Here is a 54,392-nt window from a genome sequence, read left to right as displayed (position 1 = left end):
TGCTTCATCAGACAACCAGAACAACGAACGCGACATCTCAAAGGGTCTCCTGCTGCAGTGGAGACCCTTTGAATCAATCTGCGCAGCGATTTTCAAGAGGCTGATTGGGTTTGGACCCTAGCTCGGATCGTGAATGCAGCACCATGCCAGCAATCTAACTCACGCTCCGTTTTGAGCAAGCGAGATTGTCCGTTTTCCACCCAGCTCCAGTCATTTGCGTAACTTCCAGCGCACCCCAAAACCAGCCGTCCGCTTAACCCGAGCTACCCCGCCCCGGCGCGCTCGCCGTGCCCAAGCGCGAGATAGCTGTCCGACTGCATTTCCATCAACCGCGAGATCGTGCGGTCGAACTCGAACCTGCCGTCGCCGCTCGAATAAAGGTCCATCGGTTCCGCATCGGCAGAAGCGATCAGCTTGACCTTCATCTCGTAGAGCGCGTCGATCAGCGTCACGAAGCGGGCGGCCTCGTTGCGGTTTTCGGGGCCGAGTTGCGGGATGCCGACCAGGAACACGGTGTGATAGCGCCGTGCGATGGCGAGGTAGTCGGGTGCGCCGCGCGCCTCGGTGCACAATTTCTTGAACGAGAACACCGCAACGCCCTTCAAGGACTTGGGCACATGGATGCTGCGCCCGCCGCTGATCGCGACCTCGCCGCTGGGCACATGCGCGGCATCGTCGGGCGAGTAATCGGTCATGCGGAAGAAGGCTTCGCGCAACGCTGCAGTAGCGGCGGGGCCGTTGGGGACGTGCCAGGTGTTGGTGCCGGACAATCGCTCGAGCCGGTAATCGGTCGGGCCGTTGAGTGATTGCACGTCGAGCCGCTGCTTGATCAGCGCGATGAACGGCAGGAAATGCTCGCGGTTGAGACCGTCCTTGTAGAGATCATCGGGCGGACGGTTGGAGGTGGCGACCACGGTGACGCCCGCCTCGATGATCGCGGTGAACAGCCGCGACATGATCATGGCGTCTGCGGAGTTGTTGACCACCATCTCGTCGAACGCGATCAGCCGGTAGTTGTCGGTGAACTGCCGGGCGACCGGAGGGATCGGATCGCCCTCCATCTTGTCGCGCTCGACCCTGAGCCGCGCGTGGATGTCTTGCATGAACTCGTGGAAGTGGACGCGGATCTTGCGGTCGATGGTCACCGACTCGTAGAACAGGTCCATCAGCATCGATTTGCCGCGCCCGACGCCGCCGAACATGTAGAGCCCGCGCACCGGATCGGGTTTGGCCGCGCGGCCCATCACCCGCCAGAGCAGCGACCCACGAGGCGGCACCGCCTGCAGCGCATCCTGCATCGCCTGCAATCGATCGGCGGCTGCGCGCTGATCGGGATCGGGGCGAAGTTCGCCCGCTTTGACCAAGGATTCGTAACGGGCGAGGGTACCGGTCACGTCGGCGATCCGGCGCGCGCACCAGCATTGCGGCCCGGCATCTTGCGAATGGTGCCGGTGAACGCGCAGATGCTGGACCCCTGCTGCTTGACCAGACCGCGCAGGAACAGCATGCGCCCGGTTTCCTTGATGATCTCGACTTCGCAATCCATTGGCACGCCGACCTTGCCGGCGCCGACGAAATGGCTGTTGAGGTCGAGCGTCACGCCGGGGCCCTGGCGCAGCGACCCGTTGAGCCGCGCGCAGACGAACATCGCGATATCGACCTGGGTCAGGATCGCGCCGCCATGGACATTGTTGGCAAGGTTGCCCTGCAGATGGCCCGGCGTGGTGCGCACGACGACGGTGCCGTCGTCGCGCTGCATCACCGACATCGGCCCCAGCGTGCTGTTGTAGCGGCCTTCCTCGCGCAACGCCCAGCGCATCCAGCCCGGGTGGTCCGGGTCTGGTCCGAAGGCGAAATCATCGGGCAATACGGGCGATTCTGCGTCCACCGAGAGGGGTAATCGAACCGATCAGACCTGCCGTTCGACCTGCATCTTCTTGATCTCGGCGATCGCGCGCGCGGGGTTCAGCCCCTTCGGGCACACGTTTGCGCAGTTCATGATCGTGTGGCAGCGATAGAGCCGGAAGGGGTCTTCCAGCTCGTCGAGCCGCTCACCGGTCATCTCGTCGCGGCTATCGGCCAGCCAACGATAGGCCTGCAGCAGGATGGCAGGGCCCAGGAACTTGTCCGAGTTCCACCAATAGCTCGGGCAGCTGGTCGAGCAGCAGGCGCACAGGATGCACTCGTACAGCCCGTCGAGCTTGGCGCGGTCGGCGGGCGACTGCAGCCGCTCCTTGCCCGAAGGAACCGGGGTGACGGTCTGCAGCCACGGGCGGATCGAGGCGTACTGCGCGTAGAAATGGCTGAAATCGGGGACGAGGTCCTTGATCACATCCATATGCGGCAGCGGAGTGATGCGCACCTCGCCCTTGCAGTCCTCGATCGCGGTGGTGCAGGCCAGGCCATTGCGGCCGTTGATGTTCATCGAGCACGATCCGCAGATGCCTTCGCGGCACGAGCGGCGGAAGGTGAGCGTCGAGTCCTGCTCGGACTTCATCTTGATCAGCGCATCGAGCACCATCGGGCCGCAATCGTCCAGATCGATATCGAACGTGTCGTAACGCGGGTTCTCGCCGCTGTCGGGATCATAGCGATAGACCTTGAATTTCTTGGTCCGGCCCCCGGTTTTAGCCTGGAACGCCTGGCCCTTGCCAGTGATCTTGCTGTTCGCCGGAAGCGTAAAGGTAGCCATGGAAATCCCTCGTCAATCAGTGCGTCCGCCGCCTAGATAGACACTTTAGCCCGCAGGCTCAACGGCAGAAGGGGAACGCGCGAGAAAAAGGTGGGCTTTGCCTCAATCAGCGAAGAAGTGCCGTTCTCCGGCGAAAGCCGGAGCCCAGGGCGCGGTCGTGCTGACGACGCTCTGGATTCCGGCGTTCGCCGGAAAACGGAAAACAGCCTACCCCATCAGCCCGTGGCTGCGCAGGCTCTCGGCGACGATGGTCTCGATCAGCTGCTCCTGGGTCCAGCCCGCGCGCTTGGCCGAGCGGCCGAAGACCTTTTGTGACCACAGGTTGCAGTTGAGGTTGACCTCGAGGAAGTTGAGCTCGCCCTTGTCGGCATCGAGCCGGAATTCGTAGCGGCCGTAATCGAACGGCACGAACTCCTGCGCCAGGTTGGCGGTGTGCTCGGCAATCGCGGCTTCGAACGGCGAACCTTCGAAATCGACCAGCTCGTACTTGCTGACGCGCTCGACCAGATCGCGCTTTTCCCAATAGGTGCGCAGGTGCGTCGGGTCGGCCTGTTCGAACAGCATCATCGGCAGGATTACCGGGCGGCCATCGATCGTGACCACCGGCACCTCGACATCGCTTCCGGTCAGGAACGGCTCGACGATCGCGTCATGGCCTTCCTCGTGGATCGCGGCGATCGCCTCTTTCACGCCCGCCCAGTCGCCCGCATCGCGCACGCCCCAGCTGGCCGAGGAGGCGTTGGGCTTGATCACCATGCGCTCGGCCATCGGGCAGAGCTTTTCATCGACCGGGCCACCGTTGCGATAGATCGCCCAGTCGGCGGTCGGCAGGCCGCGCGCGCGGGCGACGAGCTTGGACAGGTGCTTGTCATCGGAAAGTCCGCGCAGGATCGGGCTGCCGCCAAGATAGGGCAGGTTGCGGCGGTTGCACAGCAACGGCACCAGCATCTCGGAATTGACGAAGCCGCCGCGGTTGAGCAGCGAAAAGACGAAGTCGACTTCAGGCGGATCGAACAGCATCGCGTACTGGTTGCCGACCTGCAGGTTGTCGAACAGCCCTTCGAGGATGGTGCGCACCTCGTTGTGGTACACCGCATGATTGCCGTCCTCGGGGTGCAGCGAGCCATCGCCGAGCGCGTGCTTGGCGAGGAAAAGCACCTTGAGCGTTTCGCGCGTCTTGGCATCGATGGTGAGCGGGGCAGGGTATTGGGTCACGGAAAAGGCACACTTTCGTTGTTCATCCGGGGGCGGGCAGCGCGCGCCGGGTTGCTTCAGGCAGGGCGAATGACCCAAGACAACTTGCCATTGCGGCCAACACTTCTATAGGCGCGCCCATATCCGCTTCGGGGGCGCAGCGAAAGTACCGTTTGATGGAACATGACTCTCACCGGGCCGTAAGCCACCTTCTGACGCTGGGCGGCGACGAACGCATCGTCCCGGCCCATGCTGACGGCACCAACAAATATCATTCCTCGCCGTTCCCGCGCCAGACGGTGACCTATGCCTCATCGACGGCGAACGACATCTCGGCGGCAGCGTTCGATCACCTGGCCGGCTTCGTGGCGCACAACGCCATCGGTCCTGAGATGGGCGGCGCGGATTATGCCCGGCATCTCGCTGCGGTGCGCGAGCGGCTCGCCAGGGCCTACAGCCTTCCATCGGGCACCGACATCGCCTTCTCCGCATCGGGCACCGATCTGGAATACATCGCGCTGCAGGCGTTCGCCGGGCGCGCGGGCGGCGGCATCCACAATGTGCTGCTGGGCGCAGACGAGGTCGGCAGCGGTTGCATATTGAGCGCGCACGGCCAGTATTTCGCGGCACAGACCGCCTTGGGTGTGCCGACGACCAAGGGCACGCCGGTGCCGGGTCTGGCGCCGGTGTCGCTGACCGAGATTTCGGTGCGCAACGGCTTTGGCGACGCTTTCGACAGCGGCGTGATCGTGGCGGGCATGCGCAGCGAGATCGAGCGCGCGCTGGCGAACGATCAGTTCCCGCTGCTGCATGTGGTGCACGGATCGAAGACCGGGCTGATCCTGCCGCATCTGGATGACATCGACGCGCTGATCGCGCGCTATGGCGATGGCATCGGCTTTGTGGTCGATGCGTGCCAGGCGCGGATCACCAGCGCCGCGATAGCCGCGTATCTGACGCGCGGCGCGGTCGTGCTGCTGACGGGCTCCAAGTTCATGGGCGGCGCACCGTTCTCCGGCTTCGCGCTGGTGCCGCAGCCGATCGCCGCGCGCATCGCGCCGCTGGGCGAGGGGATGGCGACCATCTTCCGCCGCGCAGAGCTGCCTGAAGGCTGGCCCGGGGCGGACCAGCTTCCCGATAGCGGCAATTCCGGGCTGACGGTGCGACTGGAGGCGGCGCTGTTCGAGCTCGAGCGGTTCCAGGCGTTGCCATTCAGCGATGTTGCGCGGATTATCGAGCTGTTCCGCGCCGCATCGCTTGACCTGGTCGAGCGGATCGGCGGAACCCGGGTGCTGCCGTATCCCGTGGGCGATCGCGATCAGGCTGGCAGCCACCCGATCGAAATGCGCACTTTGACCACGATCGATCTGAGCGGGGAGGGGCAGGCAATCGATTTCGATGGCGCCACCGCGATCCAGATGGAGATGATGCGCGACAAGGTGAGGCTGGGCCAGCCGGTCAAATGCGCGCGGTTCCAGGGGCTCGAAATGGCAGGCAAGGTGCGCGGTACGCTACGCGTCGGCATATCGATGCCGCAGATCGTCACGCTGGCCGGAATGCCGGGGGTCGATGCCGGGCAGGCGCTGGCGCAGGATATGGATGCGATCGCATCCGCCTTCGACAAGGCGCTGCAGGAAATTCCGCAGCAGTAATTTTGTCGAGGGGCTGAATTTAGAACTGCCGGTCACCCTCACCCTTCCGCGCCTTTGGCGCTCCCTCCCTCTCCCGGGGGGAGAGGGAAGGGGCCCGCACCGCGAAGCGGTGTGGGAAGGGTGAGGGCGATGAGGCTTGAGTTCAGTTGCCGAAGGTGCGCTGCCACCAGCCACGGCGCGTGCCGCCGCCGGTTTCGCCGTCGCCCGATGCGTCGGTTACCGGGTCCTGCGCGGCGGTTTGTGGTACCGAAACGTCTTCAGGCTCTACCGCGACCTTGGCCGGGCTGGGCTCAACGACCACCACCGGAGCCGTATCGGTCACCGCTTCGGACGGGGCTTCAGCCTTGGGTGCGGCCTTTTTGCGCGGCGCGCGCTTGGGCTTGGGCTTGGACTCGACCGGAGCTTCGGCGTCAGTCGCAGGCTCAGCAACCACCGCGGCGGCTTCTACCGCTGCGTCTGCAACAGGTTCAGCATCGACGACGGGCTTCTTGGCGCGCGACTTGCGCTTGGGCTTGGGCTTTTCAGCGGGTGCCTCGGCCTGCGATTCCGCGACGTCCTCAACTTCGGGCGCGGTGTCTGCCACAGCGACGTCGGCATTGGCTGGCGATGCTTCGACTTCCGCCGGTGCATCAGCATCCGCGTTAGTCGTTGCATCGCTGCCGATTTCGCCTTCGCCACCCTTGCGGGCACGACCGCCGCGACGTCCGCGACGCGCACGACGGGGCTTGGCCTCGCCGTTGTCGTCGTCGGTCGCAACCGTATCGGCACCGTCGTCGGCGCGCTGGTCGCCGGAGTCATCCGATGCGTCCACGCTCTGGACCTCGGTGTCCGCCTCGCTGCCGGTATCGTCACCGGCTTCGGTCTGGATCGGCTGGCCGTTTTCGTCCTGGAAGCCTTCACCATCGCGTTTGCCGCGCTTGCCGCGACGGCGACGACGACGCTTGGAGCGACCGCCTTCGCCTTCCTCGGCGGTGCGCTGCGAGGGCGCACGTTCGGCTTGCTCTTCACCATCGGCCCTTTCGGGGCGGTCAGCACGCTCGCCACGCTCGCCACGATCCGCGCGATCGCCGCGGTTACCACGGTTGCCGCGATCTCCACGGTTGCCGCGGCGCGGCGCTGCTTCTTCCTCTTCCTCGATCTCGTCGATGTCGTCTTCGATATCATCGTCGTCATCATCGTCGATGATCGGCTGGAAGGTGACGGTCTTTTCCGGACGCGGACCGCTTGCGGTCACTTCCATCTTGGCGCCTTCATTCTCCCCGTTGGGCAGAATTTCGATGTGCACGCCGAAGCGTTCCTCGATCTCGGCGATATCGCGGCGCTTGTGGTTGAGGCAATAGATCGACGCTTCCTGGCTGGTGCGCAGCGTGATGATGCTGCCATGGCCGCGTGCAGACTCTTCTTCGAGCAGACGCAGCGCCGACAGGCCCGCCGACGATGCGGTGCGGACAAGGCCGGTGCCGTCACAATGCGGGCAGGTGCGGGTCGATGCCTCGAGCACGCCGGTGCGCAGCCGCTGGCGGCTCATCTCCATCAGGCCGAAGCCCGAAATGCGCCCGACCTGGATGCGCGCCCGGTCGCTCTTGAGCGCATCGCGCATGGCCTTTTCGACCTTGCGGACGTTGTTGCCATATTCCATGTCGATGAAGTCGATGACGACCAGGCCGGCCATGTCGCGCAGGCGCAACTGGCGGGCGATCTCGCGCGCAGCCTCGAGGTTGGTGCTGAGCGCGGTCTGCTCGATGCCGTGTTCCTTGGTGGAACGGCCCGAGTTGATGTCGATCGACACCAACGCTTCGGTCGGGTTGATGACGAGATAGCCACCCGATTTGAGCTGCACGACCGGTTCGTACATCGCCGACAGCTGGTCCTCGGCGCCATAACGCTGGAACATCGGCACCGGGTCGGCATAGCTCTTCACCCGCCGCGCGTGGCTTGGCATCAGCAGCTTCATGAAGTCCTTGGCGGCGCGGTAGCCCGCTTCGCCCTCGACCAGCACTTCCTCGATATCGCGATTGTAGATGTCGCGGATCGCGCGCTTGATCAGGTCGCTGTCCGAATGGATGATTTCGGGCGCGGATGCCTTGAGCGTCTTTTCGCGGATCTCGTCCCACAGGCGGGCGAGATAATCGAAGTCGCGCTTGATCTCGGGCTTGGTGCGCGAAAGACCTGCGGTGCGCACGATGCAGCCCATCGTGGCGGGCAGCTTCATCTCGGCGATGATCGTCTTGAGGCGCTTGCGGTCCGATGCGTTGGAAATCTTGCGGCTGATGCCCCCGCCATGCGCGCTGTTGGGCATGAGCACGCAATAGCGTCCTGCGAGCGACAGATAGGTGGTGAGTGCGGCGCCCTTGTTGCCGCGTTCTTCCTTGACGACCTGCACCAGCATCACCTGGCGGCGCTGGATGACGTCCTGGATCTTGTAGCGGCGACGCAGAGCCATGCGGCTGGTGCGCGCTTCGTCGCTGGCCTTGGCCTTGCCGCCGCGTCCGTCACGCTTGCCGCGACGACGCCCGGAGGACCGGCCATTCTCGCTGGTCGCGCCGTTGGAATCAGCGGATTCGTCGGACTGGTCGCCGTCAGAATCGGAATCGCCGTCGTTCTCGCCATCGCCATCGCCGTCACCGGACAGGGTCTCTGCAACGATGGGTTCGTCATCGGCTTCGATCAGTCCGTCGCCGGACAGTCCGTCGTTGTAATCGGTATCGTCGCCATGGCCGGCCGCATCGTCTGCCTCTTCTTCGGCAGCCAGCGCGTCGGCCTCTTCCTTGGCATGACGGGCTTCTTCAGCGAGCAGCGCGATCTTGTCCTCGCGCGGGATCTGGTAATAATCGGGGTGAATTTCCGAAAAGGCGAGGAAGCCGTGGCGGTTGCCGCCATAATCGACGAATGCCGCCTGCAGCGAGGGTTCGACCCGCGTTACCTTGGCGAGGTATATATTGCCCTTTATCTGCTTGTGTTCGGCAGACTCGAAATCGAACTCCTCAATCCGATTTCCCTTGAGCACCGCCACCCGAGTTTCCTCTTGGTGGCGCGCATCGATCAACATGCGCGTTGTCATTCAATATTCTCCGTGCGCGCGCACCGGGCGGAACCGGCCGGGTCGCTGCGCTTCTGTGTGTTGTGGCGCGGGCGCTCCAGGTGGAGGCGTCGCGCAAACGGGTTGTTACAAGAAGGATTGTGTCTGCTTCACAGGTTCGCAGGGCGTCAAGCGCACTGGCCGCGTCGCTTTTCCGCAGCCAACCGCCCGAAGGCGGGGTCGCGGAAAAGGCGGTATTCAAACCCATAAAGCGTCAACCTGATGATACGGCACCGGGGGCAAAACGCGTCCGCAGTGCTGCAATTGAGTGCGGGCAAGGCCTGATAAGCCCATTTGCCGCAAGGCTTTGCTAGCATCGCTTGCCGCGCGCGGCAACAAAAAGCTGGATCGGGCGATTTGCGCAATATTGTTACGCTGGCTTGATTGCCACGCGCCGGCGGTTTGGCGCGCTGTTCGAGCGAACAGGATGAAAATCGTGTTAACCAAATCGTTTCACTCGGTTTTTTTGGCTTAACCCTAATGTCGGCTTTATCAAGCGATTAGGCAGGAAGCCGGGGCTCATGAAAAATTACTGGACCGGCCGATCTGGCCGGGAGCATAAGGCGGGCATGCTTTTCATGTCGTCGATCTGCGCGTCCATGGCTTGCGCTTTCCCCGTGCAGGCGGGCGAAGTGTCGAATGTCGAGGTGCGCGCCAACCAGGTCGTGCTGCACTTCAACGATGTCATCGACAGCGCCAGCAGCTTCGTGCTCAGCGGGCCCGACCGGATCGCGATCGATGTGAAGGGCGCCACTGCCGGAGCGAGAGCGCTCAACCACAGCGGCATGTTCCGCACCGTCCGCATGGCGCAGTACGATGCGGACACGGCGCGGATCGTGCTCGATCTCGATCGCCCCGCGATGATCAGCGCGGGCAGCTTTTCCGCAGACGGCCGCAGCCTGACGCTGTCGGTCACCGAGGTCGGGTCTTCGGACCTGCGCGGCGTGCTGGCCGCGCCGCGTCAGTCGTTCGTGCCGCCGGCCCACCTGCGTGCCGAGCCGCCGCAGCGCCGCTACAGCGTGCGCATTCCGTTGCCCAAGCCTGCCAAAGGGCCGCCGCTGCCGAAGATCGAAGGGTCTAGCGACACGTCGCGTCCGCTGGTGGTGATCGATGCCGGGCATGGCGGACATGATCCCGGCGCCATCAGTCCGCACGATGGCACGCACGAAAGCAAGGTCACGCTGGCGGTCGCCCGCGCGATCCGCGACGAGCTGCTCAAGTCCGGGCGCGTGCGGGTGGCGCTGACTCGCGATACCGACAGCTTCCTGGTGCTGGAGGAGCGCTATGGCATTGCCAGGCGCCTTGGCGCGGACCTGTTCATTTCGGTCCATGCCGATGCCGCGGCATCGCAGACCGCGCGCGGTGCGACGATCTATACCTTGTCCGAAGTCGCGTCCGATCGCGAAGCTGCCCGGCTGGCCGCGCGCGAGAACAAGGCGGACATCCTCAACGGGGTCAACCTGGCCGATGCGCCATCGGACGTCTCCTCGATCCTGATCGACCTCACCCAGCGCGAGACGATGAACCTGTCGGCGGACTTTGCCCGGCTGCTGCGGCGCGAGGGTGACGACAAGATGAACTTCCGCACCGATTCCCACCGCTTCGCCTCGCTGATGGTGCTCAAGGCACCCGATGTGCCTTCGGTGCTGCTCGAGACCGGCTATGTCAGCAATGCCGAGGACGTCGCCCTGCTCAATTCGTCCGCCTATCGCCGCAAGATCGCAGAATCGGTCAGTCAGGCGATCACGGTGTTCTTCGCGCGGAAGCTGGCCTCGCGGTAAGACGGCTAGTCCTCCCCCAGCTTGCTGGGGGAGGGGGACCGCCCGCGCCGGGGGGGGTGGAGGGGCAGCGGGTGTGTGCCGCCTCCAAACAACGCACTATCCCGCTTCCCCTCCACCACCGACCTGCGGTCGGCGGTCCCCCTCCCCGAGACAAGCTCGGGGAGGATTTAGTTCCCCAATCCGCTCTGGCGTTATTCAGGAATGATGTGCTAACCGCGCTGGCATGAGCGAGGGTGAGAACGGCGATATCGCCTATAGCGTGCGGCGCGGCGACGATGGGGCTTTCGGCTCGATACGCGAGGCGTGGAGCAATCGCTGGGTCCGCTGGGCGACGTATCTCTTCGCTGCGGCGCTCGTCGGCGTGTTGCTGATCTGGGTCATTTTCGCGCGCGATCTGCCCTCTGCCGAGACTCTGGTCGATTACGAGCCGGATCTTCCCACCATGGTGCGCGGCGTCGATGGCGAGATCATCAACACCTATGCGCGCGAACGCCGGGTGCAGCTGCAGTACAAGGATTATCCGCTGCCGCTGATCCGCGCCTTCCTGTCGGCCGAAGATAAGAATTTCTTCTCGCACAACGGGCTCGATTATCCAGGGCTCGCCTCTGCGGTGTTCGATTACGTCACCAAGATCGGCTCGGGCCAGCGCGCGCGCGGCGGATCGACGATCACCCAGCAGGTCGCAAAGAACCTGCTGCTGGGCGATGAATATTCGATCACCCGCAAGGTGCGCGAGGCGATCCTCGCCTATCGCATCGAGGATGTGCTGACCAAGCAGGAAATCCTCGAGCTTTACCTCAACGAAATCTATCTCGGTCGCAACGCCTATGGCGTGCAGGCTGCGGCGCGTGCCTATTTCGGCAAGGATGTCGGCGAGCTCGATCTGCACGAGGCGGCGTATCTGGCGATCCTGCCCAAGGCGCCCTCGAACTATCGCCCCGAAGTGCACATGGATCGCGCGCTGGAACGTCGCAACTGGGTGCTTGGGGCGATGCAGTCCAACGGCTGGATCACGCAGGCGCAGATGGCTGCAGCACAGGCAGAGGCGTTGGGGACGATCCCGCGGACCGGCGACGGCTACGAGAAGATCGGCGGCTATTTCGTCGAGGAAGTCCGCCGCCAGCTGGTCGAGAAGTTCGGCGAAAAGGCGGAGGACGGCAAGAACAGCGTCTATGCCGGCGGTCTGTGGGTGCGCACCTCGCTCAATCCGGTCATGCAGAAGGCCACCACCGAGGCGCTGCGCGATGCATTGCTGCGCTATGATCGCGGCAGCGGCTGGAGCGGTCCGGTCAACACGATCGAGATCGACGACCAATGGGCCTCGCGGCTGGCATCGACCTATATCGACATCGATTACCAGAACTGGCGCATCGCCGTGGTGATCGCCAAGTCCGGCAACGCAGCGGAGATCGGCTTTGCCACCGGCGCAAAGGGCGTCCTGCCCCGCTCGACCGCAACCATGCCGCGCAAGCGCATTGGCGGGACCGCGTTCGATTCGATGAAGCCTGGCGACATCATCGCGGTCGCACCGATGGATGGCGACAATTACGCGCTGCGCAACATTCCCGAAATTTCGGGCGGCATGGTCGTGCAGAACCCGCGCTCGGGCCGGATCTACGCGATGCAGGGCGGGTTCGATTCGCAGATCAGCCCGTTCAACCGGGCAACGCAAGCCGATCGCCAGCCCGGCTCGACGATCAAGCCGTTCGTCTATGCGACCGCGCTCGACAACGGCATGACCCCTGCCAGCCAGATCGTCGATGGCACCTTTTGCGTCTATCAGTCGGCCAGCCTGGGCAACAAATGCTTCCGCAACTTCGGCGGATCGGCAGGCGCGGGTCCGCAGACGATGCGCTGGGGGCTCGAGCAGTCGCGCAACCTGATGACCGTGCGCGCCGCCAACGATGCCGGGATGACCAATGTCGTCAAGACGATCAAGGCGGTCGGCATCGGCGATTACAAGCCGTATCTCTCGATCGCGCTGGGTGCGGGCGACACCACGGTGATGAAGATCACCAACGCCTATTCGATGCTGGTCAACCATGGCCGCGAATTGAAGCCGACGGTGATCGACTACGTTCAGGACCGGCGCGGCAAGGTGATCTTCCGTTCCGATCCGCGCACCTGCGAAGGTTGCAACATGGCCAAATGGGATGGCAAGCCGATGCCGCGCTTCACCCCGCGTGGACGGCAGATCCTCGACCCGATCACGTCCTATCAGGTGGTCCACATGCTCGAGGGCGTGGTGACCCGCGGAACCGCAGTCTCGCTGGCCGATCTCAATCGCCCGATGTTCGGCAAGACCGGCACCACCAGCGGCCCGACCAACGTCTGGTTCATCGGCGGCACGCCCGACATGGTGGCCGGGGTCTATCTGGGCTTCGACCAGCCGCGCAGCATGGGCGGCTATGCGCAGGGCGGCCGGCTTGCCGCGCCGATCTTCAAGCAGTTCGCAAAGCAGGTGCTGCCGACGATGCCGATCACCGAATTCCGCGCACCTGCCGGAACGCGCATGGTGCGCATCGATCGCCGCTCGGGCCGCCGCGTCTATGGCGCGTGGCCGGGCGACGAGGCCAAGGCCGCGGTGATCTGGGAAGCCTTCAAACCCGAAACCGAGCCGCGCCGGACCATCCGCCAGGAGGAAATAGCCGCTGCCAAGGCCGTGCAGAAGCGCACCGGCCCTGCAACGCGCGCACGCAGCGACAGCGAATTCCTGCAGCAGCAGGGTGGGATCTATTGAGGCTGGTCCTTCGACAAAAGCCTAAGACGGATAGCAACTTTCCCCCACTCTACCAAAAGCATTGAAAAGCGTAAGCTTGCCGCGTAGGCCCGTCTGGCCATGCTCAGCCAGAAAGTCCGCTATACCATCCGTGCGCTGCAGCACCTTGCCGATCATTACGGCGAGGGGCTTGTGCATCTGGAAGACATCGCCCAGGCCCAGAACATTCCGCCCAAGTTCCTCACCGTGATCCTGTCGGAAATGGCGCGCGCCGGGCTGGTGCACTCGCAGCGCGGCAAGGATGGCGGGTATACGCTGGGTCTCGCGCCGGTCGACATCCGTTATGGCGACATCGTCCGCATCACCAGCGGATCGCTTGCCCTGGTGCCGTGCGCCAGCCGTTACGCCTATGAAAAGTGCAAGAACTGCCTGGCGGAAGACGAATGTCGCCTGCGGGCGCTGATGCTCAAGGTCCGCGATGAAACCGCAGTGATCCTCGACCAGATCACGCTCGCCGACCCGATACCCCCCATCGCCGAACTCGACCCTGCCATCGCCGACTAGGCCCTGAATTCAGGTGGCGAAGACCACCTGCCACGCGGCACCCTTGCCATTGCCGGGCACTGCCTTGATCTCTCCGCCCAACTGCGTCGCCAGCGATTGGACGATCCGGGTTCCCAGCCCCTTGGTCTGCGCAAGCGCGGGACCCTCGGGCAGGCCGCGGCCATTGTCGCTGACGGTCAGCGCCAGGCGCGCCGGGTCGAGCCGCTCGAGTTTCAGGGTGATCGTGCCGCCACTCTCGGCAAAAGCGTGCTTCAGGCTGTTGGTGACCAGTTCGGTGACCAGCAGCGACAGCGTGGTAAGCCGGGCAATGTCGAGGGTGATCGCGGGCATGTCGACCAGGCACACGATGTTCCGGGCCCCGGTCGCTTCGAGAAGGTCGGAACAGATTTCCTGGAAATATTGCGCGACGGGCTGATCGAGCGATGCCGGATCGTACAGTCGACGGTGAATGCGTGACATCGTCTCGATGCGGCTTTGCGCCTCGTCGAGCGCGCTGCTGGCCGATGCCGGATCGATCGCGACCTTGCGCTTTTGCAGATGCAGCAACGCAGCGACGAAGGTCATGTTGTTGGCCACGCGGTGCTGCAGTTCCTGAAACATGGTGCGCTGCTGGTCGTAAAGCGCCTCGGTCACCTTCTTTTCGCTGCGCAGTTCGTCGGCGGCGCGGTGCATCAAGTGGATCAGCGAGATATCGACCGCCACGATGAAGACATAGAACGCCAAGGTGACCGCGCTGGCGCCATCGATTCCGAAGCTGTCGAACGGCGGGATGAAGAAAAACCACGCCGCAAGGCCGGACAGCACGGCACACAGCAATCCAGGCCACAAACCTGCAAAAAAGGTGGTCACGATGACCGCAGGGAAGAAAGTGAGGTAGGGGAACCCCGGCGGCAACGTGCCGCTCAGTTCATGGCGCAGCAGCAATGCCGCCAGGAACGACGAAAGCGAAAGGGCGTAGCCGAGATAGGGATTGCGCCTGAATTGTGAGCCGGCCGTTATAAGTCTGTTCATCTGTATTCAGGTCCGCAGGGGCGGGGATCGCAAGTCCTCCGACATTTTTCGATCCGCGTATTAGGTGGAGAATCCCCGGCGGGCAAGCGCAGTTATTAAGGAGGATCGCACCTGGAATTGAGGCGGTACCAGTAACCTGTGGCACGCAATATTTGTGCATGGCTGCAACGACTTAGCCCCCCAAGATTAACATTTATTTCATGGTATTTCGCGACATTGCTGTGGTCGAAGAGCCAGCGCGCGGAGTCAATCATCGTCGATCGTCTGAAATTGCTGCTCCGCGCCATCTGGCGACGGGCCATGGCTGCTACCGGCGGTGACGGCCTGGCGCCGGCCCTTCGTGACGAACTGGCCGAGCTTCAATTTGCGCGGATCGGTGCGGTCGTTCCGGTGCTGTATTTTTCGATCGCGCTCATTGCCGTGATAGCGGGTGCAGCCTCGGGCGGCGAATTCGACGTCATGTATCATTTCCTGCTGCCCGGTGGCTTCGTGCTGATGGGCGGATATCGCTGCATCATCTGGTATCGGCGCAGAGCGATGCGGGTCGACCAGGCCAAAATCCGCCGCTATTTGCGCTCTACCACCATGATCGCACTGACCATGGGGCTGGTCGGAGGCCTTTGGTCGTTCGACGCGTATTACGGCACGCGCGAAGCCCGGCGCGTGCTGGCACCGGTGTTCATTTTCATGATCACCTTTGCCGGCGCGGTCTGCCTGACCTCCATGCCGCGCGCGGCGATCGGCGTCATGGTGCTGTCGCTGAGCCCGACATTGTTGATGATGATGATGTCGAGCGATATCGGCATTCAGGCGATGGCGTTCTGCTTTCTCATCGTCTCGCTGTTGACCTTCATGCTGATCGTCAACAGCTTCCACGAGATCGTCAGCGGACTGACGCTGCGGCATGAACTCAAGCAACTGTCGGAAACCGATCCGCTGACCGGGCTCGCGAATCGCCGCGCGTTCAGGATGCAGTTCAAGACGCTGTCCGATCGGCGCGGCGCTCGGCAGTCGGTCGCTCTGGTGATGGTCGATCTCGATGGCTTCAAGCAGGCCAACGACCGGTTCGGGCACGCGGCCGGGGACGCCATTCTGGTTCAGGCTGGCGAGCGGTTGGGGACCATGTGTCCCCAGGCCACCAGTGTCGCTCGGCTGGGGGGCGACGAATTTGCGGTGCTGCTCGAGACCGACGGCGATCTCGCTTATGTCGCGGCGCTCAAGCATGGCGTGCAGTCGATATTGTCGCTGCCCTATCACTATCGCGACCAGCAGATCGGGATTTCGGCGAGCGTCGGGACGGCGCACGGCATCAAGGGCATCATCAGCCTGGATACGCTGATGCGCGATGCCGATAACGAACTGTATCGCGCCAAGAACCGAGCATCGCTGCGCCGCACGGCCTGAGCGGCCAGGCACCGTCCTTGCGCCGACGACCCCGGCGCTCCCTCCCCCCGTGATAACCGTAGCCTGACGGCGGCAATCGGCTCGCCGACGGATTCGATCCGACAGCCGCAAGTTGGCGGGGCTGCAAGATTATCTATCTTGCCAACCGAATTAGTTGAGATTAGCCCTGTGTCTGCGGGCCATGCTGCATGCAGCCGGTCCGCACCAGATTTTCACAGGAGTTCAGCGTATGCCTCCATCAAAATCCGATACCGCCGAGGGGGTACCTCACACGGCCGTTCCCTTGTCCGCGATTGCCCAGGCCATCGCCAAATTGCGCTTTGGGGCCATCGTGCTCACCGTCCACGACGGCAGGCTGGTCCAGATGGACGTCACCGAACGCCAGCGCTTCAGCTGACATTGCAGTCTCCTGGCTGCCGGGACCGGGACACCGGACCGGCCTTTGTTGAGCGTCCTTTCATGCCTCATCCACATCAGCGTGCCGACCGGACAACCGGAAGCACCTCCACCCAAGGGGGTCTTTCCAAATGTTCACGTCGTTCTCCATTATCGCGCGCACGTCGGTTGCCGCGCTGTCCATCGCTCTCGCGTCTCAGGCTCCGGCAATCGCTGCTGACACCGATGATGCCGCAGCCAACGCGCAGGCCGACAATCTCGCCGAAGCACAGCAGCAGCCCGATAACGTGATCATCGTCTCCGCCCGCCGCCGTGACGAGTCCTCTCAGGACGTGCCGATCGCGCTGTCGGTGGTCGATGTGACCACGCTCGACAACACCGGCAGCTTTAACATCAGCCGGCTGACCCAGCTGCAGCCGACGTTGCAGTTCTATTCCTCCAACCCGCGCAACTCGGCGATCAACATCCGCGGGCTCGGCGCGCCTTTCGGCCTCACCAATGACGGCATCGAGCAGGGCGTGGGCATCTATATCGACGATGTCTTCGTCGGCCGGGTGGCGGTGGCGACGCTCGACTTTCTCGATATCGCGCAGGTCGAAACGCTTCGCGGGCCGCAGGGCACGCTCTACGGAAAGAACACTACGGCCGGCGCGATCAACATCACCTCGAAGGAACCCAGCTTCGATTTCGAAGGGAGGGCCGAGGTGACCGCGGGCAATCTCGAGTTCCGCCAGGCCAAGGCGTCGGTGTCCGGGCCTTTGTCGGACACTGTGGCGGTGCGCTTCGGCGTTGCCACTACCGACCGGCGGGGCACGATCTTTAACGTCGCCACCGGCACGAACGTCAACGAGCTCAACAATCTGGGCCTGCGCGGCACGCTGTTGTGGAAACCGAGCGATAGCTTGAAGGTCACGCTGGCGGGCGACTACAACCGCCAGAACCCCGAATGCTGCGCGCAGATCTATGCGCGCTACGGCAGCACCCAGCGCCCCGCCAATCGCCAGTTCCCCGCGCTGTCAGCCGCGTTCGGCTACGCACCGCCCAGCCTCGACGCGTTCGACCGGGCGACCGATGTCGATGCCGAGTTGAGCGCCAAGAGTATCCTGGGTGGAGCATCGCTCAAGGTCGAATGGGATGTCGGCCCCGGCACGCTGACCTCGGTATCCGCCTGGCGGTTCTGGGACTGGACCCCGTCGAACGACCGCGACTTCACCGGCCTGCCGATTACGCTCAAGGTCAACAACCCCTCGCAGCAGGAGCAGTTCACGCAGGAAGTTCGCTATGCCGGGTCGCTGGGCGAGCGCATCGACTTCGTCGCAGGGGTGTTCGGCTTCTATCAGACCATTGACACGCAAGGCATCCAGGAACAGGGGCTAGCCGCCAGCCGCTGGCTTCTTGCGCCCACCAGCGCGCTCGCGGGCAACCCGTCGGTGCTCAACGGTCTGGTCGCCAACAACACCATCGGCTTCAAGAACACCAGCGTCGCCGCCTTCGGCCAGCTCAGCTGGAAGGTCACCGATGCGCTGACCATCCAGCCGGGCATCCGCATCAACTACGACAAGAAGACCGGATCCTACAACTCGGTGGTCACCGGCACGGCATCGAACGGCACGCGGCAATTGGTCACCTTCAACGGGCCGTTCGCCAACGATCCCTGGATCGTCGCGCAGCGCGGGGTGCTCGCGCCCCAGTTCTTCGAGCCCGAGTTCAGCGACTGGAACCTGTCGTACGACCTGACCCTGGCCTATCGCGTCTCCGACGATGTGCGCGCCTATGCAACCTATGCCAAGACCTTCAAGACCGGCGGCATCAACCTGTCGGGCGTGCCCAATGATGCTGCGGGCAACCCATTGCTCGCGGCAGGTTCGGTGAAGCCGGAAAAGGTCGATCATTTCGAGGTCGGATTGAAGACCCAGTTCTGGGACCGCCGTGCGACGCTCAACCTTGCAGGCTTCTGGACCGAGATCAGCGATTACCAGGCGACGGTGAACAACGGCCAATTGGGCGTGCTGCGCGGATACCTCGCCAATGCGGGCAAGGTGCGGGTGCGCGGGATCGAGGCGGATTTCAGCGTGCGCCCGTCCGAGCGGTTCAACGCCTATGTCAGCGGCGCCTATACCGACCACGAGTACGTCCGCTTCGTCGATGCGCCATGCCCACCCGAACTGGCCGGCGGAACCACGGTGGGCGCGGGGCAGACACCCGGAGCCCCCGGCGTTCCCGGTGCGTTGAGCCCGGCGAACTGCGATATCTCGGGCCAATGGCTGCCCGGCATCTCGAACTGGGCGTTCTCCTATGGCTTCGAGGTCAACGAGCCGGTGTCGGTCTTCAGCCTCGACGGCTTTGCCTATGCCGGGTTCGATGGCAATTATCGCTCCAAATTCTCGTCCAACCCCTCGCGATCGATCTACACCGATGTGGGCGGCTATGCGCTCAGCAATGTGCGGCTGGGCTATCGCACCGATGAAGGGCTCAACCTGTTCTTGTGGGCCCGCAATGTTTTCGATGTCGATTATTTCGAGCAATTGGCGGCTAACACCGGGGGCAATACCGGCCTCATCGCCGGACAACCCGGCGACCCGCGCACCTTCGGCATTACCCTTGCCTCCAGTTTCTGATGCCTCGAGTTTCTGAACCCTCCTGCCTTGAAAGGGACCGCTCGTGCCGGACCTTGGAATATTGAACCTTGCCGATATCTGGCCGTTCGTGCTCGCGGGCTTCGCAGCGCAGATGGTCGATGGTGCGCTCGGAATGGCGTTCGGGGTGATCTCGAGCACGCTGCTCGTTTCGATCCTCGGCGTGCCACCGGCGCAGGCATCGGCGGGGGTTCATCTGGCCGAGGTGTTCACCACCGGTGCGTCGGGATTGAGCCATGCCTGGCACCGCAACATCGACTGGCCGCTGTTCGGCAGGCTGGTGGTGCCCGGGGTGATCGGCGGCGTGGTCGGCGCCTATGCGCTGTCGAACATCGATGCTGAGATCGCAAGGCCGTTGGTGATGGCGTATCTCGCGGTCATCGGCGTGGTGCTGCTCTTCCGTGCATGGCGCTTTCCGACGCCCAAGTTCGATGACCCGCGCGTGGTTGCGCCTTTGGGGCTGGCGGGCGGCTTTCTCGATGCGGCAGGCGGCGGCGGATGGGGGCCGGTGGTGACCTCCAACCTCCTGATCCAGGGCAGCGAGCCGCGCAAGACCATCGGCACGGTCAGCGCCTCGGAGTTCTTCCTCACCGTGTCGATCTCGCTGACCTTCATCCTGACTTTGGGGTTCGAGGCGTTCACCAAGGCGACCGTAGGCCTGCTGATCGGCGGGGTGATCGCCGCGCCGTTCGGTGCATTGCTCGCCAAGAACGTGCGGCCGCGGCTGCTGCTGTTTCTGGTCGGCGCGGTGCTCACGGTGACCAGCGTGTTCAGCATCTACAAGGCGCTGGCGTGATCGGGTTCCTCGTCGCGCAAGCAGCGGGCCGGGCGCTGTTCAAATCGAACCCGCCAGTGCCGCGCTGACATCTCCGCGCGTTGGCGGACATGTTCGTCACCCTGACAGAGCAGGGGAGGGGGTCGTCAAAGCCCGATGATGGCCGCTGCGATCCAGCGGTCCTCGGAGCGCAATATGCCCCATGCGCGGGCGGCAGCGCGGCTGTCCATCACCTCGACGCCGATATTGTGCGCTTCCATCGCCTGGATGAAGCTGCGCGGCGGGTGTGCGAGCCCGGGGCCGGTGCCGAGCAGCAGGAACTCAGGCGCAGGGTCCATCGCCAGCACCTGGCCCATGGCGGCGATATCGAGCGCGTCGATGGTGGCGACGGCCCACGGCATCGCCGAGACAGGCGTCAGCACCAGGCTCGATTCCACCCGGCGGGGCCCAAGGTTGTCGCCATCCAGCTTGAAGCCGCGCGCGGTGAACCCGGTGATCACGGGGCCGGATGCGCGCGGGTCCTGGTTGAATTCAGCCATGTTGTGTGCCGCCGATCAGGGCTGCGCGCCGCCCATGCCCTCTTTGAGCTTGGCCGCTGCCTTGTCGGCGTCGGTCATCTGCGGCACGAAGCTGTGCGCGCCGACGCCCAGCCAGACCAGGATCGGGTTGGCCATGTACACCGACGAATAGGATCCGACGAACAGGCCGAGCGTCATCGCGGCGGTGAAGCCGAAGATCACGCCGGGGCCGATCAGCAGCAGCGCCGACAGCGCGATCAGCATGGTCAGCGTCGTCATCACGGTGCGCGCCAGCGTTTCGTTGGTCGACAGGTCGAGCAATGCGATCATGTCCATCTTGCGGTATTTGCGCAGATTCTCGCGTACGCGGTCGAACACCACGATCGTATCGTTGAGCGAATAGCCGATGATGGTGAGCAAGGCCGCGACGATGTTGAGGTTGAACTCGAGCTGGGTCAGCGCGAAGAAACCGAAGGTCAGCGTCACGTCGTGGAACAGCGCAAACAGCGCCGCGACCCCGAATTGCCACTCGAAGCGGAACCAGATGTAGATGGCGATCGCGATCATCGCGAACACCAGCGAATAGACGCCGGTCTTGAGCAGTTCGCCCGAGACCTTGCCCGAAACCGAATCCACCCCGTCGATGCGCGCACCCTGGGCGGCATATTTGGTGGTGATCATCTGCGTCACCTGCGTGGTCACCGCGTTGACCTCGTCGACATTGTCGCCCGCCAGCCGCATGCGCACCGACACCTGGTTGGGCTCGCCGAACCGCTGGATCGTCGATTCGCCAAGGTTCAGCGCCTCGATGTCGTTGCGCAGATCGCCGACTGGGGCTTCTGCCACCTGGTCGAAGGTCACCTGGATCATCTGGCCGCCGACGAAATCGACGCCCAGGTTCAATCCGCGCACGCCGACCAGCACGATCGATGCGATGATCGACAACAGGCTGATGGTCATCGCGATCTTGCGCCAGCGCAGGAAGCGGAAGTTGGTGTCGTCCGGAACGAGCTTGAGAAGCTTCATGGTCTAAAGCCTTGCTTAAATTACGAGTTCGCGCGGACGTTCGCGCTTCAGCCAGATGGCGACGAACATGCGGGTAACATACACCGCCGTCCACACCGAGGTGACGATACCGATCATCAGCACCACCGCAAAACCGCGCACCGGGCCTGATCCGAACAGGAACAGCAGCACCGCGGCAATCACATTGGTGATGTTGGCATCATAAATCGCGCGCGACGCTTCGGTATAGCCGACCTCGATCGCCTGGACAATTCGTCGCCCGTTCTTGCGTTCCTCGCGGATGCGCTCGTTGATCAGCACGTTGGCATCGACCGCCGCTCCGATGGTCAGCACGAACCCTGCGATGCCCGGCAGTGTCAGCGTCGCGTTCATCAGCGCCATGATGCCCAGGATCAGCAGAATGTTGAGGATCAGCGCGATGTTGGCGTAGACGCCAAAGCGGCCATAGGTCAAAATCATGAAGGCGAGCACGGCAACCGTGCCGATGGCACCTGCCAGCAGGCCCAATTGCACCGATTCCGCGCCAAGGTCGGGCCCGACCGAGCGTTCCTCGACCACCTTGAGCTCGACCGGCAGCGCGCCCGAGCGCAGCGCGATCGCGAGCTGGTTGGCGCTTTCGGTGGTGAAGCTGCCCGAAATCTGCGCGGACCCGCCCAGGATCGGCTCGTTGATGTTGGGGGCGGACAGCACCTCGCCATCGAGAATGATCGCAAACGGCTTGTTGACGTTTTCCCGTGTCAGCCGCGCAAAGCGCGTCCCGCCCTCACGATCGAAGGTGATCGATACGACCGGCTCGTTGGTCTGCTGGTCGAAGCTCGCCTGCGCGTTGGTCAGCTTGTCGCCGCGGATTCCGCCCAGACGGCGCACCGCGATCGGCGTGCCTCCGGCCGGGTTGGTGGGATACGGCACGATCTCGCTGCCCACCGGCGCGCGGCCTGCGGCGATATCCTCGGGGCTGGCATTGAGATCGACCAGCTTGAATTCGAGCTCTGCGGTCTGGCCGAGCAGTTCCTTCAGCGCCTCGGGGTCGTCAAGGCCTGGCACCTGCACGACGATGCGGTTGTCGCCCTGGCGGATGATCGTCGGTTCGCGCGTGCCCAGTTCGTCGATGCGCTTGCGCACCACTTCGGTCGCGGTTTCCATCGCCTGGTCGAGCGCCTGGGTGAGGCCCGCGTCGGTGGGGGTCAGCACGATGCGGCTGGTGTCGCGCACCTCGATGTCCCAGTCGCGCTGGCCGGTCAGCCCGGCGCCCGTGGTCAGCGGCAGGATGGCCTCGCGCGCGGCATCGACCTGGCCGACGTCGCGCACCAGAAACGAAAGCCTGCCGCCCTCGCGCGAGATGTCGCCAATGCCGATCCGCGGCGTGGCAGAGCGCATCGCGCCGCGCACGGTCTCTTCCATGTTCTGCAGGCGCTGCGCCGCGACATCGGCGGGATCGCCCTCGAGCAGGATATGGCTGCCGCCCTGGAGATCGAGCCCCAGGTTGATCTTTTCCTGCGGCAGGAACGAAGGATAATAAGGCGAGATGCTGGCCGGCAGCAGGCTGGGGATCGCCAGCAACACGCCCAAAGCGAGTATCAGGCTGATCGAGATCGTTTTCCAGCGCGGAAAATCAAGCATTCTCAAGGCTTCCTTGGCAGTGCAGCCTCATGCGACGCACTACTGCGGGCAAGGCGGACGCGGACCGGATGTGTGCGCCATATATTCATGGCGCCCACAGGCGGCAAGGCGGTAGGTCAATCGTTGGCGGGTGCTCCGCCGGGCTGGACGACGTCGCTCAGCGTGGTCTTGACCGCGCGGACCTTGGCGCCGCCCAGATCGATCTCGACATAGGCGTCGTCGACCTTGGTCACCTTGCCGACCAGTCCGCCGCCGGTGATCACCTGATCGCCGCGCTTGACCGCATCGATCTTGGCCTTGTGCACCTTCATCTGGCGCTGCTGCGGACGAATGATCAGGAAATAGAAGATCAAAAGCAGCGGCACGAACATCAAAAGCTGAGTCCATGCAGGTGCCCCGCCGGGTGCCGCTGCGGCCAATGCAAGCAGAAGTGTCGAGTCCATGACGATAAAATCCGAATGTCTGAAAAAAGCACAAGAGCGACACGGCAGCAAAACCCGGTCGCAGCGATGGGCGCGCCTATCATCATCGGCTGCCAATGGCAATTGGCGATGACCCGTGCGTCAATGCGGCATGAATGCGGCATGGGGGGCGAACGACAGGCTTGCCAATCGCGCCGCACCGCCATATAGGCGCGCTTCCCATCAGCCGCAGCGCGGCGATGGCACGGTCGGGACGTAGCGCAGCCTGGTAGCGCATCACACTGGGGGTGTGGGGGTCGGAGGTTCGAATCCTCTCGTCCCGACCAATTTTCCAATCCGGCGATCCGGGCGATCGCGGTTTGTCAGCCAAACATCTCGGTATCGATCGACCGCTGCATGGCCTCGCCATAGCGCGGGCCCGCGACGGTTTGCGGGTTGATCAGCGCGTCGATGCGGGCGGCTACGTCTGCGGGGATGATCCAGTCGCGCTGGGCGAAATTCTCTTCCATGTGCGCGATCGACCCGGTGCCGGGGATCGCGACGACATGCTCGCCGCGTGACAGCACCCAGGCGAGCGACAGCTGCGCGGGCGTGACGCCGCATTCGGCGGCAAGCGCGCAGAATTGATCGACGAGCGCGCGGTTGGCGGGCCAGTTGTCGGCGTTGAAGCGCGGCATTCCGCGGCGCAGATCGGTGTCGGCGAGGTCTGCGGGATCGCGCACGCCATTGGCCAAGACCCCGCGCGCCACCGGCGAGAAGGCGACAAAGGTGGTGCCAAGATCACGGCAGGCATCGAGTACCGCGATCTCGGGCTCGCGGGTCCATGGCGAATATTCGGTCTGCATTGCGGCGATCGGGTGCACCGCTGCGGCACGGCGCAGCGTGTCTGCCGACATCTCGGACAGGCCGATGCTGCCGATCTTGCCCTCCTTGACGAGGTCGGCCATCGCACCCACCGATTCCTCGATCGGCACGCTGCGATCGCGCCGGTGCATATAGTAGAGGTCGACATGGTCGGTCTGCAGCCGGGTCAGCGATTCATCGATGCACCGGCGGATGCTTGCAGGGCTGCAATCGATGCCGCGCTTTTCGCCCTCGATCACGATGCCCATCTTGGTCGCCAGGAAGAATTCGCGCCGCCGGTGCTTGAGCGCCTCGCCGATCAGCGTCTCGTTGTGGCCGAGGCCATAGATATTCGCGGTGTCGAGATGATCATAGCCCAGGTCCAGCGCGCGGTTGAGCAACGCGATCGCATCTTCGCGCGCGGGCAGGGTGCCATAGGCCCAGCTCAGCGACATGCAGCCCAAGCCGATCGGCTTGACGGGCTTTGAATGGATATGGCGGGAGATCATGCAGGCAAACCTTTCAGTGTGACGCGGCGCGGTTGACGGTGCGGTCGCACGGATGGCGTTTGCAGGTCAACCGGGACGGGGCCGTTGGCCCGCTGCGGGTGGGCGGGGCGGCTGAGCGGTCTGCGTGGGCGTGGCATCGATTCGGCGCGGCGGATAGGCACGGCGATGTACCCTGCGCGCCCGGTGTCGCACGCACCGGACGGCGATGCCGGTAAAGCCAGGCGTGGCGGCGCTTTGTGCCCCGCCGGGGCCTGTTCCTTGCAGCGGGCATGCGGCGAAAAGGCTGCCTTTCGGGGCCGCATTTTATCCTCTTTTCCGCCTGTAGTAAGTCGGCTATATGCACGGTTCCCAAGGGTGCGGGGGAGAGGGGTCGGGCCGTGTGGCGTGTCCTTCCCGCGCCAGTGCAAGAAATATGTCTTGCCAGAGTCCCAAGGGTGTCGATACAACGCGGGCTCTTGTTTCCGCAACGAAGGGGAAAAGTACCATGAAGTCCATCATCAAGCTGAGCTCGGTTTTCGCCGCCGCTAGCGTTCTGGCTCTCGCAGCCTGCACTCCTGAAGAAGCTGCTGAAGCTCCTGCTGAAACCACCACCGAAGACACCATGGAAGCTCCTGCTGCTGACGCTGGCATGGAAGCTGGCATGGAAGCCGGTGCTGAAGCTGGTGCCGAAGCCGGCGCAGAAGCTGGTGCCGAAGCCGGTGCCGCTGCTGGCGCAGAAGCAGCTCCTGCTCCTGCCGCTCCTGCTGAATAAGCAGACGCACAGCTTCGCCTGAAAAGGCAAAAGCTAATAAAAACGCCCGGCAACCTGATTGGGGTTGCCGGGCGTTTTTTGTTGCCTTGGGCAAGGCACATGGCTGGCCCGGAGCCGAGCCGTTTACGAACGGTTAGGGTCTGATCCTTATATCATCGCGTTGCATGACCAGCATTGGCTTGGCCGGAAACGGGCGCATGCAGGGTTACGCTCCAGCGGAGATCGACGATGACGGCACCGATGCGCAAGGAGGGACCGAGCCAGCCGGCGACCGACCGCCGCTATGCCATCCGCATCAATGTTCAGATCGACGCGGACCTGCTCAACGAGGGTCGCCGGCTCTGCGCGGTTACGCTGACCAACCTGTCGATCACCGGCTGCCGGTTCGAGTCCAACCTGCCGTTGCGAATGCCCGCCCCCGTCACCCTGCTGATCGAAGGTGTGGACCCGATCCAGGGCGAAGTCGTTTGGGCCGACGGCGTGGTCGTCGGCTGCCATTTCGCCGAGGCGTTGAGCCCCACCATCTGCAACCGCATCATCCGGACATTGCGCGACCGCGCTGCGGTGAAGCGCTAACGCTCCAGAATTCGGCTGAAATGCTGGTGCAGCTCCTGCCCGTTGCGGGTCCAGCTGAACCGCGCCACGCACGCGCGCACCGCCAGCGGATCGGGGTGCGAGGCGAGCACATCCAGGACTGCTGCAGCCAGCGCCTCCGGGTCCGCCGCAGCGATGCGCCCGGCGACCGGATCGGTCAGCAACTCCGCCGCGCCGCCCGCATCGCAGATCACGATCGGCGTGCCGCAGGCGAGCGCTTCGACCCAGGCGTTGGCCAGCCCTTCGGACCTTGACGGCAGCACCATGACATCGGCCGCAGCAAGCCAGCGCGGCAGATCGTCGTGCGGCAGCGCGCCGGCAAAGATCACGCGCTCTGCCACGCCAAGCCGCGTGGCCAGCGCACGGTATCGCGCCTCTGCATCGCCGGTTCCCGCCAGCACCAGCGTGGCACCGGGCAGCATCGGCAGCGCTTCGATGATCAGGTTCTGGCGCTTGCGGGCGATCAGCGCACCGACCGCGATCAGCATCGGCCCGGTAATCCCCAGCTCGGCGCGCAAGCCCTCGCCATCTTGCGGCGCAAAGCGCTGCTGGTCGCAACCGGTGTAGTGCACGCTGATGCTGTCGCCCGGCATTCCCAGCGCGACCATGTCGTCCTTCAACGCCTGGGAGACGGCGATTAGCCCGGCAGCGTCGCGTCCCGCCTGCAGCACGATGTCGCGGGTTCTGGGCGCCTGGCCCCAATGATGGATGTCCGCGCCGCGCGCCTTGACCGAATACGGCACGCCCAGCGCCTGCGAGAGGATCCGCGCCGCCGGGCCATCGGGATAGAAGAACTCGGCATCGATCAGGTCGAACGGGGTTTCGCGGTGCAGCCGACGTACCAGCGGGAGGACGGCGCGCGCGAGCAATTGCGGCTGCCAATGCGCGCCGATGCCCGGGATGTGGAGGAAGCGCGGGCGATGTACGCTGAGGCCGTGCCAGCTTTCGTGCAGCGGCAATCCGGCAATTTCGCGATAGCGGGCGTGGCGCGACAATGGCCAGGGGGGCACCGCCTGCGGGCTGATGACGGTGACCTCGACACCCTCGCGCGCGGCGAGCGCGGCGGTCTGGCGCTCGACGAAAATCCCGAAATTGGGGTGGGCCGCATTGGGAAACAGCGTGGCGAGGGTCAGGATGCGCATATCGGCGCTCTGTTACAGCGCGCGGATTAACGTTTCTGCCACCGCCAGCCACGGCGGATTGTTCACCACCTGCTGGCGGGTGCCGACGCCGGGGGGGAGGATCTGGATGCGTTCGCCATCGCGCGCGATCAACCGGCCGAACACGAAGCGGCCGGCGGGGCGGGGCACCAGCACATCGCGGTTGAGCGCACTGGTTATGGCATCCGGGGCGATCCGCCGCAGCCACAGCATGTCACCGCTGCGGTACTCGCCCAGGCTTCCGGTGACGCGCATCGCCACCATCTGTTCGGTCGGCGAGGGGAGCACGGCATTTTCGGTGCGGGACAGCGGCTGCGCGCCGGTGCTGTCGAGCAACGCGATGACCGGCAACTCGGATGCTGCGGCGGTGCTGACCAATGCGCTGCTTTCGACCTCGAGCGCCGCAGCGATGCGGTTCAGCCAGGCGAGCGACAGCGTGCGCATTCCCGTCTCGAGCCGCCCGATCGTCTGCGCTGTCGTCGGCGGATCGCAGCGCCGTGCGACGTCGTCCAGGGTCATGCGGCGGGCGCGGCGGACATCGCGGATACGGTTGATCATGTTGCGTCCTTTCGAACCGATATGGGAAACAACTTTCCTACACTCCAACCTCCATGGCAAGAGCCATGCCCGAGTTTATAACCAAATGGGGATGAGCCATGGCCAACAGAGGCGATTTTGGAGCGATCAGGCAGGTGTCCGGCAGGTTGCTGGCCGAGCGTGCGATCGAAGGCGATACGGTTGCGGCAAGCGGAACGCGCGGCAGGCGTCCGGCCCGCTCGGTCACGGTCAATCTGGCCGAATCGCCGCTCGGCTGGCTGCTGGCGCGCGGCATGATCGACAGTCGCCAGTTCGATGCCGGCGAAAAGCTGCGCGCCGATTGGGAGCGGGCGAACCTGTCTCCCTCGATCACCATGCGCTGGGACGCCGCGTCCAAGTCGGGCGGGTTTCGCGGCACTGGCGATCACCTCGAACCCACCGAACGCCAGGCAGCGGCGCGCCAGCGTTTCGACGCGGCGATGACCGCGCTTGGCCGTGATCTCAACGACATCGCCTGGCGGGTGATCTGCTCGGGCGAAGCGATGCCGATGGCCGAAAAGGCGCTGGGCTGGCCGGTCCGCTCGGGCCGCCTGGTGCTGCGCATGGCGCTCGACCGGCTGGCGGATTTCTATCGGTTGCCGGGTTAGGGGGAGGAGTGTGCCGCCACCGCCATCCCACCTCTCCCTTGATGGGAGAGGCAGCGAGACTTGGCAGCTTGCTGCCTTAGTCGCAGCGGTGAGGGTGATGGTGCGGCTGGGTGCTGATTGCGCGGTGTCGAACGGCCCTATAATCCGGAGAGATCACCCCCACCCAACCCTCCCCCATCAAGGGGGAGGGCTTGTTGTGCAAAGCCACGACCACCATTCGGTCCCCTGCGCAGGCAGGGGCCCATCTCCTGCTGGTGCGTCACATGCACCGGTCGTTTTGCAGAGGAACTGTTAGGAGATGGGCCCCTGCCTGCGCAGGGGAACAAGTGGTGAGCGAATGACAATGGCGACGTTAGCCCATCGCCTCGACCTGCTCGGCCAGGTCCAGCCAGCGCATCTCGGCGGCGTCCTTCTCCGCGCGCGCCTGCTCGATCGCCTTGGTCAGCGCGGCGAACTTGGCAGGGTCGCGGGCGTACAGCTCCGGGTCGGACAGCGCCGCCTCGTCGCGTGCGATGGCCGCTTCGATCGCCTCGATCCGCTCGGGCAAAGTGTCGTAATCGCGCTGGTCCTTGTAGCTCAGCTTGACCTTCTGCGAGACCGGCTTGGGAACCGATGCTGCAGCGGCTGCGGCGGCGTCGGCCTTGCTGCGGTTCGATTTGACCCAGTCGGCGGTGCGCTGCTTGCGCTTGGCCTCCCAGTCGGCATAGCCGCCCGCGACGACATCGACCACGCCCGATCCATCGAGCCCCAGGGTTACGGTGACGGTGCGATCGAGGAAGTCGCGGTCGTGACTGACGATCAGCACGGTGCCGTCATAATCGGCGATCACCTCCTGCAGCAGATCGAGCGTTTCGAGGTCTAGATCGTTGGTCGGTTCATCGAGCACCAGCAGGTTCGACGCGCGGGCGAATTCGCGCGCCAGCAGCAGCCGCGAGCGTTCGCCGCCCGACAAGGTGCCGACGCGCGCCTCGACCAGCCCGGGGTCGAACAGGAATTCCTTGAGATAACCGTGGATATGCTTGCGCACCCCGCGCACATCGATCCAATCGCCACCTTCGGCGAGCACGTCGCGCACGCGCTTTTCGGGCGACATGAGCTTTCTTTGCTGGTCGATGATGACCCCGTCCAATGTCTTGGCGAGCGTGATCTTGCCGCTGTCGGGCTCGAGCTCGCCGGTGAGCAGCCGGATCAGCGTGGTCTTGCCCGCGCCGTTCGCGCCGACGATGCCGATCCGGTCGCCGCGCTGCACCCTGAGCGAAAAGTCCTTGATGATGGTGCGCTCGTTTTCGGCCTCGCCGAAGGTCTTGAACACCCGTTCGGCGACGATCACCGACTTGGTCTTGCTGTCGTCGCTGACCGCCTTCAGCTTGGCGGTGCCCTGCGGCCCCAGCATCGCGGCGCGGGCTGCGCGCATTTCCCAGAGCTTGGCGAGCCTTCCCTGGTTGCGCTTGCGCCGCGCGGTGACGCCGCGCTCGAGCCAGTGCGCCTCGATCTTGAGCTTGGCGTCCATCTTGTCGGCAGCGCGCGCTTCCTCGGCATAGACCTGCTCCATCCACGCCTCGTAACCGCCAAAGCCGATTTCGAGACGGCGCAGGTTGCCCCGGTCGAGCCACAAGGTCTGCTTGGTCAGCCGCTCGAGAAACGTCCGGTCATGGCTGATCACGACGAAGGCGCCGGTATAGCGGCCAAGCCAGCTTTCGAGCCAGTCGATCGCGGCGAGGTCGAGATGGTTGGTCGGTTCGTCGAGCAGCAGCACATCGGGATCGCTGGCGAGCGCGCGGCAGATCGCGGCGCGCCTGCGTTCGCCACCGCTGGCGGTCGCCGCTTCGCGCGACAGGTCGATGCCGAGCTGGTCGGCGATCGCGGCGACCTCGTGCGCGGGCGGCGCGTCATCTCCAGAAAGCGCCCAGTCGTTCAGCGTCTCGAAGCCCTTGAAGTCGGGATCCTGCGCCAGCATGACGCAGCGGACGCCCGGCTGGATGGTGCGCGTGCCGCGATCGGCCTCGATTTCTCCGGCGATCAGCCGCAGCATCGTGGTCTTGCCCGCGCCGTTGCGCCCGATCAGCGCCAACCGGTCGCGCGGGCCGATGTGCATGCTGATATCGCGGAACAGCCAGCCGGTGCCCTGGTTCAGGCCAAGGTCTTCATACGACAATACGGGGGGTGTGGACATGGCGCGGCACTTAAGCTGCGCAGGCGCGCCGCGCAATCCCCACCGGCGAGCGATATGCGGTTGACCGCCGGTCGGCTGGCGTCGCAAATAGGCACAAAGCGGCAAAACAAAGTGACAGGCGGGGTCAACAGTGCGCACGGTCTATCTCAACGGAAGCTATGTCGCCGAGGGCGACGCAACGGTGTCGATCTTCGATCGCGGACTGCTGTTTGCCGATGCGGTGTACGAGGTTTGCTCGGTGCTGGACAGGCGGATCATCGATCGGCAGGCGCATCTGGCGCGGTTTGAACGCTCGCTGACCGAGATGGGAATCGCGCACGATGTCTCCGCCGCCGGCTGGGACGACGTGCTGGCGACGCTGATCGAGCGCAATGACCTGACCGAGGGCACGATCTACATCCAGGTCAGCCGCGGCGCTGCCGACCGCGATTTCCTGTTTCCTGCGCCCGGTACCCCGCCGACGGTTTTCGCTTTTACCCAGGCGCGCACGCTGGTCGACAATCCGATGGCAAAGCGCGGCATGCGCATCCTCACCCGGCCCGACCGGCGCTGGGGCCGGCGCGATATCAAGACGGTGCAACTGCTTTATGCCAGCATGATGAAGATGGAGGCCAGGGCGGCGGGGGTCGACGATGTCTGGCTGTCCGAGGGCGATGTCATCACCGAGGGGACCTCGCAAAACGCCTGCATCATCACGCGCCAGGGCCATCTGGTGACCCGCGATCTGGGGCATCATATCCTCCCCGGGGTCACCCGGTTGAGCCTGATCGAGATCGCGCGCAAAAGCGGCATCACCGTCGAGGAGCGGCCTTTCACCATCGCCGAGGCGCAGGGGGCGGCGGAAGCGTTCGTGACATCGGCTTCGCTGTTCGTCATGCCGGTGGTCGAGATCGACGGGCTAAAGGTGGGCGACGGGCTTCCCGGCCTGGAAACGATGGCGCTGCGCGCGGCGTATATCGAGCATGCGCGCACGATGGGCTGAGATGCGGAAATGTCGAAGGGCTGACGTCTCCGTTCAGTCGATTGACACCTTCGGCGGCGCACACGCCAGTCTGAAGCAAATCTGTTCGTTTTGGAGACTTCGCTCATGATCAAGACCCTCGCCTGTACCCTGCCGCTGGCCATGCTGATGTCCACTGCGGCCCCCGCCTTTGCCGCGGTTGAGATCAGCGCCACAGCTGCCAATCCGGTGGTCGAACTGAGCGTCACTGAAACCGTGCTGGGTGCGCCCGACACTGCGACCTTCAGCACCGGTGTCACCAGCAAGGCACCGACCGCGCAGGAAGCGCTGCGGACCAACTCGGCCGAGATGGAAAAGGTGATCGCGCAGATCGTCGCTCTGGGCATCAAGCGCGAGGATATCCAGACATCGGGCATCAACCTCAGCGCCGATTACGAATACGGCAATGACGGCCGCCAGCCCCGCTTCATCGGCTATCAGGTCACCAACCAGGTAACCGTCAAGGTCCGCCAGATGGCGCGGCTTGGCGCGATCCTCGATGCAGTGGTGTCGAAGGGTGCGAATAACGTCTCGGGCCCCAATTTCAGCATCGACGATGACAGCAAGGCTCAGACCGAGGCACGCGACAAGGCGATGCAGCGCGCCCAGGCGCAGGCGATGGATTATGCGCGGCGCACCGGCTTCACCGGGGTTCAGCTGCTGGCAGTGTCCGAAGCCACCTCCAATGTGTCGCCGATGGGCATGGCGGATATGAAGCGCACGTCGTTGCAGTCGGAGGCCGCAGCGCCGCCGATCGAAGGCGGACAGGTTGGCACCAGCGTTACGGTCAATGCGACCTATCAGATGACCCGATAAACCAGATTGCAATTCCGTCACCCCCGCGAACGCGGGGGTGACGCTTCTATGCTACGGCTGCAGAAGCGGGATTCCCGCCTTCGCAGGAATGACGGGGAAGAGCCTTGTGGAACGGATCGCTGGCCAAAACCTGCAAAAGCCGTTAGCGCTTTATTCAGCGGCTATTCAATGATCGAGGGATAATGCGGTCGTCATGAAACTGTTCTCTTTCAGCCTGCCCGCTTGTGCCGTCGTTGCTTCCTTGCTGGTGGCCAGCGCGCCGCACGCGGATGCGATCGACGGCAAGAGGCGCGGCGAGCAGAGCGAGGCGCGCGAACAGTTCATGGCCGGGCAGGTCAAATCCTTGCGCGAAATCGAGGGACGCATCCTCCCCAAGATGCGCGGGATGCAGTATCTCGGCCCCGAATATGACGCCGGATCGCAGGTCTATCGGCTCAAGTTCCTCGACAGCGGGCGGGTCATCTTCGTCGATGTCGATGCCCGCACGGGGGCGGTGTTGCGCCAGACCGGCTGACGCATTGAGGCCTTTCCTGCAGCCGCCAGCCTTGTCACCACCCCCTTTTTGGCCAATATGACCCATTCACGGCAGCGACGGCACCTTGCATGTCGCTTCCCTTACCCAATTGCAGGAGTTGCCCCATGCGCGTTCTGATCGTCGAGGACGAACCTACCCTCGGCAAACAGCTCAAGTCCACGCTCGAGGCTACCGGCTATGCGGTCGACCTGTCCGTGGATGGCGAGGACGGCCATTTCATGGGTTCGACCGAGGACTATGACGCGGTGATCCTCGACCTCGGTCTGCCCGAGATCGACGGGCTGACCGTGCTGGGCATGTGGCGCAAGGAGGGCCGCACCTTCCCGGTGCTGGTGCTGACCGCGCGCGACAGCTGGTCCGACAAGGTCGCCGGGCTCGATGCCGGGGCCGACGATTATCTCGCCAAGCCGTTCCAGACCGAAGAGCTGATCGCGCGTTTGCGCGCGCTGATCCGCCGCGCCTCGGGCAATGCCTCGAGCGAGCTGACCGCAGGTGACGTCCGGCTCGACACCCGCTCGGGCAAGGTCTCGCTGAACGGCGAGCCGGTCAAGCTGACCGCGCAGGAATACAAATTGCTGTCCTACCTGCTCCACCACAAGGGCAAGGTCATCAGCCGCACCGAGCTGATCGAGCATATCTACGACCAGGATTTCGACCGCGATTCGAACACCATCGAGGTGTTCGTCACGCGCATCCGCAAGAAGCTCGGCTCGGACGTGATCACCACGATCCGCGGGCTCGGCTACAGCCTTGAAGACCCGGTCGAGCGTGCCGGCGGCTGATCTCGACCAGGCGCCGACCGCTCCTGCGGTCCCGCTGCCCAACACCGGTTCGCTCAGCCGCCGGATGATCGGCATTGCGGCGGCGTGGATATTCGTGCTGCTGCTCGGCGGCGGGCTCGCGCTCGACCGCATCCTGACCAACACTGTCACCACCAGCTTCGACGATCAGCTCGAATATGTGCTGACCGCGATGATCTCGTCGGCAGAAATCGGCCCCGATGGCGAGGTGTTCTTCAACCGGCCGCTGGGCGACCAGAGGTTCCTGGAACCCAATAGCGGCCTCTACTGGCAGATCAGCGGCGCTGGCCATGCCGATTTCACCTCGCGCTCGCTGTGGGACAGGGCGCTCAGGATCGAGACCGACCACAGCGATTCCCAGCCGCACATCTACAACAGCGATCAGTTTGCCGATGGCGAGCTGCGGATCATCGAGCAATCGATCTATCTGCCCGGCTCTCGGGTGCGCTGGCGCTTCATGGTGGCGCAATCGCGCGAGGCGATGGATCTGCAGATCCGCCAGCTGCGCCAGACTTTGACCTACAGCTTCGCGCTGCTCGCTTTGGGCCTGATCATCATGGCGGGGCTGCAGACGCTGTATGGCCTCTGGCCGCTGCGCAAGGTGCGCGAGGCGATCCAGGCGATGCGCACCGGCCGCATGGACCGGGTGCGCGATCCGATGCCGATCGAGGTGATGCCGATGGTCGAGGAGTTGAACGCGCTGCTCGAGCACAACGAGAAGCAGGCCGAAGAGGCGCGGCGGCATGCGGGCAATCTTGCCCATGCGCTCAAGACCCCGTTGACCGTCGTGATGAACAGCGCGACCGCGCGCGCCGATGATCTGGCCGACACCGTGATCCGAGAGGCGGCGGTAATGCGCCGCCAGGTCGACCACCATCTTGCCCGCGCCCGCGCGGTCGGGCGTCGCGGGCAGGCGCTGGCACGCGCCAATGTGTGGGAAAGCGCGCAGGCGGTGGAGCGCGCGGTATCGCGGCTGTATCCGCATGTCCGCTGCGACCTGGATGGCAGCAAGACCGCGAGCGTCGCGATCGAGCGTCAGGACCTTGAGGAGATGCTGGGCAATCTGGTCGAGAACGCGGGCAAATATGGCGGCGGCAGCGTGTTCGTCACCATCGATCCGCCAGGGTCTGCCGACCCGAAGCTGGTCGATATCTGGATCGAGGACGACGGCACCGGAATCCCGCAGGAAGAACGCGAGCGTATCTTCGACCGCGGCGCGCGGCTTGACACCGGCAAGCCCGGCACGGGGCTGGGCCTCGCCATCGTCCGCGATGTCGCGGAAATCTATGGCGGACTGGTCGAGCTCGACGAGAGCGAGGATCTGGGCGGGCTGCTGGTGCGGTTGAGGCTGCCGAGGGCGGGTTGACCGTACTCTCCCCTACCGCTTGCGGGAGGGCGGCCTGTCCCCACATCCGCTCAGCCTGAGCCTGTCGAAGGCCACGCTATGCCGCCGGCGTGGGCGCGGGTCCTTCGACAAGCTCAGGATGAGCGGGGTTGGGAGCGGAAGGCAATGGAAGTGGCAGGTTGCTAGCTCTACCCCGCGTCCCTGATCTTCTCATGGTGCCGGATCACCTCGTCGATCACGAAGCGCAAGAACTTCTCCGAAAAATCCGGGTCGAGATCGGCATCGACCGCAAGCCGCTTCATCCGCGCGATCTGTTCTTCCTCGCGACTGGGATCGGCGGGGGGCAGGGCGGTCTTGGCCTTGTACTCGCCCACCGCCTTGGTGATCTTGAAGCGCTCGGAGAGCATGAAGATCAGCGCCGCATCGATGTTGTCGATGCTTTGGCGAAAAGCGGCGAGGACGGGATCGTGCGCCATAAGCGGAATGCCTTGTCAAGAACGGGACCAGAATCACGCTACGGATCACAACGCCGTTGCGCTTTGCGCTTGCCTTAAGCCATGCGGATTGCCACATCGCAACCCATGACAGCGACTATCCACCCGATCGGCCGCCCCGGCAGCGCGCCTGCCGCCGTTCCCAGCCTTGATCCGATCATGGAACTGGTCGCGCACGATCTTCACTCGGTAAACAGCGTGATCCTCGACCGGATGCAGTCGAAAATCCCGCTGATTCCGGAACTTGCAGGCCATCTGATCGCAGGCGGCGGCAAGCGGATGCGGCCGATGCTGACATTGGCCTGCGCGCGGCTGCTCGATTATCCCGGCAGCCGTCATCACAAGCTGGCCGCCGCAGTGGAGTTCATCCACACCGCGACGTTGCTGCACGACGACGTCGTCGATGGCTCCGACATGCGGCGCGGCAAGAAGGCGGCCAACCTGATCTTCGGCAATCCTGCCACGGTGCTGGTCGGCGATTTCCTGTTCAGCCGCTCGTTCGAGCTGATGGTCGAGGACGGCTCGCTCAAGGTGCTCAAGATCCTGTCGGGCGCATCGGCGATCATCGCCGAGGGCGAGGTCGACCAGCTCACCGCGCAGCGCCAGATCGAGACCAGCGAAGAGCGCTACCTCGCGATCATCGGCGCCAAGACCGCTGCGTTGTTTGCAGCCGCCTGCCGGATTTCGGCGGTGGTCGCCGAGCGCAACGAGGCCGACGAGCTCGCGCTCGATGCCTATGGCCGCAACCTCGGCATCGCGTTCCAGCTGGTCGATGACGCCATCGATTATGTTTCGGACGCTGCCAAGATGGGCAAGGACGTCGGCGACGATTTCCGCGACGGGAAGGTGACGCTGCCGGTGATCTTGGCCTATGCGCACGGCACCCCCGAGGAGCGCAAGTTCTGGGAGGCCGCGATCATCGGGCACCGCACATCGGACGAGGATCTGGCGCACGCGACCGGTCTGCTGCACCGCCACAAGGCGATCGACCTGACCCTCGACCGCGCGCGCCACTTCGGCCAGCGTGCCATCGACGCCATCGCCGGCTTCCCCAATGGCAAGGCCAAGGCGGCGCTGATCGAAACAGTCGAGTTTGCGATCGCCCGGGGTTATTGACGTCCGCTGACCCGAATCACCGGGTAGGCCCGGTTTATCGAGTTTCAGTTAAATGACGGCGTTTTCAGCCACTTCCATTCCTGCCGATGCCCGGCCCGCTTCCTTGCGGATCGAGATTCGCGCGCTTTTGCTGCTCGCAGGGCCCTTGGTGCTGGGCAACCTCGCGCAGATGGCGATTCACACCACCGAGGTGATCATCCTAGGCCGTTACAGCGTCCAGGCGCTGGCCGCAGCGGCGCTCGCGGTGAACCTGTATTTCGCTTGCGGGACCTTTGGCATGGGGCTGATGACCGCAGCCTCGCCGATGATCGCGGCCGAGCGCGGGCGGCGGGGGCATTCGGTGCGCGATATCCGCCGCACGGTGCGGCAGGGCTTCTGGGTCGCGCTGGCGGCGAGCATTCCGATCTGGGGGATTCTGTGGAACGCCGAGAGCCTGTTCCTGGCGATGGGGCAACAGCCCGATCTCTCGCGCGATGCCGGGCAGTTCATGCGCGTGGCGATGTGGGGCCTGCTGCCCTGGCTGCTGCAATTCGTGCTGCGTCTGTATGTCTCGGCGCTCGAGCGGCCGATCTGGGGCGTGATCGTCACCTTGTGCGGCGTCGGGGTCAATCTGGTCGCCTGCTGGGCGTTGGTGTTCGGCAATCTGGGCTTTCCGGAGATGGGCTTGATGGGCGCGGCCTATGCCAACCTGATCGCCAACTGCACGCTGTTCATCGTCATGGCGCTGGTCGTCAGCACTGTAAAGCCGTTCCGCCGCTACCGCATCTTCGGGCGCTTCTGGGTCGCTGACTGGCCGCGTTTTGCCGGACTGTTCCGGCTGGGCCTGCCGATCGCGATCACCTTTGCCTTCGAGGTCGCGATCTTCAGTGCGGCGGCGTTCCTGATGGGGCTGATCAGCCGTGATTCGCTCGCGGCGCACGCCGTCGCGATCCAGATCGCCTCGTTCGCGTTCATGGTGCCGTTCAGCCTGTCGCAGGCCGCGACCGTGCGCGTCGGGCTACACCACGGCCGGCGCGATGCAGTCGCGGCATCGCGTGCGGGCTGGGCTGCGCTGGGCGTCGGCGTGATCGCGGCATGCGCAATGTCCGCGATCATGACTGCGTTTCCGGAATTTCTCGTCGGGCTGTTCATCGACCCTGCCGATGCGACCGCTGCGACAGCGTTCCAGCTGGCTTTGGGCTTTATCGTGGTTGCGGCGATCTTCCAGCTGGTCGATGCGGTGCAGGCGGTAGGCGCCGGCGTGCTGCGCGGACTGCAGGACACCCGCTGGCCGATGATCTTTGCCGCGTTCGGGTACTGGGTTGTTGGAATGGGAACCGCCTGGTTCTTCGCGTTCAATTTGGGCTGGGACGGCATCGGCGTCTGGATTGGCCTCGCCGCAGGACTGGCGGTGGTCTCGGTGCTGATGGTCGGTCGCTGGATGATGCGCGGCAGGCTCGGGCTGGGGGTTTACCAGTAAATGCAACCACTCCCGCGTTCCCGAGCGAAGTCGAGGGACGTGCAACCGTTGGCACGCACGTCCCTCGACTTCGCTCGGGACAGGCGGAACGGGGAGGCGGGCTTGGCTGAACTCCCGATCCATGCCGTCCTCCCCGACTTGATCACCGCGCTCGCGGCCAACCCCAACGCTGTCCTCGTCGCCCCTCCCGGCGCGGGCAAGACCACTTCCGTCGCGCCCGCCTTGCTCGATCAGCCCTGGTGCACCGGGCAAATCCTGCTGCTGTCGCCACGCCGCCTCGCCGCGCGGGCCGCTGCCGAACGCATGGCAGAGTTGGCGGGAGAGAGCGTCGGCCAGACCATCGGCTATGCCACCCGGATGGACAGCAAGAGCAGCGCGGCGACGCGGGTGCTGGTGCTGACCGAGGGAATATTCGTCAACCGCATCCAGGCCGATCCCGAGCTGGCGGGGGTTTCAGCGGTGCTGTTCGACGAGGTCCACGAACGCAGCCTCGACAGCGACTTCGGGCTGGCGCTGGCGCTCGAGGCCCAAGGCGCGTTCCGGCCCGATCTCAAGCTGCTCGCGATGTCGGCAACGCTCGATGGCGCGCGCTTCTCCACGTTGATGGACGATGCTCCTGTGATCGAGAGCGAGGGCCGCTCGCACCCGCTGGAGCTTGTGTATCTGGGGCGGCGCGGCGAACAGCGGCTGGAAGACGCGATGGCGCAGGCGATTCGCACCGCGCTGCGCGAGGCCGACGGCGATGTGCTCGCCTTCCTGCCCGGGGTCGCCGAGATCGCGCGGACGCAGGAGCGGTTGGCGAACCTGGGAGATGCCATCGCGGTGCTGCCGCTGCACGGCACGTTGACCCCGCCCGAACAGCGCGCGGCAATCCGGCGGGATCCCGAGGGCCGCCGCAAGGTCATCCTTGCCACCAGCATCGCCGAGACCAGCCTGACCATCGATGGCGTGCGGATCGTCGTCGACAGCGGCATGGCGCGGCGGGCGCGCTATGATCCGCTCGCCGCGACCACCCGGCTGGTCACCGAGCGCGCGAGCCAGGCGGCTGCGACCCAGCGTGCGGGCCGGGCGGCGCGGCAGGGGCCGGGCGTGGCCTACCGCCTGTGGGAGGAAGCTGCGACCGGTGGCTTGCCGCGCTTCGATCCGCCCGAGATTCTCGACAGCGATTTGGCGCCATTGGTGCTGCAATGCGCCGCCTGGGGGGAGAGCGACCCGCTGCGGTTGCGCTGGCTCGATCCGCCGCCCGCGCCCTTGCTCGCCGAGGCGCGCAAGCGGTTGCAGGCGCTGGATGCGGTCGATGCCAGCGGCGCGATCACCCCCAACGGCCGCGCCATCGCCGCGCTGCCGCCGCCGCCACACCTGGCGCACATGCTGTTATGCGGCGCGCGCGCAGGCCAGGCGATGTTCGCCGCCGAGATCGCACTGCTGCTGCAGGAGCGCGGGCTGGGCGGGCAGGGCGAGGACCTCGATGCGCGGCTCGTGCGCTGGCGCAGCGACCGCGGCGAGCGAGCGCGCAAATCGCGCAAGCTCGCCGAGCGTTGGGCTAGCCTGGCGCAGCGGCAGATCAAGGCGGGCGAGGAGCGGGACATCCCGCCGGCTATCCTGCTGGCGCTCGCTTATCCCGACAGGGTTGCCAAGCGCCGCGACGCTTCGGGCGAGGCCTGGGCCAGCGCGGGCGGGCGCAGCTTCCGGCTCGATTCCGCATCCTCGCTGATCACCGCGCAGTGGCTGGCGATCGGTGAGGTGCAGGGCAAGGCGGCGGACGCGCGCATCTTGAGCGCGATGGCATTGGACCTGAGCGACATCGAAACGCATCTGCCGCATCGAATCGAGCGGGTCAGCCGCTGCAGCTTCGCGCTGGCCGAACGTCGCGCCGAGGCCAGGCTCGAGCGCAGGCTGGGTGCGATCCGGCTGGCGAGCGGACCGGACCCATCGCCATCGTCCGAGGCGTTGTGCGCTGCGCTGCTTGGCGGGGTGCGCGAGCATGGGCTCGATCTGCTGCACTGGGGCGACAAGGCTCACGCCTTGCGCCAGCGCGCGCGCTTTGCCGGGATCGCCGCGCTCGAGGATACGGCACTGCTGGCCTCGCTTGAAGACTGGCTCGCGCCCCTGCTCGCCGGACACCGCTCGCTGGCCGCTGCAACCCCGGGGCATCTGAATAATGCGCTGCAAAATCTGCTCGGCTGGGATGCGGCGCAGATGATCGACCGGATCGCGCCACCCGAGTTCAACAGCCCCGCTGGCACCCGCCATGCGATCGATTATTCCGCCACCGCAGGCCCGACGGTCGAGCTGCGGGTGCAGGCGCTCTACGGGCTTGACCAGCATCCGGTGGTCGGGCGCGATGCCATCCCGCTGGTGCTCTCGCTGACCTCGCCCGCCGGTCGTCCGATCCAGACCACGCGCGATCTGCCCGGCTTCTGGCGCGGCAGCTGGCGCGATGTCGCCAAGGACATGCGCGGCCGCTACCCCCGCCACCACTGGCCCGACGCGCCGTGGGAAGCGCAGGCGAGCCTGGCGACGAAGAAGCGGCAGGGGATTTGAAGCGGGGCGTGATGGCATGCCCTTTACCAGATCCGCTCAGCCTGAGCCTGTCGAAGGCCCCGCTATATGGCCGGCGTGGGCGCGGGTCCTTCGACAAGCTCAGGATGAGCGTGGGTGGTCAGGGGAGTTCTCAACAGCGGTTGTTGCAACCCGTCACGCCACACCACGCTTGACCCGCACGCCTCCGCTGTAGCATGGGCCAAGCAATCACATTTTGCCGGGACGAAGACCAATGGCCGCACGTATTTTCCAGCGCCCCAAGAACGCGATGCAGTCAGGCCGCGCGCTGACCGATCTGTGGGTGCTCGAGTTCGAACCTGCCGAAGCAAAAAAGCCCGATCCGCTGACCGGATGGGCGGGCTCGGGCGATACCCAGCAGCAGGTGAGCCTGCGTTTTCCCGATCTCGACGCGGCGAAGGCCTATGCCGAGAAGTATGGCATCGCCGCGCGGATCGAGCTCACACCTCCGCGTCGCCTCAAGATCCAGGCTTATGCCGATAATTTCAGGTGATTTTCTGACCTGATGGCTGAGCGAGAAGGCTAGGGCGTTCAGCCCACCATCGCGTCGATTGCACCCTGCAGGATGAAGGCAGCCGCCGCCGAGTCGACGCGCTCGGCGCGCTTGGCGCGGCTGACATCGGCATCGATCAGCGCACGCTCCACCGCCTGGGTTGACCAGCGTTCGTCCTGCAGCAGGATCGGCAATCCCAGCACCGCGATGTTGCGGGCGAAGGCGCGCACGCTTTGCGTCTGCGGGCTGTCGGTGCTGTCCATGTTGAGCGGCAGGCCGATGACCAGCCCGACGATATGCTGTTCGCGCACCAGCTGCTCGATCTGCTCCTTGTCCTTGCTGAACTTGGCGCGCCTGATCGTCTTGGCGGCGGTGGAAAAGCTCCAGCCCGCGTCGCAGAACGCGGTGCCGATGGTCTTGCTGCCGACGTCGAGTCCGATAAGTCGCCCGCCCTCGGGCAAAGCCTCACGAAACTCTGCGGGCCGCGTCGTGATCAGCGCGCCAGAAATGCTGCTACCCTCCGCTCGGCGTCTGCGCGGATGCTCGCCCAGAACAGGGGATAATCGTAAACGTGGTAGTTGTTGCCCGGAAGCACATAGTTGCCCATCTGCGGTTCGCCGCCCAGCAGCAGCAGTCCGCGATCGTCGCAACGCGCTGGCACAAGGCCGGGGGTGATCACGCCATCGGTCAGTTCCTTGTTGGGCACCAGCGTCCCCAGGTTCTGCTCGGCGGTCGCTTCGTCGCCGCTGACCCCGGTGATCGGGTTGACGCACACCATCGGCGTCGCGCCGCGCAGCGTGCCGTCGAAGCCGACGCTGGTATCATAGACCGAAAGGATCAGGTCAGGCTCTGACGGCTCGCCAAAGCTCTGCCACGACAGCAGGCAGTTGGCCTGATCGGGATCGGCACAGGCTGGCAGGCCCAGCGCCAGCAGATCGGTGGTCAGCGAGACCGGCCAGCCGACGACATAGGCCGCAACGATGCGGTCGGCGAGCGGCCGGGTGACGACGCGCTGGCGCATCAGCGTGGTCAGGTGCAACGCGCCTTGGCTGTGCCCGGCGATGATGATCGGCATATCGTCGGGGATTTCGAGCAGGAATTCGTCGAACGCGGCCAGAATGTCGGAATAGGCGGCGTCGAACGCCATCTGGGCTTCGGGCTTGTCGGTCAGGAACGCGCCGATCGCGGCCTGGCGATAGCGCGGCGCCCAGATCTGGCCGATGCCGTTGAACACGCTCGCCTGGCTGCGCAGGAAGATGCGCGCACGATCCTGCGATTCCTTGTCGCCCAGCGGCGCGTTCCAGAATTCGCGCTTCATGTACGATGTCGGGTGGATGTAGAACACCGCCACCTTGGGCGCGGTGGTGGGCTCAAAGCCTTCCGGAGTCCACAAGGACGGGTTTGCGCTGCCGGTGATTTCGGGGCGCGAGAACCACATTTCGGTGTCGGCGTACGCGCTTGTTTCCACCGCTTGCGGCTTTACGAATTCGGTCGACGGAACGAACGCCGCAGCGAATATCTGCTGGGGAAACAGGCGGTAAGCGGCGAAGACGGCGACCAGCACAAAAACGATTATCGCGATGAGATATAGGAATTTGCGAGCCAAAACTGTCTCCGTGGCGGAAAAGGCGCGGATTCACCGCGTGCGTCAAGGGGCGCATATAGGGGCGGGCACCGCCCACTGCCAGCGGTGTTTGCCGCCCATTCGATAACGCATCCGATAACGTTGGGCGCAGCATTTGCCCGCTTGAAGGCCGGGCGGGCCGGTGCTAGCCGCGTTACCCATGTCAGTAGATAGCAAAACCGTCAAAAAGATCGCCAGCCTCGCCCGGATCGCGATGACCGATGCCGAGATCGAGGCCATGGTCCCTGAATTCAACGGCATCCTGGGCTGGGTGGAGCAACTGGGCGAGGTCGATGTGACCGGCGTCGAGCCGATGACCGCGGTCATTCCCAACACCCTGCGGCTGCGCGAGGACATCGTCACCGACGGCGATATCCGCGACAAGGTGCTGGCCAACGCGCCGGCCGCCGAGCACGGGTTTTTCGGTGTGCCGAAAGTGATCGAATGAAATCCGCAGGATTTCATTCGATCATCCCGGACAGCGGCGCAGCCGCGAACGATCCGGGATCCAGAACAAAAGCAGCAACCGTTGACGTTTCTGGCGTCGTACGCCCCGGAGCATATTGAATGACCGACCTGACCGACCTCGGCATCGCCGACATCCGCAATGGGGTTCGCAGCGGCGATTTCAGCGCGCGCGAAGTCGCGACCGCGTTCAACGCCAACGTCGCCGAGGCCAAGGCGCTCAACGCGTTTCTGATCGACACCCCCGATCACGCGCTGGCTGCAGCCGATGCGATCGACGCGAAGCGCGCCGCGGGCGACGACCTGCCGATCATGGCCGGCGTGCCGATCGGCATGAAGGATCTGTTCTGCACCGTGGGTGTCGAGGCGCGCTCGGCCAGCAAGATCCTCAACGGCTTCAAGCCGACCTATGAATCGACCGTCAGCCAGAAATTGTGGGACGCGGGCGCCGGCATGCTGGGCAAGCTCAACATGGACCAGTTCGCGATGGGATCGTCAAACGAGACCAGCGCGTTCGGCAACGTCATCTCGCCCTGGCGGCGCAACGATGGTGGCAACGCAGCGCTTGCTCCCGGCGGTTCTTCGGGCGGCAGCGCGGCGGCGGTGTCGGCGCGGCTGTGCCCGGGCGCGACGGGAACCGATACCGGCGGATCGATCCGCCAACCCGCAGCCTTTGTCGGCATCAGCGGCATCAAGCCGACCTATGGCCGCTGCTCGCGCTGGGGCGTGATCGCCTTTGCCTCGTCGCTCGACCAGGCAGGCCCGATGGCGCGCGACGTGCGCGATTGCGCGATCATGCTCGAGGCGATGAGCGGCTTCGATCCCAAGGATTCGACCTCGCTCGACTTGCCCGTGCCCCAGTGGGAGGCCGGATTGTCGAGCGATCTCAAGGGCAAGCGCGTCGGAATTCCCAAGGAGTATCGTCTCGACGGAATCAACGCCGAAGTGGCTGCCGTATGGGACAAGGGTATCGAATGGCTGCGCGATGCAGGAGCCGAGATCGTCGAGGTCTCGTTGCCGCATACGCGGCACGCACTGCCTGCGTACTACATCATTGCACCGGCTGAAGCCTCGTCCAACCTCGCGCGCTATGATGGCGTGCGCTATGGCCAGCGCAACCTGCCCGATGGCGCCGGGCTGCAGGACATGTACGCTGCGACCCGTGCCGCGGGCTTCGGCCATGAGGTCAAGCGCCGGATCATGATCGGCACCTATGTGCTGTCGGCGGGCTTTTACGACGCCTATTACACCCAGGCACAGAAGGTCCGCACGCTGATCGCCCGCGATTTCGAGCAGGTCTGGGAGCAATGCGATGTGCTGCTCGCGCCGACCGCGCCGAGCGCCGCGTTCGCGCTGGGCCAGGAATCGGACGATCCGATCGCAATGTACCTCAACGACGTGTTCGCGGTGCCCGCCTCGCTCGCAGGTTTGCCCGCGATGTCGGTGCCCGGCGGACTGGATGCCCAGGGTCTGCCGCTTGGATTGCAGATCATCGGCAAGCCGCTGGACGAGCAGGGCGTGCTGAACGCAGGGCTTGCGATCGAAGAACGCGCAGGGTTCACCGCGCGCCCTGATCGGTGGTGGTGAAGCCCGGGCTGCAGTGACATTTTGTGCCTGGCTGGCACACTTGATGCCTGAAGGGTGAGGTGTTACTTTGGTAACACTGGAGATGGTTCGATGAGTGCACCGACCAAGATTGAAACCGGTACGATGACCAGCAAGGGCCAAGTGCTGATACCCAAGGCAATGCGAGATGCGGCGGGCCTGGTTCCAGGCCGTCCGTACAAGGTGACGGTCAACGATGCCGGCCAGGTTCTGGTCGAACCGCTCGGGTTTGGCCCTGGGGATGCCGAGGAGCGTATGCGCCGCATGCGCGAGGGGCTGCTTGCACTGGCCGGCAAGTATCCCAACCCTGACGGACTTACGACGGATCAATACATGCGCGAGTTGCGAGGTGATTACGAGCCGTGATCCTGATCGACTCCAATGTATTGATTGATATTCTGGATCGCGATCCGACATGGTTCGAATGGTCGTTTGGCAGCTTGCAGCAAGCCGCTGCCATGGGCCAGGTTGCCATCAATCCGGTTGTGGTTGCAGAGGTTGGGCCGCAATTTGGGAAATTGGATGATTTTCTCGACAAGATGGCTGCGATGGTGATCGGCTTCGAGTCGCTCGATGCCGTAGCCGCTTTCAATGCCGGTCAGGCCTTTCAGGCGTATCGCCGCGCACGTCCCGCAGGCATGCCAAAGGCGATCGTCGCTGATTTTCTGCTTGGCGGCCATGCGCAATCGCTTGGCGCCACCATCCTGACGCGTGACCCGCGTTTCTATCGCGCCTATTTTCCTTCCGTGCCCCTCATCACGCCATCGAAAGACTCAGCATGACCGAATCAACCTATCGTATCCAGGGCGCCACCGGCGAGTGGGAGGTCGTGATCGGCCTTGAGGTGCATGCGCAGGTGACCAGCAACGCGAAGTTGTTCTCGGGCGCGGCGACCACCTTCGGGGCGGAGCCCAATGCGCAGGTGAGCCTTGTCGATGCTGCGATGCCCGGGATGCTGCCGGTGCCCAATGGTGAATGCGTCCGCCAGGCGGTGCGGACCGGCATGGCGTTGAACGCACAGATCAACCGCTACTCGCGGTTCGACCGCAAGAACTATTTCTACGCCGATCTGCCGCAGGGCTATCAGATCAGCCAGCTCTACCACCCGATTGTCGGCGAGGGCGCGATCGAGATCAGCTTGGACGAAAAGAACCCGGACGCGCACACCAAGACGATCGGTATCGAGCGGCTGCATCTCGAGCAGGACGCGGGCAAGCTGATGCATGATCAGCATCCGACGATGTCCTATGTCGATCTCAACCGTTGCGGTGTCGCGCTGATGGAGATCGTCTCGCGGCCCGACATGCGCTCGCCTGCGGAAGCCGGAGCGTACCTCAAGAAGCTGCGCTCGATCCTGCGCTATGTCGGCTCGTGCGACGGCAACATGGAAGAAGGCTCGATGCGCGCCGACGTCAACGTCTCGGTGCGCAAGCCCGGCGACGAGTTCGGCACGCGCACCGAGACCAAGAACGTCAATTCGGTGCGCTATGTCATGGCGACGATCGAGCATGAGGCCAACCGCCAGGTCGATGTGCTCGAAAGCGGCGGCACTATCGTCCAGGAAACCCGGCTGTACGATCCCGACAAGAACGAGACGCGCTCGATGCGCTCGAAGGAAGACGCGCACGATTATCGCTACTTCCCCGACCCCGATCTGCTGCCGCTGGAACTGGACGATGCGTTTCTGGAGGGCTGCAAGGCATCGCTGCCCGAACTGCCCGATGCCAAGCGCAAGCGCTACGAAAGCCAGCTTGGCCTCTCCGCCTACAACGCCGCCGTGCTGACTGCGGAAGCGGAAACCGCGCGCTGGTTCGAGGCGCTGCTGGCCGAAAGCGCCAAGGCGCAGGGCAAGCCCGAATCCGAGGTGGCCAAAGGCTCGGCGAACTGGCTGTTGTCCGAACTGTACGGTGCACTCAACCGCACCGGCAAGTCGATCGACGACAGCCCTGTCAGCCCGGCTGCGGGTGCTGAGCTGATCGCTCTCGTCGCCGATGGCACGATTTCGGGCACCATCGCCAAGCAGGTGTTCGAGATCATGCTGGAGACCGGCGAGGGGGCAGGCGCGATCGTCGAGGCGCGCGGCCTCAAGCAGACATCGGACACCGGCGCGATCGATGCCGCGATTGCCAAGGTGCTCGCCGACAACGCCGACAAGGTCGAACAGTATCGCGGCGGCAAGGAGGCCTTGTTCGGCTTCTTCGTCGGCCAGACGATGAAGGCAATGCAGGGCAAGGCCAACCCGCAGATGGTCAACGAGCTGCTCAAGAAGGCGCTCGCCGCATGAAGCGCTGGCTGGCGATGATGGCGGCGGCGCTCGCGCTGGGCTTTCCGGCGCTGGCACAGGACGCGACTGTCGCCGATCAGCCGCCCTTGCCCAAGGTCGATATCGTCACCGATGTCGGCACGATGACCGTCGAGGTCGACACCCGCCGGGCACCGGTCAGCGGCGCCAACTTCCTGGCTTATGTCGACAAGAAGCTGCTCGACGGCGTCAGCTTCTATCGGGTGGTCAAGGTCGGGCCGGACTATGGTTTCGTGCAGTTCGGCGGGCTGGGCGACCCCAAGCGCAGCTTGCCGCCGATCGCGCATGAACCCACGACCCAGACCGGGCTCAGCCACCGCGACGGCTTTCTGTCAGTCGCCCGGTTCGAGCCGGGCTCGGCACGCGGCGAGTTCACGATCATGGCGGGCGACCAGCTTTCGCTCGATGCCAATCCGTCCGCGCCCGGCGACAATCTGGGCTATGCCGCCTTTGCCCGCATCGTCGCAGGGCGCGAGGTGCTGACCCGCATTCTCGACACCCCCACGGATCCCGCCAAGAGCACAGGCGGTGCCTTTGTCGGCGAGATGCCCGCCAGTCCGGTGCGCATCGTCAGCGCGCGCCGGGTCGCAACGCCCTGAAGCCACCGACGGCAAAAAATCGCAGGTTTGGCCAAGCGTTACGTTCCATTAACCATTTCCCGCCATGGTCCAAGCTATTGCCGGGCCGCCATTGGCTGACCGTGCAACCATGGGTTGGGGGGAACGACCAGGGGGATGTTGCGGCATATCAAGCCAGCAGAAGTGACATTGGGGATGTTTGTCCACGGCTTTGTAGGCTCGTGGTTCGATCACCCGTTCTGGCGCAAGAAATTTCTTCTGACCGAGGAGGCTGACGCGCTCAAGATCCGCGAAAGCAGGGTCTCGGCGGTGATCGTGGATACCGCGCGCGGTGCCGCTCCGGTGGAGCGACCAGCTGCGATGCCGATCGCCGCGCCAGCAAACATGCTTCCTCCGCGATATGCCCCGGCTGCCGGACGGTACAGGCCGCCGCCTGCGGTGCAGCCCAAGACGAGCTTTCGCCAGGAAAGCCGCCGCGCAGCAAGGATCATCGACAAATCGAAGAAAAAGGTTGCCGCCATGTTTGAGGCCGCCCGGCTGGGCCATGCACTCAAGCTTCCCGATGTGCTGCCGCTGATCGATGAAATCCGCGATTCGGTCGCCCGCAACAACAGGGCGCTGGTCAGCCTGGTCCAGCTCAAGAACAAGGACGAATACACCTATATGCACTCGGTCGCGGTGTGCACGTTGATGATCAACTTCGCGCGCATGCTCGATCTCGATGAGAACACCATCCGCTCGATGGGTGTGGCGGGTCTGCTGCACGATCTGGGCAAGATGGCGGTGCCGCAGATGATCCTCGACAAGGCCGAGCGGCTCACCGACGACGAGATGACGATGATCCGCAGCCACCCCGAGCGCGGCCATGCGCTGATCGGCGACAATCCCGACATCCCCGATATCGCGCGCGACGTCTGCCTGCATCATCACGAAAAGATCGATGGAACAGGCTATCCTTTCGGGCTGAAAGGCAATGAGATAAGCCTTGCAGCCCGGATGGGAGCGATCTGCGATGTCTATGATGCGGTGACATCCAACCGGCCCTACAAGGACCCCTGGACGCCGTGCGTGGCGCTGGGCCGGATGCTCACCTGGGAGGGTCATTTCGACGAGCGGCTGATGCGGGTGTTCATCAATTCGCTTGGGTTCTATCCGGCAGGCGGGCTGGTTCGGCTCAACGACCACCGGCTGGCCTTGGTGGTCGACAACTGCCCCGAGGACCCGTCGGGTGTCAGGGTGCTGCCGTTCTACTGCACCTCGCGGCTGCAGGAGCTTGAGCCGCAGGAAATCACCGTCACGCCCGATCGCGGCGTGCAGATATTGGGGATCGAGCGGCCCGAATTCTGGCACTTCGAGGACTGGCCGACGAAGCGCAATGCCATCCTCGCCCAGGCCATCCCGCTGTCCACCGCGGCTTGACCGCCGAGGGAATCGCCGCTAAGGGCCGCGCTTCGGCTTGCGGGCGCACTGCGTCTTGCTGTTCGAATAACTAGCACAACACTGGCGTCAGGTGCGGGTGGGCAAAAGGCGGAGCCTCCACCATATCGATCCGTTTCAACGCGGACCGGGCACGTATCGGGCGGCAGAGTAACCTCATTTACTTCAAGGTGAAGAGAAACATGCCAACTATCAACCAGCTGGTCCGCAAGGGCCGGGTGCCGCAAAAGGCCAAGTCCAAGGTGCCCGCAATGGATGCAAACCCGCAGAAGCGTGGCGTTTGCACCCGTGTCTATACGACGACTCCGAAAAAGCCGAACTCGGCGCTTCGCAAGGTAGCCAAGGTCCGTCTGACCAACAGCCGTGAAGTCATCACCTACATTCCGGGTGAAGGCCACAACCTGCAGGAGCACTCGGTTGTGCTGATCCGCGGCGGCCGCGTACGCGACCTTCCCGGTGTGCGTTACCACGTGCTGCGCGGCGTTCTCGATACCCAGGGTGTCAAGGACCGCAAGCAGAGCCGTTCCAAGTACGGCGCCAAGCGGCCCAAGTGATCCGTCCGGGGGAGGAATCATCCCGGAAGAATCGCCACAAGCGATTTTGTCCGGGATCCATAATCCCCTGCTGACAGCTCGCAGTTTTTTCAGGAGTTATTCCATATGTCACGTCGTCGTCGCCCAGAAAAGCGCGTCATCCTTCCCGATCCCCAGTATGGTGATCTGACGCTTTCGAAATTCATGAACAACCTGATGCTGGACGGCAAGAAGTCCGTCGCAGAGCGGATCGTTTATGGCGCCATGGAAACCATGCAGGCGAAGGCCAAGGCCGACCCGCTGCCGATGTTCCACGATGCGCTGAACAACGTGAAGCCCGGCATCGAAGTGCGCAGCCGCCGCGTCGGTGGTGCGACCTATCAGGTCCCCGTCGAAGTGCGCCCCGAGCGCGCTCAGGCGCTCGCCATCCGCTGGCTGATCTCGGCTGCACGCAACCGCTCGGAAACCACGATGGCGGCGCGTCTGTCGGGCGAACTGCTCGATGCCGCCAACAATCGTGGCAATGCGGTCAAGAAGCGTGAAGACACGCACCGCATGGCCGAAGCGAACCGTGCCTTCTCGCACTATCGCTGGTAATCAGACGATCCTTCTGCCCTCGGGCAGAAGGGATTGCAGCGCGCAGGCGTTGCGTGGGTGAGGGCAGGGAGCACATCGGGTGCTGACCTGCCTCTCTCGCATTTTCACCCCCGCCGGTTCGCCGGCAGGGCCTGGTTTCCTCCTCCCGTCACGGGAGAGGCATTTGATGCTCGCTGTGGCATCGCCCCAATTCACGCTGGCCAAAGCGCCGGGGCTTCATTATAGCGCGCGGCAAATTACGCCCCATACTTGGAGTTTATGATCATGGCACGCAGCCATCCCCTGGAAAAGTACCGCAATATCGGCATTATGGCTCATATCGATGCGGGCAAGACCACCACGACCGAACGCATCCTCTATTACACCGGCAAGTCCTACAAGATCGGCGAAGTGCATGAAGGCACCGCGACGATGGACTGGATGGAGCAGGAGCAGGAGCGTGGGATCACGATCACGTCTGCGGCGACCACCTGCAAGTGGCGCGCCGAAGAGGGCAAGGGCGAAGAGCACCTGATCAACATCATCGACACTCCCGGCCACGTTGACTTCACGATTGAAGTCGAGCGTTCGCTGCGCGTGCTCGACGGTGCGGTTGCATGCTTCGACGGCGTTGCCGGCGTTGAGCCGCAGTCCGAAACCGTGTGGCGCCAGGCCGACAAGTACGGCGTGCCGCGCATGTGCTTCATCAACAAGCTCGATCGCACCGGCGCGGATTTCTATTTCTGCGTGCAGTCGATCATCGACCGTCTGGGCGCTCGCCCCGCCGTGCTGTATCTGCCGATCGGCATCGAAGGCGGCTTCAAGGGCCTCGTCGACCTGGTCGAGAACCGCGCGATCATCTGGCTCGAAGAAAGCCTGGGTGCGAAGTTCGAATATCAGGAAATCCCTGAGGACCTGAAGGAAAAGGCTGCCAAGTATCGCAGCGACCTGATCGAAATGGCTGTCGAGCTCGACGATGCGCTGATGGAAGCGTATCTCGAGGGCAACGAGCCCAGCACTGCTGACCTCAAGAAGCTGATTCGCAAGGGCACGCTCGAGATGGCATTCGTGCCGGTGGTTTGCGGTTCGGCGTTCAAGAACAAGGGCGTCCAGCCTCTGCTCGACGCCGTGGTCGACTATCTGCCTTCGCCGCTCGACGTTCCCGCGATCAAGGGCGTAAAGCTCGACGGCGAGACGCCGGACGAGCGCCCTTCGTCGGACAGCGAGCCGTTCGCGGCGCTGGCGTTCAAGATCATGAACGATCCGTTCGTCGGCACGCTGACGTTTGCCCGCATCTATTCGGGCAAGCTCGAAGCGGCCTCGACCGTCATCAACTCGGTGAAGGACAAGAAGGAAAAGGTTGGCCGCATGCTGCTGATGCATGCCAACAGCCGTGAGGACATCCAGGAAGCGTTCGCAGGCGACATCGTTGCTCTTGCGGGCCTCAAGGACACCACCACCGGTGACACGCTGTGCGCCGCCAACGCGCCGATCATCCTTGAGCGTATGGAATTCCCTGAGCCCGTGATCGAGCTTTCGGTGGAACCCAAGACCAAGGCCGACCAGGAAAAGATGGGCGTCGCGCTCAATCGTCTTGCACGCGAAGATCCCTCGTTCCGCGTGTCGTCGGATGCCGAAAGCGGCCAGACGATCATCAAGGGCATGGGCGAACTTCACCTTGAAATTCTCGTCGACCGCATGCGTCGCGAGTTCAAGGTCGAGGCGAACGTCGGTGCACCGCAGGTGGCGTATCGCGAATATCTCGGCAAGGCCGTGGATATCGATTACACCCATAAGAAGCAGTCGGGTGGTTCGGGTCAGTTCGGCCGCGTGAAGTTCAAGGTCACGCCGGGCGAGCGCGGTTCGGGCATCATCTTCAACGACAACGTCAAGGGCGGCAACATTCCGAAGGAATACATTCCTTCGGTCGAGAAGGGCATGCGCGAAACCGCAGCTTCGGGTTCGCTGGTCGGCTTCCCGATCATCGACTTCGAGATCGAGCTGTATGACGGTGCGTACCATGACGTCGACTCCTCGGCGCTGGCCTTCGAAATCGCTGGCCGTGCGGCCATGCGTGAAGCGGCGCAGAAGTCGGGCATCAAGCTGCTCGAGCCGATCATGAAGGTCGAAGTCGTAACCCCGGAAGATTATCTGGGCGACGTCATCGGCGATCTCAACAGCCGTCGCGGCCAGATCCAGGGCACCGACACGCGCGGTAATGCCCAGGCTGTGGAAGCGGTCGTGCCGCTTGCAAACATGTTCGGTTACGTGAACCAGCTGCGTTCCTTCACCCAGGGACGTGCGCAGTACACGATGCAGTTCTCTCACTATGACGAGGTTCCGGCGAATGTCGCGGCCGAGGTCAAGGAGAAGCTGGCATAAGCCGGGCATAGTCGCTATAGGCGCTCGACCTTAGCCCGTCGAATCGCGCCGTTGGCGCCACGGGCTTTCATTTGGGTGTTGACAGATTCGGGCAGTCTCGCCAGAGCGCGGCGCGGACTATCCATAGATAGTAAAAGAACGAAGGTAGGAAAAAATGGCCAAGGCTAAATTTGAGCGGAACAAGCCGCACTGCAATATCGGTACCATCGGTCACGTCGACCATGGCAAGACCACGCTGACCGCAGCCATCACCAAGGTGCTGGCTGAAACCGGCGGCGCGACCTTCACCGATTATGCCAACATCGACAAGGCTCCCGAAGAGCGCGAGCGCGGCATCACCATTTCGACCGCACACGTCGAATATGAAACCGAAGCACGCCACTATGCGCACGTCGATTGCCCCGGCCACGCTGACTATGTGAAGAACATGATCACCGGTGCTGCGCAGATGGACGGCGCGATCCTGGTGGTGAACGCTGCTGACGGCCCGATGCCCCAGACCCGCGAGCACATCCTGCTCGCTCGTCAGGTCGGCGTGCCTGCACTGGTCGTTTACATGAACAAGGTTGACCAGGTCGACGACGAAGAAATTCTGGAACTGGTTGAACTGGAAGTGCGCGAGCTTCTGAGCTCGTACGATTTCCCGGGCGACGACATTCCCATCGTCAAGGGTTCGGCTCTGGCCGCTCTTGAAGGCCGTGACGACGCAATCGGCAAGGAATCGATCTACGCCCTGATGAAGGCCGTGGACGAGTTCATCCCGCAGCCTGCACGTCCGATCGACCGTCCGTTCCTGATGCCCGTCGAAGACGTGTTCTCGATCTCGGGTCGTGGTACGGTTGTGACCGGCCGCGTTGAATCGGGTATCGTCAAGGTTGGTGAAGAAGTCGAAATCGTCGGCCTCAAGGACACCCGCAAGACCGTCGTTACCGGCGTTGAAATGTTCCGCAAGCTGCTCGACCAGGGCATGGCTGGCGACAACATCGGCGCACTGGTTCGCGGCGTTGCCCGTGAAGACGTTGAGCGCGGTCAGGTTCTCTGCAAGCCCGGTTCGGTTACGCCGCACACCGAGTTCGACGCAGAGGTCTACGTTCTGTCGAAGGACGAAGGCGGCCGTCACACGCCGTTTTTCGCCAACTACCGTCCGCAGTTCTACTTCCGCACCACCGACGTGACCGGTGAAGTTGTTCTGCCCGAGGGCACCGAAATGGTGATGCCGGGCGACAACGTGACGATCGGCGTCAAGCTGATCGCACCGATCGCGATGGACCCGGGTCTGCGCTTCGCAATTCGCGAAGGTGGCCGGACCGTCGGTTCTGGGGTTGTCAGCACGATCTCCAAGTAATATAGGGCCATCTCTCGCACGGGTTGTTTGATTCGTGCGGGGGATGGCAATATTTCAATAGGCCGCCCCGGCGTTGGGTTCGCAAGAGCCAACGGGTACCAGGGGCGGTTTGTTTTTCGCTCTTTCGCATCGGTAAAGTGGTAATGGAAACGCAGAATATCCGTATTCGCCTCAAGGCATTTGATCATCGCGTGCTCGATCAGGCAACCGGCGACATCGCCG

48 protein-coding genes, 1 tRNA gene and 1 pseudogene are annotated in these 54,392 nt (G+C 64.1%); 33 read left to right on the top strand and 17 right to left on the bottom strand.

What is annotated here, in order from left to right; translation table 11 throughout:
• Positions 1–263 precede the first annotated feature (263 nt).
• From zapE to ACK4R0_RS15585, 4 genes are all read right to left on the bottom strand, one after another.
• Positions 264–1,394: a cell division protein ZapE gene (zapE, locus tag ACK4R0_RS15600; RefSeq protein ID WP_409676051.1), complete on the bottom strand. Its 1,131-nt coding sequence runs from the start codon at positions 1,392–1,394 to the stop codon at positions 264–266.
• Entirely contained in the window at positions 1,391–1,888 is a 498-nt protein-coding gene (locus tag ACK4R0_RS15595; protein WP_409676048.1) for a PaaI family thioesterase, read from the bottom strand. The genes zapE and ACK4R0_RS15595 overlap by 4 nt, the downstream gene beginning before the upstream one ends.
• Positions 1,889–1,909: 21 nt before the next feature.
• Positions 1,910–2,692 carry a succinate dehydrogenase iron-sulfur subunit gene (locus ACK4R0_RS15590; RefSeq protein WP_409676045.1) on the bottom strand — a complete coding sequence of 261 codons (783 nt, stop codon included), beginning with the start codon at positions 2,690–2,692 and terminating at the stop codon, positions 1,910–1,912.
• Positions 2,693–2,899: 207 nt separating this feature from the next.
• The gene (locus ACK4R0_RS15585; RefSeq protein ID WP_409676041.1) at positions 2,900–3,907 is read right to left on the bottom strand and encodes a phosphoribosylglycinamide synthetase; all 1,008 of its coding nucleotides are present in this window, start codon (positions 3,905–3,907) and stop codon (positions 2,900–2,902) included.
• A 155-nt stretch (positions 3,908–4,062) separates the two neighbouring features.
• Between ACK4R0_RS15585 and ACK4R0_RS15580 the strand changes: the two genes are divergently transcribed.
• Complete coding sequence (locus ACK4R0_RS15580) at positions 4,063–5,538, top strand: hypothetical protein (protein ID WP_409676038.1); 1,476 nt, start codon at positions 4,063–4,065, stop codon at positions 5,536–5,538.
• Positions 5,539–5,680: 142 nt separating this feature from the next.
• Here the strand turns inward: ACK4R0_RS15580 and ACK4R0_RS15575 are convergent, their stop codons facing one another.
• A complete protein-coding gene (locus ACK4R0_RS15575; protein WP_409676035.1) occupies positions 5,681–8,599 on the bottom strand; it encodes an Rne/Rng family ribonuclease in 2,919 nt (972 codons plus the stop codon).
• Between the two features lie 539 nt (positions 8,600–9,138).
• Here ACK4R0_RS15575 and ACK4R0_RS15570 point away from each other — a divergent pair.
• From ACK4R0_RS15570 to ACK4R0_RS15560, 3 genes are all read left to right on the top strand, one after another.
• The gene (locus ACK4R0_RS15570; protein WP_409676032.1) at positions 9,139–10,398 is read left to right on the top strand and encodes an N-acetylmuramoyl-L-alanine amidase; all 1,260 of its coding nucleotides are present in this window, start codon (positions 9,139–9,141) and stop codon (positions 10,396–10,398) included.
• Positions 10,399–10,621: 223 nt separating this feature from the next.
• Positions 10,622–13,138 carry a penicillin-binding protein 1A gene (locus ACK4R0_RS15565; protein WP_409676029.1) on the top strand — a complete coding sequence of 839 codons (2,517 nt, stop codon included), beginning with the start codon at positions 10,622–10,624 and terminating at the stop codon, positions 13,136–13,138.
• Between the two features lie 99 nt (positions 13,139–13,237).
• The gene (locus ACK4R0_RS15560) at positions 13,238–13,681 is read left to right on the top strand and encodes an RrF2 family transcriptional regulator (RefSeq protein ID WP_409676026.1); all 444 of its coding nucleotides are present in this window, start codon (positions 13,238–13,240) and stop codon (positions 13,679–13,681) included.
• 9 nt (positions 13,682–13,690) lie between these two features.
• Here ACK4R0_RS15560 and ACK4R0_RS15555 read toward each other — a convergent pair whose 3' ends face one another.
• Positions 13,691–14,692 (bottom strand): sensor histidine kinase, encoded by a 1,002-nt coding sequence (locus ACK4R0_RS15555; protein WP_409676022.1) that lies wholly within the window; start codon positions 14,690–14,692, stop codon positions 13,691–13,693.
• Positions 14,693–14,992: 300 nt separating this feature from the next.
• Between ACK4R0_RS15555 and ACK4R0_RS15550 the strand changes: the two genes are divergently transcribed.
• From ACK4R0_RS15550 to ACK4R0_RS15535, 4 genes are all read left to right on the top strand, one after another.
• Entirely contained in the window at positions 14,993–16,096 is a 1,104-nt protein-coding gene (locus tag ACK4R0_RS15550) for a diguanylate cyclase domain-containing protein (RefSeq protein WP_409676019.1), read from the top strand.
• 283 nt (positions 16,097–16,379) lie between these two features.
• A complete protein-coding gene (locus ACK4R0_RS15545) occupies positions 16,380–16,493 on the top strand; it encodes a YezD family protein (protein WP_409676016.1) in 114 nt (37 codons plus the stop codon).
• Positions 16,494–16,623: 130 nt separating this feature from the next.
• Entirely contained in the window at positions 16,624–19,110 is a 2,487-nt protein-coding gene (locus ACK4R0_RS15540) for a TonB-dependent receptor (RefSeq protein WP_409676013.1), read from the top strand.
• A gap of 43 nt (positions 19,111–19,153) precedes the next feature.
• Positions 19,154–19,924, top strand: a complete 771-nt coding sequence (locus tag ACK4R0_RS15535; RefSeq protein ID WP_409676010.1) for a sulfite exporter TauE/SafE family protein — start codon at positions 19,154–19,156, stop codon at positions 19,922–19,924.
• A gap of 125 nt (positions 19,925–20,049) precedes the next feature.
• Here ACK4R0_RS15535 and ACK4R0_RS15530 read toward each other — a convergent pair whose 3' ends face one another.
• From ACK4R0_RS15530 to yajC, 4 genes are all read right to left on the bottom strand, one after another.
• The gene (locus ACK4R0_RS15530; protein ID WP_409676007.1) at positions 20,050–20,442 is read right to left on the bottom strand and encodes an Mth938-like domain-containing protein; all 393 of its coding nucleotides are present in this window, start codon (positions 20,440–20,442) and stop codon (positions 20,050–20,052) included.
• A 15-nt stretch (positions 20,443–20,457) separates the two neighbouring features.
• A complete protein-coding gene (secF, locus tag ACK4R0_RS15525; RefSeq protein WP_409676004.1) occupies positions 20,458–21,447 on the bottom strand; it encodes a protein translocase subunit SecF in 990 nt (329 codons plus the stop codon).
• 15 nt (positions 21,448–21,462) lie between these two features.
• Entirely contained in the window at positions 21,463–23,067 is a 1,605-nt protein-coding gene (gene secD, locus ACK4R0_RS15520) for a protein translocase subunit SecD (RefSeq protein WP_409676001.1), read from the bottom strand.
• Positions 23,068–23,183: 116 nt separating this feature from the next.
• On the bottom strand, positions 23,184–23,510 hold the full coding sequence (gene yajC, locus ACK4R0_RS15515) for a preprotein translocase subunit YajC (protein ID WP_409675998.1): 327 nt from the start codon (positions 23,508–23,510) through the stop codon (positions 23,184–23,186).
• A gap of 228 nt (positions 23,511–23,738) precedes the next feature.
• Here yajC and ACK4R0_RS15510 point away from each other — a divergent pair.
• Positions 23,739–23,815, top strand: a tRNA-Pro gene (locus tag ACK4R0_RS15510).
• 36 nt (positions 23,816–23,851) lie between these two features.
• Here the strand turns inward: ACK4R0_RS15510 and ACK4R0_RS15505 are convergent.
• Complete coding sequence (locus tag ACK4R0_RS15505; RefSeq protein WP_409675995.1) at positions 23,852–24,841, bottom strand: aldo/keto reductase; 990 nt, start codon at positions 24,839–24,841, stop codon at positions 23,852–23,854.
• A 484-nt stretch (positions 24,842–25,325) separates the two neighbouring features.
• Between ACK4R0_RS15505 and ACK4R0_RS15500 the strand changes: the two genes are divergently transcribed.
• Together ACK4R0_RS15500 and ACK4R0_RS15495 are read left to right on the top strand one after the other, a co-directional pair.
• The gene (locus tag ACK4R0_RS15500; protein ID WP_409675992.1) at positions 25,326–25,592 is read left to right on the top strand and encodes a hypothetical protein; all 267 of its coding nucleotides are present in this window, start codon (positions 25,326–25,328) and stop codon (positions 25,590–25,592) included.
• 228 nt (positions 25,593–25,820) lie between these two features.
• Complete coding sequence (locus tag ACK4R0_RS15495) at positions 25,821–26,168, top strand: PilZ domain-containing protein (RefSeq protein ID WP_409675989.1); 348 nt, start codon at positions 25,821–25,823, stop codon at positions 26,166–26,168.
• On the opposite strand, the gene ACK4R0_RS15490 is transcribed toward ACK4R0_RS15495, so the two are convergent.
• Complete coding sequence (locus tag ACK4R0_RS15490) at positions 26,165–27,328, bottom strand: glycosyltransferase (protein ID WP_409675986.1); 1,164 nt, start codon at positions 27,326–27,328, stop codon at positions 26,165–26,167. The genes ACK4R0_RS15495 and ACK4R0_RS15490 overlap by 4 nt on opposite strands.
• Positions 27,329–27,340: 12 nt before the next feature.
• Positions 27,341–27,904: a helix-turn-helix domain-containing protein gene (locus ACK4R0_RS15485; RefSeq protein WP_409675983.1), complete on the bottom strand. Its 564-nt coding sequence runs from the start codon at positions 27,902–27,904 to the stop codon at positions 27,341–27,343.
• 98 nt (positions 27,905–28,002) lie between these two features.
• Here ACK4R0_RS15485 and ACK4R0_RS15480 point away from each other — a divergent pair, with 98 nt between their 5' ends.
• The gene (locus ACK4R0_RS15480; RefSeq protein ID WP_409675980.1) at positions 28,003–28,530 is read left to right on the top strand and encodes a DUF6456 domain-containing protein; all 528 of its coding nucleotides are present in this window, start codon (positions 28,003–28,005) and stop codon (positions 28,528–28,530) included.
• A gap of 352 nt (positions 28,531–28,882) precedes the next feature.
• On the opposite strand, the gene ACK4R0_RS15475 is transcribed toward ACK4R0_RS15480, so the two are convergent.
• Entirely contained in the window at positions 28,883–30,703 is a 1,821-nt protein-coding gene (locus ACK4R0_RS15475; protein ID WP_409675977.1) for an ABC-F family ATP-binding cassette domain-containing protein, read from the bottom strand.
• A 130-nt stretch (positions 30,704–30,833) separates the two neighbouring features.
• Between ACK4R0_RS15475 and ACK4R0_RS15470 the strand changes: the two genes are divergently transcribed.
• From ACK4R0_RS15470 to ACK4R0_RS15450, 5 genes are all read left to right on the top strand, one after another.
• Positions 30,834–31,685, top strand: coding sequence for a D-amino-acid transaminase (locus ACK4R0_RS15470; protein WP_409675974.1), 852 nt, complete (start codon positions 30,834–30,836; stop codon positions 31,683–31,685).
• Positions 31,686–31,790: 105 nt separating this feature from the next.
• A complete protein-coding gene (locus ACK4R0_RS15465; RefSeq protein WP_409675971.1) occupies positions 31,791–32,519 on the top strand; it encodes an SIMPL domain-containing protein in 729 nt (242 codons plus the stop codon).
• A gap of 193 nt (positions 32,520–32,712) precedes the next feature.
• Positions 32,713–33,033, top strand: coding sequence for a PepSY domain-containing protein (locus ACK4R0_RS15460; protein WP_409675968.1), 321 nt, complete (start codon positions 32,713–32,715; stop codon positions 33,031–33,033).
• Between the two features lie 125 nt (positions 33,034–33,158).
• Positions 33,159–33,836: a response regulator transcription factor gene (locus tag ACK4R0_RS15455; protein WP_409675965.1), complete on the top strand. Its 678-nt coding sequence runs from the start codon at positions 33,159–33,161 to the stop codon at positions 33,834–33,836.
• Between the two features lie 64 nt (positions 33,837–33,900).
• Positions 33,901–35,220 (top strand): sensor histidine kinase, encoded by a 1,320-nt coding sequence (locus tag ACK4R0_RS15450; RefSeq protein WP_409676057.1) that lies wholly within the window; start codon positions 33,901–33,903, stop codon positions 35,218–35,220.
• 167 nt (positions 35,221–35,387) lie between these two features.
• On the opposite strand, the gene ACK4R0_RS15445 is transcribed toward ACK4R0_RS15450, so the two are convergent.
• Entirely contained in the window at positions 35,388–35,675 is a 288-nt protein-coding gene (locus ACK4R0_RS15445) for a chorismate mutase (RefSeq protein ID WP_409675962.1), read from the bottom strand.
• 105 nt (positions 35,676–35,780) lie between these two features.
• Here ACK4R0_RS15445 and ACK4R0_RS15440 point away from each other — a divergent pair, with 105 nt between their 5' ends.
• The 4 genes from ACK4R0_RS15440 (at position 35,781) to ACK4R0_RS15425 (ending at position 41,323) form a co-directional block, all read left to right on the top strand.
• A complete protein-coding gene (locus ACK4R0_RS15440) occupies positions 35,781–36,809 on the top strand; it encodes a polyprenyl synthetase family protein (RefSeq protein ID WP_409675959.1) in 1,029 nt (342 codons plus the stop codon).
• A 52-nt stretch (positions 36,810–36,861) separates the two neighbouring features.
• On the top strand, positions 36,862–38,268 hold the full coding sequence (locus tag ACK4R0_RS15435; protein ID WP_409675956.1) for an MATE family efflux transporter: 1,407 nt from the start codon (positions 36,862–36,864) through the stop codon (positions 38,266–38,268).
• A gap of 102 nt (positions 38,269–38,370) precedes the next feature.
• Positions 38,371–40,812: an ATP-dependent helicase HrpB gene (hrpB, locus tag ACK4R0_RS15430; protein ID WP_409675953.1), complete on the top strand. Its 2,442-nt coding sequence runs from the start codon at positions 38,371–38,373 to the stop codon at positions 40,810–40,812.
• Positions 40,813–41,044: 232 nt separating this feature from the next.
• Positions 41,045–41,323 carry an ETC complex I subunit gene (locus tag ACK4R0_RS15425; protein ID WP_409675950.1) on the top strand — a complete coding sequence of 93 codons (279 nt, stop codon included), beginning with the start codon at positions 41,045–41,047 and terminating at the stop codon, positions 41,321–41,323.
• Positions 41,324–41,361: 38 nt separating this feature from the next.
• Here the strand turns inward: ACK4R0_RS15425 and ruvX are convergent, their stop codons facing one another.
• The gene (gene ruvX / locus ACK4R0_RS15420; RefSeq protein WP_409676054.1) at positions 41,362–41,820 is read right to left on the bottom strand and encodes a Holliday junction resolvase RuvX; all 459 of its coding nucleotides are present in this window, start codon (positions 41,818–41,820) and stop codon (positions 41,362–41,364) included.
• Positions 41,817–42,929, bottom strand: coding sequence for a DUF3089 domain-containing protein (locus ACK4R0_RS15415; RefSeq protein ID WP_409675947.1), 1,113 nt, complete (start codon positions 42,927–42,929; stop codon positions 41,817–41,819). Before ACK4R0_RS15415 ends, ruvX begins: the two co-directional genes overlap by 4 nt.
• Positions 42,930–43,107: 178 nt before the next feature.
• Here ACK4R0_RS15415 and gatC point away from each other — a divergent pair, with 178 nt between their 5' ends.
• From gatC to rpsJ, 12 genes and pseudogenes are all read left to right on the top strand, one after another.
• Complete coding sequence (gene gatC, locus ACK4R0_RS15410; protein ID WP_409675944.1) at positions 43,108–43,395, top strand: Asp-tRNA(Asn)/Glu-tRNA(Gln) amidotransferase subunit GatC; 288 nt, start codon at positions 43,108–43,110, stop codon at positions 43,393–43,395.
• A gap of 119 nt (positions 43,396–43,514) precedes the next feature.
• Positions 43,515–44,999 carry an Asp-tRNA(Asn)/Glu-tRNA(Gln) amidotransferase subunit GatA gene (gatA, locus tag ACK4R0_RS15405; protein WP_409675941.1) on the top strand — a complete coding sequence of 495 codons (1,485 nt, stop codon included), beginning with the start codon at positions 43,515–43,517 and terminating at the stop codon, positions 44,997–44,999.
• A 90-nt stretch (positions 45,000–45,089) separates the two neighbouring features.
• Positions 45,090–45,383 (top strand): AbrB/MazE/SpoVT family DNA-binding domain-containing protein, encoded by a 294-nt coding sequence (locus ACK4R0_RS15400; RefSeq protein ID WP_409675938.1) that lies wholly within the window; start codon positions 45,090–45,092, stop codon positions 45,381–45,383.
• Positions 45,380–45,799 carry a type II toxin-antitoxin system VapC family toxin gene (locus ACK4R0_RS15395; RefSeq protein WP_409675935.1) on the top strand — a complete coding sequence of 140 codons (420 nt, stop codon included), beginning with the start codon at positions 45,380–45,382 and terminating at the stop codon, positions 45,797–45,799. The genes ACK4R0_RS15400 and ACK4R0_RS15395 overlap by 4 nt, the downstream gene beginning before the upstream one ends.
• A complete protein-coding gene (gene gatB, locus ACK4R0_RS15390) occupies positions 45,796–47,301 on the top strand; it encodes an Asp-tRNA(Asn)/Glu-tRNA(Gln) amidotransferase subunit GatB (RefSeq protein ID WP_409675932.1) in 1,506 nt (501 codons plus the stop codon). Before ACK4R0_RS15395 ends, gatB begins: the two co-directional genes overlap by 4 nt.
• The gene (locus ACK4R0_RS15385) at positions 47,298–47,918 is read left to right on the top strand and encodes a peptidylprolyl isomerase (protein WP_409675929.1); all 621 of its coding nucleotides are present in this window, start codon (positions 47,298–47,300) and stop codon (positions 47,916–47,918) included. The genes gatB and ACK4R0_RS15385 overlap by 4 nt, the downstream gene beginning before the upstream one ends.
• Positions 47,919–48,053: 135 nt before the next feature.
• Positions 48,054–49,316, top strand: a complete 1,263-nt coding sequence (locus ACK4R0_RS15380; protein WP_409675926.1) for an HD-GYP domain-containing protein — start codon at positions 48,054–48,056, stop codon at positions 49,314–49,316.
• A gap of 200 nt (positions 49,317–49,516) precedes the next feature.
• Positions 49,517–49,888 carry a 30S ribosomal protein S12 gene (gene rpsL / locus ACK4R0_RS15375; RefSeq protein ID WP_017670439.1) on the top strand — a complete coding sequence of 124 codons (372 nt, stop codon included), beginning with the start codon at positions 49,517–49,519 and terminating at the stop codon, positions 49,886–49,888.
• 105 nt (positions 49,889–49,993) lie between these two features.
• Positions 49,994–50,464: a 30S ribosomal protein S7 gene (gene rpsG, locus ACK4R0_RS15370; protein ID WP_409675921.1), complete on the top strand. Its 471-nt coding sequence runs from the start codon at positions 49,994–49,996 to the stop codon at positions 50,462–50,464.
• 264 nt (positions 50,465–50,728) lie between these two features.
• A complete protein-coding gene (fusA, locus tag ACK4R0_RS15365) occupies positions 50,729–52,825 on the top strand; it encodes an elongation factor G (RefSeq protein WP_409675918.1) in 2,097 nt (698 codons plus the stop codon).
• 154 nt (positions 52,826–52,979) lie between these two features.
• Positions 52,980–54,170 carry an elongation factor Tu gene (tuf, locus tag ACK4R0_RS15360; protein WP_409675915.1) on the top strand — a complete coding sequence of 397 codons (1,191 nt, stop codon included), beginning with the start codon at positions 52,980–52,982 and terminating at the stop codon, positions 54,168–54,170.
• Positions 54,171–54,313: 143 nt separating this feature from the next.
• Positions 54,314–54,392 (top strand): annotated as a pseudogene (gene rpsJ / locus ACK4R0_RS15355) (30S ribosomal protein S10); the annotation flags it as partial.

Origin of the sequence: Blastomonas sp., from assembly GCF_046294995.1 — a bacterium.
Lineage (GTDB): Bacteria > Pseudomonadota > Alphaproteobacteria > Sphingomonadales > Sphingomonadaceae > Blastomonas.
The sequence above is the reverse complement of the archived record's forward strand: the minus strand, read 5'-3'. Positions and strand labels throughout refer to the sequence as shown.

Coding starts and splice junctions, on each gene's coding strand:
- ACK4R0_RS15590 (WP_409676045.1), bottom strand. CDS start 2,692: ATGGCTACCTTTACGCTTCCGGCGAACAGCAAGATCACTGGCAAGGGC.
- ACK4R0_RS15580 (WP_409676038.1), top strand. CDS start 4,063: ATGGAACATGACTCTCACCGGGCCGTAAGCCACCTTCTGACGCTGGGC.
- ACK4R0_RS15575 (WP_409676035.1), bottom strand. CDS start 8,599: ATGACAACGCGCATGTTGATCGATGCGCGCCACCAAGAGGAAACTCGG.
- ACK4R0_RS15570 (WP_409676032.1), top strand. CDS start 9,139: ATGAAAAATTACTGGACCGGCCGATCTGGCCGGGAGCATAAGGCGGGC.
- ACK4R0_RS15565 (WP_409676029.1), top strand. CDS start 10,622: ATGAGCGAGGGTGAGAACGGCGATATCGCCTATAGCGTGCGGCGCGGC.
- ACK4R0_RS15560 (WP_409676026.1), top strand. CDS start 13,238: ATGCTCAGCCAGAAAGTCCGCTATACCATCCGTGCGCTGCAGCACCTT.
- ACK4R0_RS15555 (WP_409676022.1), bottom strand. CDS start 14,692: ATGAACAGACTTATAACGGCCGGCTCACAATTCAGGCGCAATCCCTAT.
- ACK4R0_RS15550 (WP_409676019.1), top strand. CDS start 14,993: ATGGCTGCTACCGGCGGTGACGGCCTGGCGCCGGCCCTTCGTGACGAA.
- ACK4R0_RS15540 (WP_409676013.1), top strand. CDS start 16,624: ATGTTCACGTCGTTCTCCATTATCGCGCGCACGTCGGTTGCCGCGCTG.
- ACK4R0_RS15530 (WP_409676007.1), bottom strand. CDS start 20,442: ATGGCTGAATTCAACCAGGACCCGCGCGCATCCGGCCCCGTGATCACC.
- secF (WP_409676004.1), bottom strand. CDS start 21,447: ATGAAGCTTCTCAAGCTCGTTCCGGACGACACCAACTTCCGCTTCCTG.
- secD (WP_409676001.1), bottom strand. CDS start 23,067: ATGCTTGATTTTCCGCGCTGGAAAACGATCTCGATCAGCCTGATACTC.
- yajC (WP_409675998.1), bottom strand. CDS start 23,510: ATGGACTCGACACTTCTGCTTGCATTGGCCGCAGCGGCACCCGGCGGG.
- ACK4R0_RS15505 (WP_409675995.1), bottom strand. CDS start 24,841: ATGATCTCCCGCCATATCCATTCAAAGCCCGTCAAGCCGATCGGCTTG.
- ACK4R0_RS15500 (WP_409675992.1), top strand. CDS start 25,326: ATGAAGTCCATCATCAAGCTGAGCTCGGTTTTCGCCGCCGCTAGCGTT.
- ACK4R0_RS15495 (WP_409675989.1), top strand. CDS start 25,821: ATGACGGCACCGATGCGCAAGGAGGGACCGAGCCAGCCGGCGACCGAC.
- ACK4R0_RS15490 (WP_409675986.1), bottom strand. CDS start 27,328: ATGCGCATCCTGACCCTCGCCACGCTGTTTCCCAATGCGGCCCACCCC.
- ACK4R0_RS15485 (WP_409675983.1), bottom strand. CDS start 27,904: ATGATCAACCGTATCCGCGATGTCCGCCGCGCCCGCCGCATGACCCTG.
- ACK4R0_RS15480 (WP_409675980.1), top strand. CDS start 28,003: ATGGCCAACAGAGGCGATTTTGGAGCGATCAGGCAGGTGTCCGGCAGG.
- ACK4R0_RS15475 (WP_409675977.1), bottom strand. CDS start 30,703: ATGTCCACACCCCCCGTATTGTCGTATGAAGACCTTGGCCTGAACCAG.
- ACK4R0_RS15465 (WP_409675971.1), top strand. CDS start 31,791: ATGATCAAGACCCTCGCCTGTACCCTGCCGCTGGCCATGCTGATGTCC.
- ACK4R0_RS15460 (WP_409675968.1), top strand. CDS start 32,713: ATGAAACTGTTCTCTTTCAGCCTGCCCGCTTGTGCCGTCGTTGCTTCC.
- ACK4R0_RS15455 (WP_409675965.1), top strand. CDS start 33,159: ATGCGCGTTCTGATCGTCGAGGACGAACCTACCCTCGGCAAACAGCTC.
- ACK4R0_RS15450 (WP_409676057.1), top strand. CDS start 33,901: ATGATCGGCATTGCGGCGGCGTGGATATTCGTGCTGCTGCTCGGCGGC.
- ACK4R0_RS15445 (WP_409675962.1), bottom strand. CDS start 35,675: ATGGCGCACGATCCCGTCCTCGCCGCTTTTCGCCAAAGCATCGACAAC.
- ACK4R0_RS15440 (WP_409675959.1), top strand. CDS start 35,781: ATGACAGCGACTATCCACCCGATCGGCCGCCCCGGCAGCGCGCCTGCC.
- ACK4R0_RS15435 (WP_409675956.1), top strand. CDS start 36,862: ATGACGGCGTTTTCAGCCACTTCCATTCCTGCCGATGCCCGGCCCGCT.
- ACK4R0_RS15425 (WP_409675950.1), top strand. CDS start 41,045: ATGGCCGCACGTATTTTCCAGCGCCCCAAGAACGCGATGCAGTCAGGC.
- gatC (WP_409675944.1), top strand. CDS start 43,108: ATGTCAGTAGATAGCAAAACCGTCAAAAAGATCGCCAGCCTCGCCCGG.
- gatA (WP_409675941.1), top strand. CDS start 43,515: ATGACCGACCTGACCGACCTCGGCATCGCCGACATCCGCAATGGGGTT.
- ACK4R0_RS15400 (WP_409675938.1), top strand. CDS start 45,090: ATGAGTGCACCGACCAAGATTGAAACCGGTACGATGACCAGCAAGGGC.
- gatB (WP_409675932.1), top strand. CDS start 45,796: ATGACCGAATCAACCTATCGTATCCAGGGCGCCACCGGCGAGTGGGAG.
- ACK4R0_RS15385 (WP_409675929.1), top strand. CDS start 47,298: ATGAAGCGCTGGCTGGCGATGATGGCGGCGGCGCTCGCGCTGGGCTTT.
- ACK4R0_RS15380 (WP_409675926.1), top strand. CDS start 48,054: ATGTTGCGGCATATCAAGCCAGCAGAAGTGACATTGGGGATGTTTGTC.
- rpsL (WP_017670439.1), top strand. CDS start 49,517: ATGCCAACTATCAACCAGCTGGTCCGCAAGGGCCGGGTGCCGCAAAAG.
- rpsG (WP_409675921.1), top strand. CDS start 49,994: ATGTCACGTCGTCGTCGCCCAGAAAAGCGCGTCATCCTTCCCGATCCC.
- fusA (WP_409675918.1), top strand. CDS start 50,729: ATGGCACGCAGCCATCCCCTGGAAAAGTACCGCAATATCGGCATTATG.
- tuf (WP_409675915.1), top strand. CDS start 52,980: ATGGCCAAGGCTAAATTTGAGCGGAACAAGCCGCACTGCAATATCGGT.